The sequence below is a fragment of the Verrucomicrobiaceae bacterium genome (genome assembly GCA_016713035.1).
Taxonomy (GTDB): domain Bacteria; phylum Verrucomicrobiota; class Verrucomicrobiia; order Verrucomicrobiales; family Verrucomicrobiaceae; genus Prosthecobacter.
In genome coordinates this window covers 1-57,671 of the sequence record JADJPW010000004.1, presented here as the reverse complement: position 1 = coordinate 57,671, position 57,671 = coordinate 1, and the positions used below count along the sequence as shown (strand labels likewise).

At 58.8% G+C, this 57,671-nt stretch carries 48 protein-coding genes, 1 tRNA gene and 2 pseudogenes (1 of these 51 running past the window's edge); 28 read left to right on the top strand and 23 right to left on the bottom strand.

Features of this window, described 5'->3' with window-relative positions:
• On the top strand, window positions 1-578 hold the 3' end of the coding sequence (locus tag IPK32_14320; protein ID MBK8093121.1) for a serine hydrolase. Its footprint begins 646 nt before the window's first position; only the last 578 of its 1,224 coding nucleotides appear in the window; the start codon falls outside the window, past its left edge; the stop codon is at window positions 576-578.
• A 396-nt stretch (window positions 579-974) separates the two neighbouring features.
• Here the strand turns inward: IPK32_14320 and IPK32_14315 are convergent, their stop codons facing one another.
• Window positions 975-2,768: a 2-oxoacid:acceptor oxidoreductase subunit alpha gene (locus IPK32_14315; protein ID MBK8093120.1), complete on the bottom strand. Its 1,794-nt coding sequence runs from the start codon at window positions 2,766-2,768 to the stop codon at window positions 975-977.
• Window positions 2,769-2,964: 196 nt separating this feature from the next.
• Here IPK32_14315 and IPK32_14310 point away from each other — a divergent pair, with 196 nt between their 5' ends.
• Window positions 2,965-4,104 (top strand): Gfo/Idh/MocA family oxidoreductase, encoded by a 1,140-nt coding sequence (locus tag IPK32_14310; protein MBK8093119.1) that lies wholly within the window; start codon window positions 2,965-2,967, stop codon window positions 4,102-4,104.
• Between the two features lie 176 nt (window positions 4,105-4,280).
• Entirely contained in the window at window positions 4,281-6,665 is a 2,385-nt protein-coding gene (locus IPK32_14305) for a hypothetical protein (protein ID MBK8093118.1), read from the top strand.
• A gap of 55 nt (window positions 6,666-6,720) precedes the next feature.
• On the opposite strand, the gene IPK32_14300 is transcribed toward IPK32_14305, so the two are convergent.
• Together IPK32_14300 and IPK32_14295 are read right to left on the bottom strand one after the other, a co-directional pair.
• A complete protein-coding gene (locus IPK32_14300) occupies window positions 6,721-7,761 on the bottom strand; it encodes a hypothetical protein (GenBank protein ID MBK8093117.1) in 1,041 nt (346 codons plus the stop codon).
• 61 nt (window positions 7,762-7,822) lie between these two features.
• Window positions 7,823-8,761: a glucosamine-6-phosphate isomerase gene (locus IPK32_14295; GenBank protein ID MBK8093116.1), complete on the bottom strand. Its 939-nt coding sequence runs from the start codon at window positions 8,759-8,761 to the stop codon at window positions 7,823-7,825.
• A 235-nt stretch (window positions 8,762-8,996) separates the two neighbouring features.
• On the opposite strand from IPK32_14295, the gene mazG reads away from it, so the two are divergent.
• The gene (mazG, locus tag IPK32_14290; protein MBK8093115.1) at window positions 8,997-9,797 is read left to right on the top strand and encodes a nucleoside triphosphate pyrophosphohydrolase; all 801 of its coding nucleotides are present in this window, start codon (window positions 8,997-8,999) and stop codon (window positions 9,795-9,797) included.
• A 29-nt stretch (window positions 9,798-9,826) separates the two neighbouring features.
• Window positions 9,827-11,080 carry a polysaccharide pyruvyl transferase family protein gene (locus tag IPK32_14285; GenBank protein MBK8093114.1) on the top strand — a complete coding sequence of 418 codons (1,254 nt, stop codon included), beginning with the start codon at window positions 9,827-9,829 and terminating at the stop codon, window positions 11,078-11,080.
• Window positions 11,081-11,144: 64 nt separating this feature from the next.
• On the opposite strand, the gene IPK32_14280 is transcribed toward IPK32_14285, so the two are convergent.
• Complete coding sequence (locus IPK32_14280; protein MBK8093113.1) at window positions 11,145-11,408, bottom strand: 50S ribosomal protein L28; 264 nt, start codon at window positions 11,406-11,408, stop codon at window positions 11,145-11,147.
• Window positions 11,409-11,603: 195 nt separating this feature from the next.
• On the opposite strand from IPK32_14280, the gene IPK32_14275 reads away from it, so the two are divergent.
• Window positions 11,604-12,068 carry a L,D-transpeptidase gene (locus tag IPK32_14275; protein MBK8093112.1) on the top strand — a complete coding sequence of 155 codons (465 nt, stop codon included), beginning with the start codon at window positions 11,604-11,606 and terminating at the stop codon, window positions 12,066-12,068.
• A 462-nt stretch (window positions 12,069-12,530) separates the two neighbouring features.
• Window positions 12,531-13,067, top strand: a complete 537-nt coding sequence (locus tag IPK32_14270; protein ID MBK8093111.1) for a sugar phosphate isomerase/epimerase — start codon at window positions 12,531-12,533, stop codon at window positions 13,065-13,067.
• Between the two features lie 170 nt (window positions 13,068-13,237).
• Here IPK32_14270 and IPK32_14265 read toward each other — a convergent pair whose 3' ends face one another.
• A complete protein-coding gene (locus IPK32_14265; protein MBK8093110.1) occupies window positions 13,238-13,495 on the bottom strand; it encodes a transposase in 258 nt (85 codons plus the stop codon).
• On the opposite strand from IPK32_14265, the gene IPK32_14260 reads away from it, so the two are divergent.
• Complete coding sequence (locus IPK32_14260; GenBank protein ID MBK8093109.1) at window positions 13,484-13,660, top strand: hypothetical protein; 177 nt, start codon at window positions 13,484-13,486, stop codon at window positions 13,658-13,660. The genes IPK32_14265 and IPK32_14260 overlap by 12 nt on opposite strands.
• A gap of 6 nt (window positions 13,661-13,666) precedes the next feature.
• Here IPK32_14260 and IPK32_14255 read toward each other — a convergent pair whose 3' ends face one another.
• Window positions 13,667-13,831 carry a hypothetical protein gene (locus tag IPK32_14255; protein MBK8093108.1) on the bottom strand — a complete coding sequence of 55 codons (165 nt, stop codon included), beginning with the start codon at window positions 13,829-13,831 and terminating at the stop codon, window positions 13,667-13,669.
• Between the two features lie 121 nt (window positions 13,832-13,952).
• Between IPK32_14255 and IPK32_14250 the strand changes: the two genes are divergently transcribed.
• From IPK32_14250 to IPK32_14240, 3 genes are all read left to right on the top strand, one after another.
• The gene (locus IPK32_14250) at window positions 13,953-14,672 is read left to right on the top strand and encodes a transposase (GenBank protein ID MBK8093107.1); all 720 of its coding nucleotides are present in this window, start codon (window positions 13,953-13,955) and stop codon (window positions 14,670-14,672) included.
• The gene (locus IPK32_14245) at window positions 14,605-14,859 is read left to right on the top strand and encodes a transposase (GenBank protein ID MBK8093106.1); all 255 of its coding nucleotides are present in this window, start codon (window positions 14,605-14,607) and stop codon (window positions 14,857-14,859) included. The genes IPK32_14250 and IPK32_14245 overlap by 68 nt, the downstream gene beginning before the upstream one ends.
• 304 nt (window positions 14,860-15,163) lie before the next feature.
• On the top strand, window positions 15,164-16,255 hold the full coding sequence (locus tag IPK32_14240; GenBank protein ID MBK8093105.1) for an iron-containing alcohol dehydrogenase: 1,092 nt from the start codon (window positions 15,164-15,166) through the stop codon (window positions 16,253-16,255).
• A gap of 4 nt (window positions 16,256-16,259) precedes the next feature.
• On the opposite strand, the gene IPK32_14235 is transcribed toward IPK32_14240, so the two are convergent.
• Window positions 16,260-16,679 (bottom strand): nuclear transport factor 2 family protein, encoded by a 420-nt coding sequence (locus IPK32_14235; protein MBK8093104.1) that lies wholly within the window; start codon window positions 16,677-16,679, stop codon window positions 16,260-16,262.
• 172 nt (window positions 16,680-16,851) lie between these two features.
• Complete coding sequence (locus IPK32_14230) at window positions 16,852-17,097, bottom strand: hypothetical protein (protein ID MBK8093103.1); 246 nt, start codon at window positions 17,095-17,097, stop codon at window positions 16,852-16,854.
• Between the two features lie 253 nt (window positions 17,098-17,350).
• Here IPK32_14230 and IPK32_14225 point away from each other — a divergent pair, with 253 nt between their 5' ends.
• Window positions 17,351-19,192, top strand: a complete 1,842-nt coding sequence (locus IPK32_14225) for a hypothetical protein (protein ID MBK8093102.1) — start codon at window positions 17,351-17,353, stop codon at window positions 19,190-19,192.
• A gap of 106 nt (window positions 19,193-19,298) precedes the next feature.
• Here the strand turns inward: IPK32_14225 and IPK32_14220 are convergent, their stop codons facing one another.
• Window positions 19,299-20,966: an FMN-binding protein gene (locus IPK32_14220; protein ID MBK8093101.1), complete on the bottom strand. Its 1,668-nt coding sequence runs from the start codon at window positions 20,964-20,966 to the stop codon at window positions 19,299-19,301.
• Window positions 20,967-20,980: 14 nt separating this feature from the next.
• Window positions 20,981-21,931: a hypothetical protein gene (locus IPK32_14215; protein MBK8093100.1), complete on the bottom strand. Its 951-nt coding sequence runs from the start codon at window positions 21,929-21,931 to the stop codon at window positions 20,981-20,983.
• A gap of 107 nt (window positions 21,932-22,038) precedes the next feature.
• Here IPK32_14215 and IPK32_14210 point away from each other — a divergent pair, with 107 nt between their 5' ends.
• The 3 genes from IPK32_14210 (at window position 22,039) to IPK32_14200 (ending at window position 24,028) form a co-directional block, all read left to right on the top strand.
• Complete coding sequence (locus IPK32_14210; protein ID MBK8093099.1) at window positions 22,039-23,007, top strand: TIM barrel protein; 969 nt, start codon at window positions 22,039-22,041, stop codon at window positions 23,005-23,007.
• A gap of 79 nt (window positions 23,008-23,086) precedes the next feature.
• Complete coding sequence (locus IPK32_14205) at window positions 23,087-23,488, top strand: hypothetical protein (protein ID MBK8093098.1); 402 nt, start codon at window positions 23,087-23,089, stop codon at window positions 23,486-23,488.
• Between the two features lie 21 nt (window positions 23,489-23,509).
• Entirely contained in the window at window positions 23,510-24,028 is a 519-nt protein-coding gene (locus IPK32_14200; GenBank protein MBK8093097.1) for a PH domain-containing protein, read from the top strand.
• Between the two features lie 26 nt (window positions 24,029-24,054).
• Here the strand turns inward: IPK32_14200 and IPK32_14195 are convergent, their stop codons facing one another.
• The gene (locus IPK32_14195; GenBank protein MBK8093096.1) at window positions 24,055-26,643 is read right to left on the bottom strand and encodes a PSD1 domain-containing protein; all 2,589 of its coding nucleotides are present in this window, start codon (window positions 26,641-26,643) and stop codon (window positions 24,055-24,057) included.
• Between the two features lie 5 nt (window positions 26,644-26,648).
• On the opposite strand from IPK32_14195, the gene IPK32_14190 reads away from it, so the two are divergent.
• Complete coding sequence (locus tag IPK32_14190) at window positions 26,649-27,608, top strand: hypothetical protein (GenBank protein ID MBK8093095.1); 960 nt, start codon at window positions 26,649-26,651, stop codon at window positions 27,606-27,608.
• On the opposite strand, the gene IPK32_14185 is transcribed toward IPK32_14190, so the two are convergent.
• The 3 genes from IPK32_14185 to IPK32_14175 form a co-directional block, all read right to left on the bottom strand.
• On the bottom strand, window positions 27,587-30,064 hold the full coding sequence (locus IPK32_14185) for a DEAD/DEAH box helicase (protein ID MBK8093094.1): 2,478 nt from the start codon (window positions 30,062-30,064) through the stop codon (window positions 27,587-27,589). The two genes, IPK32_14190 and IPK32_14185, sit on opposite strands and share 22 nt — an antisense overlap.
• Window positions 30,065-30,186: 122 nt before the next feature.
• The gene (locus IPK32_14180) at window positions 30,187-30,882 is read right to left on the bottom strand and encodes a hypothetical protein (GenBank protein MBK8093093.1); all 696 of its coding nucleotides are present in this window, start codon (window positions 30,880-30,882) and stop codon (window positions 30,187-30,189) included.
• A 329-nt stretch (window positions 30,883-31,211) separates the two neighbouring features.
• Complete coding sequence (locus IPK32_14175) at window positions 31,212-37,736, bottom strand: hypothetical protein (GenBank protein MBK8093092.1); 6,525 nt, start codon at window positions 37,734-37,736, stop codon at window positions 31,212-31,214.
• Between the two features lie 160 nt (window positions 37,737-37,896).
• On the opposite strand from IPK32_14175, the gene IPK32_14170 reads away from it, so the two are divergent.
• Window positions 37,897-38,886, top strand: a complete 990-nt coding sequence (locus tag IPK32_14170; GenBank protein MBK8093091.1) for a hypothetical protein — start codon at window positions 37,897-37,899, stop codon at window positions 38,884-38,886.
• 71 nt (window positions 38,887-38,957) lie between these two features.
• Here the strand turns inward: IPK32_14170 and IPK32_14165 are convergent, their stop codons facing one another.
• The 3 genes from IPK32_14165 to argH all read right to left on the bottom strand — a co-directional run bounded on the left by IPK32_14165 (window position 38,958) and on the right by argH (window position 43,290).
• Window positions 38,958-40,277, bottom strand: a complete 1,320-nt coding sequence (locus tag IPK32_14165; GenBank protein MBK8093090.1) for a DUF1552 domain-containing protein — start codon at window positions 40,275-40,277, stop codon at window positions 38,958-38,960.
• Window positions 40,278-40,361: 84 nt separating this feature from the next.
• Complete coding sequence (locus tag IPK32_14160; protein ID MBK8093089.1) at window positions 40,362-41,783, bottom strand: neutral/alkaline non-lysosomal ceramidase N-terminal domain-containing protein; 1,422 nt, start codon at window positions 41,781-41,783, stop codon at window positions 40,362-40,364.
• Between the two features lie 136 nt (window positions 41,784-41,919).
• Window positions 41,920-43,290 (bottom strand): argininosuccinate lyase, encoded by a 1,371-nt coding sequence (gene argH / locus IPK32_14155; GenBank protein MBK8093088.1) that lies wholly within the window; start codon window positions 43,288-43,290, stop codon window positions 41,920-41,922.
• Window positions 43,291-43,412: 122 nt separating this feature from the next.
• Here argH and IPK32_14150 point away from each other — a divergent pair, with 122 nt between their 5' ends.
• From IPK32_14150 to IPK32_14140, 3 genes are read left to right on the top strand one after another with little or no spacing between them, the layout of a single operon-like run.
• Window positions 43,413-43,820, top strand: a complete 408-nt coding sequence (locus IPK32_14150) for a hypothetical protein (GenBank protein ID MBK8093087.1) — start codon at window positions 43,413-43,415, stop codon at window positions 43,818-43,820.
• A 43-nt stretch (window positions 43,821-43,863) separates the two neighbouring features.
• The gene (locus IPK32_14145; protein MBK8093086.1) at window positions 43,864-44,421 is read left to right on the top strand and encodes a LysM peptidoglycan-binding domain-containing protein; all 558 of its coding nucleotides are present in this window, start codon (window positions 43,864-43,866) and stop codon (window positions 44,419-44,421) included.
• A complete protein-coding gene (locus IPK32_14140; protein ID MBK8093085.1) occupies window positions 44,418-45,044 on the top strand; it encodes an N-acetylmuramoyl-L-alanine amidase in 627 nt (208 codons plus the stop codon). Before IPK32_14145 ends, IPK32_14140 begins: the two co-directional genes overlap by 4 nt.
• A gap of 60 nt (window positions 45,045-45,104) precedes the next feature.
• Here IPK32_14140 and IPK32_14135 read toward each other — a convergent pair whose 3' ends face one another.
• Both IPK32_14135 and IPK32_14130 read right to left on the bottom strand, forming a co-directional pair.
• Complete coding sequence (locus IPK32_14135; protein MBK8093084.1) at window positions 45,105-45,269, bottom strand: hypothetical protein; 165 nt, start codon at window positions 45,267-45,269, stop codon at window positions 45,105-45,107.
• Window positions 45,270-45,390: 121 nt separating this feature from the next.
• Complete coding sequence (locus IPK32_14130; protein ID MBK8093083.1) at window positions 45,391-45,789, bottom strand: hypothetical protein; 399 nt, start codon at window positions 45,787-45,789, stop codon at window positions 45,391-45,393.
• Window positions 45,790-45,904: 115 nt separating this feature from the next.
• Here IPK32_14130 and IPK32_14125 point away from each other — a divergent pair, with 115 nt between their 5' ends.
• On the top strand, window positions 45,905-46,501 hold the full coding sequence (locus IPK32_14125; GenBank protein MBK8093082.1) for a non-canonical purine NTP pyrophosphatase: 597 nt from the start codon (window positions 45,905-45,907) through the stop codon (window positions 46,499-46,501).
• Complete coding sequence (locus IPK32_14120) at window positions 46,498-47,409, top strand: phosphodiester glycosidase family protein (GenBank protein ID MBK8093081.1); 912 nt, start codon at window positions 46,498-46,500, stop codon at window positions 47,407-47,409. The genes IPK32_14125 and IPK32_14120 overlap by 4 nt, the downstream gene beginning before the upstream one ends.
• Window positions 47,410-47,416: 7 nt before the next feature.
• Here IPK32_14120 and IPK32_14115 read toward each other — a convergent pair whose 3' ends face one another.
• On the bottom strand, window positions 47,417-48,649 hold the full coding sequence (locus tag IPK32_14115) for an NADH-quinone oxidoreductase subunit H (protein MBK8093080.1): 1,233 nt from the start codon (window positions 48,647-48,649) through the stop codon (window positions 47,417-47,419).
• A gap of 431 nt (window positions 48,650-49,080) precedes the next feature.
• Between IPK32_14115 and IPK32_14110 the strand changes: the two genes are divergently transcribed.
• Both IPK32_14110 and IPK32_14105 read left to right on the top strand, forming a co-directional pair.
• Window positions 49,081-49,527, top strand: coding sequence for a MarR family transcriptional regulator (locus tag IPK32_14110; GenBank protein ID MBK8093079.1), 447 nt, complete (start codon window positions 49,081-49,083; stop codon window positions 49,525-49,527).
• A gap of 121 nt (window positions 49,528-49,648) precedes the next feature.
• A complete protein-coding gene (locus IPK32_14105; GenBank protein ID MBK8093078.1) occupies window positions 49,649-51,124 on the top strand; it encodes a DUF1501 domain-containing protein in 1,476 nt (491 codons plus the stop codon).
• 84 nt (window positions 51,125-51,208) lie between these two features.
• Here the strand turns inward: IPK32_14105 and IPK32_14100 are convergent, their stop codons facing one another.
• A complete protein-coding gene (locus IPK32_14100) occupies window positions 51,209-52,243 on the bottom strand; it encodes an IS630 family transposase (GenBank protein ID MBK8093077.1) in 1,035 nt (344 codons plus the stop codon).
• A 123-nt stretch (window positions 52,244-52,366) separates the two neighbouring features.
• On the opposite strand from IPK32_14100, the gene IPK32_14095 reads away from it, so the two are divergent.
• Window positions 52,367-52,849, top strand: a complete 483-nt coding sequence (locus IPK32_14095) for a hypothetical protein (protein ID MBK8093076.1) — start codon at window positions 52,367-52,369, stop codon at window positions 52,847-52,849.
• 117 nt (window positions 52,850-52,966) lie between these two features.
• On the opposite strand, the gene IPK32_14090 is transcribed toward IPK32_14095, so the two are convergent.
• On the bottom strand, window positions 52,967-53,203 hold the full coding sequence (locus IPK32_14090) for a type II toxin-antitoxin system ParD family antitoxin (protein ID MBK8093075.1): 237 nt from the start codon (window positions 53,201-53,203) through the stop codon (window positions 52,967-52,969).
• Window positions 53,204-53,718: 515 nt separating this feature from the next.
• Here IPK32_14090 and IPK32_14085 point away from each other — a divergent pair.
• Together IPK32_14085 and IPK32_14080 are read left to right on the top strand one after the other, a co-directional pair.
• Window positions 53,719-55,327, top strand: a pseudogene (locus IPK32_14085) (arylsulfatase).
• 40 nt (window positions 55,328-55,367) lie between these two features.
• A complete protein-coding gene (locus IPK32_14080) occupies window positions 55,368-56,240 on the top strand; it encodes a sugar phosphate isomerase/epimerase (GenBank protein MBK8093074.1) in 873 nt (290 codons plus the stop codon).
• Between the two features lie 45 nt (window positions 56,241-56,285).
• Here IPK32_14080 and IPK32_14075 read toward each other — a convergent pair.
• Window positions 56,286-56,362: transfer RNA gene (locus IPK32_14075), tRNA-Pro, on the bottom strand.
• A 228-nt stretch (window positions 56,363-56,590) separates the two neighbouring features.
• On the opposite strand from IPK32_14075, the pseudogene IPK32_14070 reads away from it, so the two are divergent.
• Window positions 56,591-57,671, top strand: a pseudogene (locus tag IPK32_14070) (DUF1501 domain-containing protein).

Here is a 57,671-nt window from a genome sequence, read left to right as displayed (position 1 = left end):
TGAGGAATGTGAGCGGCATGGAGCTGAAGGATTACATCCACGAGCGTCTGGCGAAGCCGCAGGGCTGGGGAGGGTGGGATTACTGCCTGCATCGGGGCGACTTTGTGATGCCACACGCGAATGGGGCCGGCAGCACGGCGCTGCATGCGACAGATGTGATGCGCTTTGGCTATTGCTTGGCCCAGGGCGGAAGGTGGAAGGGGCAGCAACTGGTGCCGCTGGAGTATATCCGCAAATGCCAGACCTGGAGCCCCTACAATCCGCACACACCTTTCAGCCTCCAGTGGGAGCACAATGAGGATGGCCATGTGGCCGGGGCACCGAGGGATGCGTTTTGGAAAAGTGGTGCAGGCGGCTTCTGCCTGTATGTGGTGCCTTCGCTGGATCTGGTGATCTATAAGCTGGGCGGGAAGGATGGGCAGTATGACCCATCTCTGACGCGTATCCCACAGCCGGAGCAGAAGCATGATCGGGATAACTGGCAGCCATTCCCTGGAAATGCATTCCAAGAGGGATCAGGTGCTGCATCGCTGAATCGCGTGCTGGAAATGGTGTGCGCGGCAGTGCGGGTGGAGTGACTAGGCTGGGCTCACAATCACATCCTAGCTTTGACCACAGCATGAACTGGTTCCCGGCTTTTGAAGCATAAATAATGAGCCAGGCTTATAGTTATATTTATTGTTGCAAGTTCATCAGCTCGTCCTCAGACGTGAGTAGTCCGCTCTGTATTCCCCCCTGAGAATAAGGAGATTCCATCCTACATGCTGCGGGCGGCAAGCTGGAGGGCTCCGAGGCTATATCTCGGCCAGGGAGGGGCGGTGAAGTGAGTCTCCTTTCGCAGGCGAGGACTATGCATGCGATGCCATGCACCTGCGATGGATGAATAGCCTAGCTTAATCTACGGTATGAGACTCTCTCCGACCCTTTCTAGGACCGGGTGATGCGCAGGTTTTCGGCTAATCGGTGAGGGTGGATTAAGCTCCGATCAGGTGCTTTTCCACGCCGGTGACGAGCTCGCGGACGCGGAAGGCGAGGCCGTCTGTCTTGCAGACGCTCTTGATCTTCGGGTCGGCGTAGCGAGCACGGAGCAGCATGGCGAGCTGGCCGTAACCGTAGGCACCGTAGTCGTTCATTTCGACGCAGATGATTTGTTTGAAGTTCGCGAAGATGCCTTCGAGTGCGTTTGGCATCGGGTGCAGGTGGCGGATGTTCGCGGCGCTGACTTTGTGGCCTTCACTGCGGAGGCGGTCGCAGGCTTCTTTGGCAGGGCCCCAGGCGCTGCCCCAGGCGATGATGAGGGCATCACCACTGGCATCACCATGGACTTCGGGAGCTGGGAATTCGGCGGCGGCATCGAGCAGCTTCTGACGGCGCTTGTTGGTCATCTGCTGGTGCATTTTGGCATTGCCGGAGGGATGGCCCCACTCGTCGTGCTCGAGGCCGGAGATGTGCGGATACTTGCCGCCAGCCATCTTGGTGCCGGGAGGGGCATGCTGCGTGGTTTTGTCCAAAGGATAGGGCTTCCAGTCGGCATCGCGTGGTGTCTGATCGAGTGTGGGCTCGACCCAGTGCTTGTCTAGATCTGGCTCTTCAAAGGCCTCGATACGGCTGCTGAGGGCCTGGTCACTGAGGATGATGACGGGTGAGGAGTATTTCTTGGCGATGCGTGCCGCTTCCAGGGCGATGTAGAAGCAGTCTTCGACATCCTTCGGAGCCAAAACGAAGCGCGGGGTGTCGCCATGGCTGCCGTAGATGGCCTGCATGAGATCGCTTTGCTCCACGCTCGTCGGGAGACCGGTGGAAGGACCACCGCGCTGCACATTGACGACGATGAGGGGTAGCTCTGCCATGCTGGCGTAGCCGAGGGCCTCCATCTTCAGTGACAGGCCGGGGCCGGAGCTGCCGGTCATGCTGAGATGGCCTGCGAAGGCTGCACCGATGGCCATACTGACGGCGGCGAGCTCGTCCTCCGCCTGCACAAAGATACCGCCGTAGCGTGGCAGCTCGCTGCGCAGCGTTTCCATGATGGAGGACCACGGCGTGATCGGATACGCGGCACCGTAGCGCACGCCGGCGGCGAGAAGGCCGAGCGAGAGCATCTGATTGCCATCCGTGGAGATGCGGTGGCCGGAATCGGCCTCGCCGGGAGCCAGCGCGAATTTTTCGATGTCGCCGATCTGATACGCGTAGCCGGCATCAAAGGCCAGCAGCGCATTGCGCAGCACGGACTCGTCTTTTTTGCCGAACTGGCGGCTGATGATGCCGACGAGCTTGTCCTTGTCCAAATTGAACACGGCCACGATCAGGCCCAGGACGAACATGTTCTTGCCGCGATCCTTCGCGGAGCCGCCGATGGCCTCCACCGTGGCGGCGGTAAACGGAATGCCGATGTGGAAGACGCCGCGCTCATGCTTGATCTCCTTCACCTCGCCGCTGTCATAGAGGCAGATGCCGCCCTGGCGCAACGCATTGAAATGGCTGTCGTAGCTGTGCTGGTAAAAGGCCACGAGCACGTCCGCCTCGTCGCCAGCGGTCAACACTTCGCCCGAGCCGAGATGCACCTGGAAGATCGAAGGCCCGCCGCTGATCGTGGCCGGGATGGTCATGTAAGTCATCACTTCCTGCGCCGTGCGGCCCGCCAGACGAGCGAGGAAGCCACCGATGGATTGAATGCCATCCTGCGAATTTCCGGCGAAGCGGATGACGGCGTTGCGGAGAGTCTTCTTGGTATCAGACGACGACGGGGCAGAGACGGTAGCGGAGGACATTTGGTTGGAGTGGGGACGGAATAAACGGGAGGATTTAGCGGGTTTAGCAGCACTCGTCCAGAATCCCGTGCTGGAAAATGGCGGCACCGCAGCGCCGCTTGCGCTTTGCGGGCCCCTGCTTCACACTCGCCGCCCTCACCCACAACCAACACCCACCTACACACTCCTTTTTATGAGCCGGAAAATTCGTTATGGCATGGTCGGCGGCGGACGCGGCGCCTTCATCGGTGCAGTCCATCGCATCGCAGCAGCAATGGATCAGCAGATCGAGCTGGTCTGTGGAGCCTTCTCCTCCGACCCCGAAAAGTCGAAGGCCAGCGGCGCAGATTTCTTCCTCCCGCCAGACCGCTGCTACGGTAGCTACCAGGAGATGATCAAGGCGGAGGCCGCCCTGCCCGCAGATCAGCGCATGGACTTCATCGCCATCGTGACGCCGAATCACATGCACTTCCCGCCGGCGAAAATGGCCCTCGAAAATGGCTTCCACGTCCTCAGTGACAAGCCGGCCACCTTTAATCTCAAGGAAGCTAAGGAACTGGCCGCCATCGTCAAAAAGAGTGGCCTCATCTATGGCCTCACCCACAACTACACGGGCTACCCACTGGTCAAACAGGCCCGCGACATGATCAAAGAGGGCAAGCTGGGCAAAATCCGCAAAGTTGTGGTCGAATACCCTCAGGGCTGGCTCGCTACCCGACTGGAAGAAAGTGGCCAGAAGCAGGCCTCCTGGCGGACCGACCCGAAAAAGAGCGGCGCTGGCGGCTGCGTGGGTGACATCGGCACTCATGCCGAAAACCTCGCCGAGTACATCACTGGCCTGAAGATCAAAGAACTCGCCGCCGACATCACCGCCTTTGTCAAAGGCCGTAAGCTCGATGACGACGCGAATGTGCTCCTGCGTTTCTCCAACGGGGCCAAAGGCGTGCTCCACAGCTCACAGATCAGCGTGGGTGAGGAAAACAACCTCAACATCCGCGTCTATGGCGAGCTCGGCGGTATCGAGTGGCATCAAAATGAGCCCAACACCATGCTCGTGAAATGGCTGGACCAGCCCATGCAGGTCTATCGCACTGCGAATGGCTATCTGGGCAAAAACGCCCTCGCCGCAGGCCGTACCCCACCCGCTCACCCAGAGGGCTACCTGGAGGCCTTCGCGAACATCTACAAAAACTTCGCCAACGCCATCCGTGCCCGCCTTTCCAAAGCGAAGGTAGCCAAGGACGACCCCGCCAACGACTTCCCCAAGATCGAAGACGGAGTCCGTGGCATGGCCTTCATCGAGGCCGTGGTGGCCTCTTCGAAGAAAAATGCCGCTTGGACCAAATTGGACGTCTAAAGCCCATTTCGGCCTCTTTTTGGCCAAATAGCCTCCCAACCCGCGAAGCGCCAGATTTCTGGCGCTTCGCTTTTTTTGGGCCATTTAGCCCCCAGAGGCCTGAATTTTAATATTTTCTAACTAAATTCATTGCCAGAAGAATTGGAACGAATATATTGAGTATAATTACAACAATCATGTTGCGCTCACCTCTCAGCTTGTTCACCCGGCTCCGCCTGGCACTCGTCGTTCTCGGACTCATCCTTTGCGTCCGTTATGGCCATGGCCAAGCCCCTGCCCCGGCCCTTCAAAGTTCCGTTTCGCCTCCAGGAGTTGGCCTCCAGGTCATGGAGCCGACCGCTGGTGCCAATACCGGCACCGCTAATGCTTCCTACCAGCCCATCGGTGATGGAGCCACCGTGAAGGTGAATTTCCCCACCGTGCCGATCCAGGCCATCATCCCCATCTATGAAGACCTCACGGGCCGGAAACTGATTCTCGACGCGAATCTCCAGGGCAATCAGCTCCGCATCGTTTCGAAGCAGGCTCCTGACCAAAAAGAAGCCATCGCCTTCATCGAGGCGAATCTGCTCATGAATGGCTACGCCTTCATTCATGTCGATCCCACGACCTCCAAGCTCGTCAATCACAGCGCAGGCACCAATGTCTCGAATCTGGGCCTCTCTGTCTATAACTCTCCCTCCGAGCTGCCCCAGTATGAAGAAATCTGCCACTACGTCCTGCCACTGCAATACGTGGCCGCTAGTGACGCTGCGAAGGCCTTCATCGAAGCCGTGAAGCCACATCCCTATGGCTCCCTGATGCCTGTCGCTAATGACACGGCCCTACTCATCACAGAAAACAGCTCCACCATCCGCGCCATCATCAAAATGGCGGAAATCTTCGATGTTCCCCCTACCCAGATCACCGTGGAGATGATCAAGCTGGAGCGTGCAGATGTGGAGATCGTCGCAGAAGTCATCGGTGAGCTCTTTGGTGAAGATGAAAAAGAAAGCTCCACCAGTGGCGCGGGCGCTACACAGCCGTCCTCCGCAGTCCCTGCCGTGCCTGGCATGCCGCGTCCAGCTGGTGCCACTAGCCCCACTGCACAGAATCAGGCCGCAGCCGCAGCGAATGCCTCCACCACCAATCGCGGCTCTGCCAAGGTGAAAGTCCTCCCCTATCGCCGCACGAATGAACTCCTCGTCCAGGCACGCCCGGTGGACATCGAGCAGATCAAAGGCCTGGTCGAAAAGCTCGACAAACAGGACGCTGGCAGTGCCCCACGGAAATTCCGCCTGAAGCACCTCAGCGTGCTCGATTTCCTCCCCGCAGCGCGTGACACACTGGCTCGCGATACCGACATCCAGTCTGAGAGCGGTGGTGCCACCTCTGGCGGCGGCAATGGCGGTCGCCGCGTCGCACAAAACACCTCTAGCAGTGATCGAGACTCCAACCGCAACAGCTTCGCCAACAACAACTCAAGCAGTGGCTTCGGAAGCACCGGCTACGGCGGCTATGGTAGCAACGGTTACAGTGGCAGCACCTTCAGTGGGAATCGCAGCCTGCTCGATGATCCGCAGACCGTCGGCTCACCAGAGTCCGTCAGCGTGGGCAAAACGCACCTCATCGCCGATCCACAGAGCAACAGTCTCATCGTCTCAGGCTCCCCAGAGCACATCAGCCGCATCGAGCAGTTACTTTTGGAAATGGATATTCAGCCGCAGCAGATTTACATCACGGCCATCATCGGTCAGCTCAGCCTCGGGAATAACTACAACTACGGCTTCGATTTCCTGAAGCTCCTCAATGACTTCAGCGTCCGTGACAGCACCTCCTCTGGTGCGGTGAACATCCCAGCGAATTTCAGCAACTTCGCCTTCAACAAACTGAACTTCTACGGTCAGCTAGGCTCCCTGAGCAGCTACCTCAAAGTCATCGACGGCGATACCGACTTCAAAGTGCTGGCCAATCCCAGCGTCTTTGCCCGCAATGCAGCCAAATCCACTATCTCCAGCGGTCAGCGCATCGCCGTCCCGGCCAATATCCTCTCCAATGCAGGCTTTGCAGGCGGTGTGGCCAATAACAGCGTCAGCGTGGAATACCGTGAGGTGCTGCTGAAACTGGAAGTCATCCCCCTCATCAATTCCGATGACAAAGTCACCCTGCGCATCGCTCAAACCAACGACAACATCGTCGGAAGCCAGATCATCTCTGGTAATACCGTGCCCACCATCGGCACCCAGGAGCTCGTGACCGAAGTCACCGTCAATGATGGCTCCACCGTCGTGCTCGGCGGCCTCATCACAGAACGCGTGAGCGATAGCAAAAACGGCGTCATCTTCCTGCGCCGGATGCCCATTCTGAAGCACCTTTTCTCCACCACCTCAAAAACCAGCACGCGTGAGGAGCTGCTCATCTTTATCCAGCCACACATCATCAAGGAAGACGACATCGCAGATGGCAGCAATCGCATCGAGCGCGGTCGCTCCAATCTCTACGACGAAGCGCTCGAATACAGCAGCCCCCGTCTCGAAGACATCCCCCGCGCCCTGCCCTATCACGAGCGCAGCGGTAAGTGATACCGCCGCGTTTTGACTCGCATCACCTTTTTCGTTCTTCCGTTCATTTGTGGGCTCACTGCCGCGACTCCGTGCTGTCGATGATCAGTCCAGCCGGTGGGATAGGCCCGGTCATACCGGCCTCTCCGATGGGGATCTCTGATCCAGCAGCGGGCTTGGCCCCTGTGCCACGCATGTTGATGATTTTTTTCATCAGATCGAACCAGAACTGGGCTCCGAGAGCAGCTGCGGCACCCGCCATGAGCCACCCCAGCAGACTCTCAAAAAAAGTGCTGAATGGCTTCGCTTTCCAGGTCTCCACCGTGGTGCGATTCCAGCCGACGGGGAAACCTGCGGTGGATAAGTCGGCTACAGCCTCATCAAAGATGGCGCGTGCTCCAGCAGACTGCTCGTAGCCCATTTTCACAGCGAGATCCGTCTGCGCCTCTACGGCGGCCTCTGCTTTTTGCACAAAGGCGTTTCTCAGATCATCGTTCGTGCTCAGGCCCCTAGTGATGGCGATGACATTCAGATTACACGCCACCGCCAGCACGATGCCCAGGGCGAAATTCCATGCCTGAGTGAGCCGCTTATACCAGCCCGTGCTACGCTCCATCATGGCATCAAACCATTGACCCGCCAGGAACTGGAAAACACTCAGTGGCTCCTGACCAGGGAGGATATTCCGCTCCACATCACGGCTGAGAGCCTGGAGCGGCCCGCGTGCATCATCTGGCAGCGTGCGCAGCCCAGACTGCACCTGCTCCCAGCGAGACTCCGCCCGCTCATCGCCCGTGCCCTTTGTCTCCAAAATATCCAGCAGCACCTGGCTGAACTGCGTCGTCGGCAGATAGGAGGGGAAGTTCCGCGCCTCTGCACCTCCAGCGCCCGTCTGGCGCAGCGTGCTCACGACCAGCGGGTGCTTCACAAAGTCCTGCAACGGCTTCGCATCCTTCCCATGCCCATTTTGGGGCAGCAGATGGGCGATGGACTTCCACAGCATCTTCCCCCGTGCATTGGTCCAGGAGAGGATCATCTCGCTCGTCGTGGATACGAGCACGCTGAAGAGGAAAAAGATAAACGATAGCCCGAGGGCTACATCGAGAGTCTGGAGCATAGGAAATGGTCAGTTCCCAGTCCGCCGAGAAATGTGAAACGGAAGCAGCGAACGGGAGGGATCAGTGCATTTCCACCTCGCAGTGGCCGAGGCCGCCGCGGTAGTAGTTGAACTGCACATTCGGGTGATCAGCGAGTAGCGACATCGGCACGGAGCTATCCGCTAGACGCTTCGAAATCATGAGCGCGGTGAGGCGCTGGCCCAGCGGATTGTCATGCATGCCCGCGTGCCAGATGCTCACCTTCTCAGCCATCCATGTCTCCTTCGGCCCCACGGTGATGGCCATCTTCGGCACCATGGTGATATTCCCACCACCGCTCGTGCGTGCATTCTGCGCCAGAGTGATCGGGTGCAGATCGACGACGCGAGTGCTTAGTTTACGGAATTCCGCAGGAGGCGGCGGCTCGTTCTTCCATTTTCCCGTGCGCTTTGGCGGATCATTGAAGGCCCAGTGCTTGATGTCGCCCTGACCACCCTGCATGACCACGCAGCGCACACCGCTCTGCCAGCTCTTGACATAATTCGTCACATCCGCCTTCGGGAAATGCAGCTGCGTATCCGGCATGCAGAGCTTTTTCTGCATCCGATCAAAGCAGAGCGAGCGGTCCGCCTTTTCAAACGAAAGCGGATGATCCATGGAGACCTCCTTTTTCGTATCCTCATCATACCACTCGTCCATGCCCCAGAAATGGCCATCCTTGATGGAAATAGCCATGTCATTGACCAGGCGTGCCACTAGCGGGAGCTGCTCCGTCGGCCCGATAGGCCCGCAGATGCCCGCAGGATTATCCGGCGTGGCCTGCTTCCAGGCGTGGATGTACTCCAGCGCCTCCGCCAGATAAAAATCCTCCAGCGTGTCATACATGACGACTTTAAACCCAGGGCGGCTGAGTTGGCGCAGATCACGCTCCGTGAGCCGTGCGGCGTCATTGATGAGGTCGTAATCGAGGGTGGTGTAATCCCACCAGTCCGGTGCGATGTGGCTGATTTTGCGCGGCATGGCTCGTTTGCTTTCTGTTTAGGGTAACTTGATGGATCGAGTCTCAGGGAGAACGTACGTTTTGCCAAGTGCTCATCTCCCATGGTAGGAAAAAACTTCGCAATACAGGCCCAGCCGCACTCAAGGCATAGCCACACGCTGCTGCCAGCACACCAGTGTCGGTCCTCCTTTTGCGAAAAAGATGACCAGGGCGTGAATTGCCATGCAAACCACTCTCCACATGATACCTGCCCGCATGGAAGACGATCAAAACATGCTCCAACACCCAGATGCTCTCACTCGCTTGCGCTATGTCGTGCACCGCCTGCGGGCCCCCGGTGGCTGCCCCTGGGACATGGAGCAGACACACCAGACACTCATCCCCCACGTCATCGAGGAGGCCTACGAAGTCGCCGAAGCCATCCGCAGTGGCGATCCAGCCCAGATTTGCGACGAACTCGGCGATCTGCTCCTCCAGCCCATCCTCCATGCCGAAATCGCCTCCGAAACTGGAGCCTTCGATCTCGATCAGATGGCCCACGGACTCACCGAAAAGCTCATCCGCCGCCATCCACACGTCTTTGGCACTGCCAATGCTGCCACCAGCGACGCCGTCCTTACTCAATGGGATGCCATCAAACGCATCGAAAAAGGCACCCAGCACGAAGGCATGCTCCACGGCACAGGCAGCGGTTTACCAGCCCTCATGCGCGGCCAAAAACTCCAAAAAAAAGCCGCCCGTGTCGGCTTCGACTGGCCAGACGCCAAACCCGTCATCGACAAAATCCGCGAGGAAACCACTGAGCTCGAAGAAGCCATCCAAAGCGGCAACGCAGCCCACATCGAAGAGGAAATCGGTGATCTTTTCTTCAGCGTCGTCAATCTCGCCCGCAAGCTCGGCATTGAGTCCGAATCCGCCCTCGCCGCCGCCAATGACAAATTCACCCGCCGCTTCCACGCCATGGAAATGCACCTCCGTGAGAAAGGCCGCGAGCTCGGCCAACTCTCCCTCACCGAGATGGATGAGGCATGGGACGCCGTGAAAAGCAGCGAATAGCTCCAGCACTCCATACAACCTCACAGACCATGAATCGTCGCCATCTCCTCCACACAGCCCTTTTCTCTGCGATCTCTGCCGCCGCTGCCGATAAAGCACGGCCTCCACGCATCATCCTGCGCTCATCCTGGCAGACGGTGAATATCGGAGACATCGCACACACCCCTGGAGTGCTCGCCTTGCTGGAAAAACACCTGCCAGAGGCCGAAATCCGCCTTTGGCCCTCCAAGCTAGACAACGGCGTCGCGGAGATGCTCGCCGCACGTTTCCCCAAACTCATCATCATCAGTAACAAAACACTGAAGCAGGCTTTTGAGGAATGCGACTTCCTCCTGCACGGCAGCGGCCCCTCACTCGTCGCTCAAAATGATGTCGAAAAGTGGTCCAAAGCCACCGGCAAGCCCTACGGCATCTACGGCATCACCTTCAGCGCCCAGGGCTCCACCTCCACCAAGCCCTCCTCCGAATCCGCGCTCACCAAAACCATCCAAATCATGAGCGGAGCCCGATTCGTCTATTTCCGTGATTCGACTTCTCTCGCACTCGCAAAAGCAAAAGGCTGCACCGCCCCGCTCATGGACTACGGCCCAGATGGAGCCTTCGCCGTCGATTTAGCCGATGACACAAAGGCAGAAGCCTTCCTGCAGGCCAACGGCCTCGAACACGGCAAATTCCTCTGCTGCATCCCCCGCCTACGCTTCACCCCCTACTGGACCATCCCCGAGAAAAAAGCCCAGAGAGACGAAACCAAGCACACCCGCAACGAGGCCATGAAAGAGCACGACTGCAAACCGCTCCGTGACGCCATCCTCAGCGTGATCGAAAACACCCAGCTCAAAGTATTGCTCTGTCCCGAGGACAAAACGCAAATGGCCGTCGCCAAAGAAATGCTCTACGACAAACTCCCCGCAGCAGCGCAATCCCGCGTCGTCTGGCGAGAGAGCTACTGGCTCACCGATGAGGCCATCAGCACCTACCGACGCAGCGCAGGCCTCTTTGGCCATGAAATGCACAGCCCCATCATGTGCATCGGCAATGGCATCCCCGCCATCGTCTGCCGCTGGGCAGAGCAGACCAGCAAAGGCCTCATGTGGCGTGACATCGGCCTCAGCGACTGGCTATTTGACCTCGATCACGAAGACCAACTCGCCCAGGTAGCCAACACCGTACTCGCCATGGCCCAAGACCCCGCCGCCGCGAAGGCCAAAGCCCTGAAAGCACGCGACTTCGTCATGAGCCGCTTCGCTGCGAGCATGAAAGTTCTGCGCAGCGAACTCCCCTAAAAAAACAGCAGGCGGGACCGAAATCAGTCCCGCCTGCTAAAAAATATTAGACTCGGTGTCTCTATTACACCAATCCAGCAGCCTTCAGCGTCTTGAAAGCACCGTTCTTGTTCACGGTCTTCAGAGCACGGGCCGTGAGCTTCACGTCGATGAATTTGCCGAGCTCAGGCACCCAGATGCGCTTCTTGCGCAGATTTGGGAGGATGACGCGCTTCACACGCTTCGTGATGTGACGGCCGATACCGCCTTCTTTCTTCGCTTTACCGCTGCGATGAATGTGGTGGCCGCGAGTGACGCCGACGCCGGTGATTTGACAGACTTTAGCCATAAGAGAGAAAAGAGGGTGGGGGGAAAGGGGTGGCGATGGTAGCCGCCTCCCTTCGCCCGTCAAACGCCAATTCATCCGTTCTGGCCCTTCTGAGCGTCCTGGCGGCAGAAAAATGCCCCCATTCGCCCCATTTCGCTCCAAATTGTCAAAAAATCCCACGTCTCTGACCTCCATCACCGCCAGATTCCTCCCCTCATGAGCCTCCAACAGCCCCGCATCGAAATCAGCATCAGCACCCAGCGACTGCGCCTTTTTGACGGACCGCGCCTCCAGCAAGAATGGCCATGCAGCACCTCCAAGTTCGGCATCGGCAGCCAAGAAGGCAGCAACAAAACCCCCCTCGGCAGCTTCGTCATCCGGGAAAAGCACGGCGAAGGCGCAGAAAGTGGCACCATCTTCAAAAGCCGCCAACCTGTAGGCCAATGGACCTCTGGAATGGATACCAAGTCCGACTTCGTCCTCACCCGCATCCTCTGGCTGCATGGCACCCAGTCCCACAACGCGAACACCTACCAGCGCTACATCTACATCCACGGCACCAACGATGAAAAAGCCATCGGCCGCCGCGACAGTCATGGCTGCATACGAATGCGCAACCGCGACGTCATCACCCTCTTCGACCTCGTACCACTTAGCACGCCAGTCTGGATCGGAGAATGAGCATGAAGAGACAGTAGCAGAACGACACCTCATAAATCCATCGGCTAGGCCCTCTCATCCTATGCGAAGGCCTTGCTGATTTCGGCGTGTGCAGCCGCCACTGAAGGATCGCGCTCCATCATGGCCGCATACCGAGCGGCAAACTTACCGCTTTCATTCAGGCCGGTGAGCAGGACGCGTGCTTCATTGACCAAGGCATCGGCACGCTCTGTTGTAATGTCGGCCTTCCTCCTCCATCGCCTCGTCGATCATCACGACCAGCTGTGACAGCTCCCCGAAGCCACGCGAAGCGGGCATCGCCCGTGAGCAGCTGCAGGAAGTGATTGGGGCCCTGAACCACGTTGCCCTCCTTCTCATATGACGCACGCTCGGCGATCATGAGGATCTTGTGAAGGCTGAGGAGCCTGATTGCGAAGGGTGGGCAGGGGATGGTCGTCCATGGTGGGAGACTGTCGTCCTTCGATGCACTTCGCAAGCGAGCTTGCCGAGCCCGATCTGGATGAGGAGATCGAGTTCAGCTTCCTCGTGGCCAAGGCTCTGGGCTGCACCGGCGTGACCACCGAGCGCAATGCCATCCTCGCTGCGCGTGTGGCACCCTTTGCGGACAAACACAAGATCTGGGTCGGCCTCCACAACCACACGAACAACCTGCCGGACATAGACAAGTTCGACTTCATCCTGGATCTCGGCCAATACATCGGCTTCAACCTCGACATCGGCCACTACGTCGCCGGCACCAAGGGCAAATCACCGATCCCCGTGCTTGAGAAGTATCACAACCGCATTACGAACCTCCACCTCAAAGACCGCACCGCCGACGGCGGCAACGTCCCTTGGGGTCAAGGCCAGACACCGATCAAGGAAGTGCTTCAGCTCATGAAAAAGGAAAAGTGGACCTTTCCCGCCGAGATCGAGCTCGAATACAAGATCCCCGAAGGCTCCACCGCCGTCGCCGAGGTGAAGAAGTGCGTGCAGTATTGCCGCGAGGCGCTGGCGTGAGGGGTGCGCGTGTAAAAAGGGAGCGCGGAGACTCTTCTCCGCTTCTTCAAATGGCGGCGAAGCCGCGAAGATAGAGGCGGACAGGAACCGAAGCGAAGCGGAGATAGCCAGCCGAAGGCTGCCCGAAGGGCGAACGAAGTGAGGCAATGTCCGCGCTCCGCTCCACTCATCTAGTTTCGCTCCCAAAGAACGAAACCCGTCTTCAAACCCGCTTTGGCCGGATTTTCACGAATGCAGGCCTTCACGGTGCTGAAGTGCTCGGGACTGCGGATGAGGCGGTCGAAGTCATCGGGCTGCCAGAAGGGATTCAGGGCGCTGAGGCCGGTTTGGTGGATGAAACGGCTCGAAACGCCTTTCCAGCCTTGCATCGTGTCGGGGAGGGGTTCTTCATCGCGGAGCGTGAAGAGGACGTGGACGTGATTGGGCATGATGTCGTAGCTCCAGAGATCGTAGCGCTGACCGTCGAAGTGATGGAGGCGGTCGGCGACGATTTGAGCGAGGCGTGGATCACGCAGGGCGCAGGAGCCGTGCGCGGCGTCGAGATGTTCGTCGAGCTTATCGGAGAACTGGCCGTGGTCGCAGGCTTCGGTTAGGCCGTCCTACGGTAGTTGATTCGCGGTGATGAAGACATCGCGGGCGCAAAGCGAGTCGTCGAGGAGTTCACGCGGCAACGAATCGTCGAGGCTGAAGGTGACGATCTGCGGTTTGTTGTTTTTTGCACCCTTATCCCGTCTCCCAGGGGCTTGCTGGAGATGAACAGGCACATGCCTGCAATAACAAATCTAACAAAAAGCCTGGCTACTTATTTATTTAGGGCACCTCTGGAAACCTCCTTTCCCCAGGCAATTCATTGATCGAGAGCAAACATAGGCCATAAAAGGGGCCATGAAGCGCTACCGCAAGACAGAACGAGGCGGCGGACTGTTCTCCGCCATTGAACATGAGCAGGCCGTCGCCGCCAAAACCCTCGGCATCCTCAAGCTGCGCGACGTTATCTCTTGGGAAAGTTTCCGCCCGCTGCTCGAAGATCTCACTGGCTACGCCACCCGCGACTGGACCAAGGGCGGCAAGCCCCCGTTCGACCCGGTGCTGATGTTCAAAGTCCTTGTGCTACAGAAGTTCCACGGCCTCAGCGACGACGACACCGAGGAGCAATTCTTTGACCGCACCAGTTTTAAAGCCTTCCTCGGTCTGCGCATCGGCGACGACATCCCCGACGCCAAAACACTCTGGGACTTCAAGCAACGCATCGAAGAGGACGGTCGCGAAGGCGGTCGCAAACTCTTCGACACCTTCGGCCAGATGCTCGAAAGCAAAGGCATCGTCGCGCGAGAAGGCAGCATCGTGGACGCCAGCTTCACGGAAGCCCCACGCCAGCGCAACAGCCGCGAGGCGAACCAGCGCATCAAGCAGGGCGAACGCCCTGAAGAGTTCGACGAGAACCCCCGCCGTGGGCCGCCAGAAAGACAGCGAAGCACGCTGGACGAAGAAGAACAACGAGTCGCACTACGGCTGGAAGAACCATGTGAAGGCCGACTTGAAAACCAAGATCATCCTGAACTCCACCACCACGCCCGCCAGCGTGCACGACAGTCAGGTGTTTGAAGGACTGCTTGATGACAAAGATCAGGCCGTGCTCGCCGACTCGGCCTATCACAGCGAGGAGCACGAGGCGCATCTCATCAAGATCAACGCGCAGGAGTTCCTGATGCGCAAAGCCACGCGAGGCCACCCGTTGAGCGAGAAAGAAATGCGCGCCAACCATACGATCAGCCGGATGCGTGTGAGGTAGAGCACATCTTCGCGCGGATGGCGCAAATGGGAGCCGATCTATGTCGAAGCATCGGATTGAAACGAGCCACACAGCACAACCACCTCAGCAATCTGGTCTACAACATGGACCGCTATGCCTGTTTGGTTCGCTAAAGCACCCGTAAAGGGTGATCAAAGCCAGAAAAGGTACCTGCACAGCCTCCAAACAGCCGAATCCTAGCGCCTCAAAGCGAAACAAGCCCTCTGCAAAGCAAGACAGGAAGGTCGAACAATCGTTTTTTCGCTCCCAAAAACGGACTTCAAAAAACAACCCCTATCCAGAGGTGCCCTTTACTTATTTATTTTATGGCACGCTTTCACGCGTCGGTGAGCTTGCGCGGGAGTATGGCGGCTCACGGGTGCTGGTGGTGAGTGATCCGGGCATCGTGACGGCGGGTTACACGGAGCGTGCTTCGGGCTTTTTGAGGGAGGCGGGTCTGGCGGTCGAGATTTTCGGCCAGGTGCGGGAAAATCCGAGCACGGAGGATGTGGATGCTTGTGTGAAGGTGGCGCGGGAGTTTGGCGCGGACTTCATCATCGGCCTTGGTGGCGGCAGCAGCATGGACACGGCGAAGGGCTGCAACTTCATCCTCACCAACTGCGGTCGCATTCACGACTACTGGGGCACCGGCAAGGCCACGAAGCCCATGCTGCCGATCATCGCCATCCCAACGACGGCAGGCACCGGCAGCGAGTGCCAGAGCTATGCGCTCATCTCCGATGCCGAAACGCATGTCAAAATGGCCTGCGGCGATCCCAAAGCTGCTGCGAAGGCCGCCATCCTCGATCCTGAGCTGACGGTGTCGCAGCCGCAACGTGTGACCGTTTGCACCGGCATCGACGCCATCTCGCATGCGCTGGAAACGGCCGTCACGAAGAAACGCAATGCCCTCAGCATGCTTTACTCGCGCGAGGGCTTCCGCCTTTGCCATGCAGGCTTCCCGCGTGTGCTGCGGAACCCAAAAGACACCGAGGCACGCGGCATGATGCTCCTCGGCGCGGCCTACGCGGGTATCGCCATCGAAAACAGCATGCTAGGAGCCGCTCACTCCTGCGCGAATCCACTCACCGCCCTCTTCCACGTCACGCACGGCGATGCCGTGGGCGTCATGCTGCCGCACGTCATCCGTTTCAATGCCCAGCAGCCCGAAATCGCCGCCATTTACGAATCCTACTTCGACGGCGATCTCGCCGACCGCGTGAGCGAACTGCTCTGGGAAGCCCAAATGCCCCGCACCATCACCGAGCACGGCGTGAAGCTCGAAAACCTCCGCGACCTCGCCGAAATGGCCGCGAAACAGTGGACCGCCCAGTTCAATCCGCGCCTGCCGAGTGTGGAGGACTTTGTGGAGCTGTATCGCTCGGCGTTGGGATGATTTCTCACACCGCCCCGACTTGGCGCAGCCATTCCTCTAGATTGTAGTAGTTCGTGATGCGGGCCACGAGGCTACCCTTCAGCTCAAAGAATGCCCCAACACGTAGGCGGTAGCGCTGGCCCGTAGCAGGCGGCAGTCCGTCATCGGTGGAGAGGTATTCGCCTTCGATGAAAAACTCCGCCGCGCCGCGTGAGCCGCTTTCATCGGCAAAGACGACGAGATCGACGACTTGCTCGCGATAGCAGCGGTCCATGCGCTGGAGGAAGGCCTCAAAGGCCGCTTTCCCCACCTCACAGCCGCCTTGATTGATGTCGTGCGCCACATCATCGGCCAGGAGGCGGAGGAAGGCGGCACGGTCGCCAGAGTTGAAGGTGGCGTAGTAAGTGTGGATGAGCTGGAGAGCGTTTTCGCGTGGGCTGGTCATGGCCACACGAGCATGTGGAGATGCCGCAAGGCGTCAATGTAGAGCTAACGGGCGCTGGCACTTCATTAGGAAGCCTGGTTCAAGGTTCAGCTCGGTCGCCCACGATCACCCGCATAAATCTATAAAATAGCCTGGATCAAAGTTACATTTGTTATTGCTGGCTTGATCGCCGTTATCCAATGGTCTGCGTTCTCCACCTCATGGAAAACAATTTGCCTGAGTACTTAGTATCCCGGTCAAAGCGCAGCCAGTCGAGGTAGCTCTCCGCCGACTCACGCGGCAGCAGCACCAGCAGCGCCAGCACCCCGAGCTGAAACACTGCCAGCACCTGGATCAGGCCTGGAATGGCAAAACGTCCAAATTTGGACTCAAGAGTGTCGATAAGCCGCATGGGGTAGGCGAGCGGGCCGCCGATCATGGGCGCTGCCCGGATCAAAGCGAGCGCATTTTAGCCACCAGAACAGCAATTTACGGGTCGGGGATTTTGGCAAAGAAGTCGGCGGACAGCAGGGACGCCTAGCTGGCCAGGCTGAGGTTTAGGCTGTGGAGAGGAGCGCGGACACTCCTGTCCGCTTCTTCTCTTCGCCGCCATTCTAATGACATTTAGCATTGCTACTTTTTTGGAGAATTTAGGCTGGGCAGTAAGAAGGTTATTTGGTACTGAGTGCCCGATGAAATCCTTCATAAGCCTTGTCTTTGCCGTTTTCATGATTGTCGGTATCGCCTCTGCGCAAAACATCCACGGCTTGCCCTTCACACCTGTCCTGGGGCCTGCACAGCCTTCTGGGCTTTTTGGTAGGTTGCTCGATGAACCGCATGTGATCGAGGTTAGCAAAGTCAGCAGTGGCGGTCGCGAAAGCGGCAATTTCAGCATCGTATTCAACCGATATGGCCAACCCAGCGTCACCATGACACAACAAGGCCATGTCACGTTCGAGTCGATATTTGTGTCCAACCTAGTCACTGGTGGAAAGTACCGGATCCCGCAGAGTGTGGTCGCCATTCTTGGCCATGAAGCGACGCTGCAGATCATACGTGGGCACTATGGCGAGCAAATCAGCGACCTGCGTGACTCCAGTCCCTTCCGTGCTGTTGTCTGGGATCAAGGCATCGGCGAAAGCACTTACTCTATCGTGCTGCAGGAGGCCAGTGGTCGCCTACACCACCTCAAAGGGCTGATGGAGGACAAAGCGACGCGTGCCATTGCCGCACACCTCATACGTGGACGCAGTTTTGAATTCCCCGCCGTGCTGGACGATGCCCTACGGACGCCCGAGCAGCGAAACGAACGCGCCAAACCCAAAAACGCCGCCACCGCCGTCCTCCAGCGCTATCTCGGCAAATGGCGGGGCGCTTTGGATGACAACCCAAAAGCCACCGTCGAAATGTCATGCTACGCTCGGCCTGACGGTAGCGGCATCTGGCGTGAAATCACCTTTAACGACGGCTCAAGCGACATACCACCCGTGCCAGACGTCACCATCGTCGAGTATTCTAATGCAGATAAAACCTACCACGTTAGTAGTCGGGCTCCGGGCGGCCTACCACCGCTGCATAGCACATGGGACGAAAACACACGCACTTTCACCACAGTGATGCCCGTCGAGGATCTTGGCCTCAAACGCGTGAATACCGCCACCTTCACCCGCGAGGACCGCATCGACTGGAAGACCACCACCAAAAACCAAAAAGAAGAGATCATTGCCACCAATGGCGGCCATTATGACCGCATTTTCGACACCACGGATGTCCCAGACTCAGCTCCAACCCGGATCACTGACGGAGAGATAACCGTGTCACAGCCAGCTTTATCGGTCCTGCCTAAAGTCGATTTTTCAAGTTTAAGCTCCAGTCCGCCGTTTCGTGCCCGCGTCACCGCAGTCAAGGTTACGGAGGACTCCGTTAGTGCGAAGTTTGTGCTCATCAACGACTATGAGAAGAATCTGAATTATTCAGCCAAAGGAGTGGGCGCATCGCCAATTGCAAAATCGTTGGCTCAGCTCAAGGAGGGCACGATTTATGAATTTCCTTACTGCCTCCACCATCTTGATGGAAAACCTGCCAACGGCCCCACAACGCCCGCGATGAGGGAACTCGCACCTTTCATTGGCGTATGGAAGGTACGAGTCCGCGACAGGTGGGGCGTATTACAGGAGTCTCCCTTACGCATACGCTATTTCTGGTCTGCCGATGGTACGTTTATTTGGCGTGAACAGATCACTCCGAACTCCGGACTCCTGGAATACGCGCGCCACGACAAGGACACAGACCGCTATGTGTGTGCCTGTGAGCTCTTTGAGACGGACGTGAAGAAAAACAACGCCAGATGGGACGCTGCTTCACGCAGTTACACCACAGAGCTTACCCTCGGCAGCAGCCCACCAGGTACCGTACGTGCTGAGCGCGTACGCACCTTCAAAACGGACGACCTAGTGGAGTGGCACAACAAAGAAATGAATGCCGACGGCAAGGTGGTGCATGAAACTTCAGGCATCTTCGAGCGCATCAAATAAGTAGCCAGTCTCTAAGTTACATTTGTAGTTTCTGGCTCGACAGCCATTTCCCAATGGTCTGCATGCTCCACTTCATGGAGGTTTGCCCAAAATGGGCCGAGTGGCTTCAAACGAGCCAGAAACCGATGGCTAGGACGATCAGGACGAGGAGGTCGCGTGGGCTGAAGTGATCTGCGGCTCCGGTATGTCGCAGGAGCTTGAAGAGAGCGCCCGTGGGGCAGCCGTAGCGGCAGTAGGCGAGGGGGGTGATGGTCGCCCATAGCAGGCCACATATGGCTAGGGCTAGGCTCGACCAGCCCGCGATGCGGAAAAGATACGCGTCAAAGGGCTCCAGCGCATTCAAGTCCACTCCCAGTCCACGCAGCGCGACGAAGAAGATGAACGCCAGCAGCACAAAAGGCACAGCACTCAGCACTTGCTCCATCTGTCGGCTCGGATGCCATTGCCAGCGTAGGCGGCGGGCCACGAGCTGCTGTAGGGCTCCGTGTGGGCAGATATGGTGGCAATAGAGCTGCTTCGCTGTGAAGACCGGTCCGAGTAGTGCCACGACTGCTAGCGCCACGAGCCCCGCCGCGCTGCGCCAAGGTGCGGCGCTGCCCGCCCAGCCTACCAGTAGCCCCTGACTGAGCATTTCCCCGGCAAAGAAGCCCCCATACAGCACCAGCAGCGCATGATGCAGATGCCGGCACCACGCCACACCGCGCAGTCGAGTAAAAGCCATCACCAGCGCTGCGGCGATCACCACCGCATGCCCCACATCCTGCCAGCGCCAGCGGATGAGCTGCCACCACGGCTTCTGCGATTCAGTCTCTTTTACATACGCACGCGCACGCACTCGCAGTCCCTCGGCCACGCCATAGCTCGTCTGGGTCGCGCCGGAGACGCCTTCCACGCCTTCCTTGGCGAAATCCATCTCTGCGATCTGGCGCATCGTTTTGCCATCAAATGTCTTTAGGTAGGCCGCATCGCCCGTCACATAGCCTACGTAGGCCTCTGTATCGAAACTCCGCCGCAGGGCGATGTGGCGCAGGGTGATGCCATCTGGCTCCAGCAGCAGCAGCGTATCACTGGGGCCTTTATAGCCCACCACACCATCGCTCGCTGGTGCGGTGCGTAGTGCGATGGCGATGAGGTGGCCTTTTGCATTCAGCACCGCCATGCGGGTGCCTTGCGCACGCAGCGATGCGGCTTGGGGCTCGATACGGCGCACCTCCTCCAGCGTGATCGCATCGGGGAAGCGCAGGGAGGACTCTGCGCTGCGTCCCACACGGCGCTGCACGCCCTCGGCGATGGCGCTGCTCGTCAATGTAGCGCCGGAGACTGCATCCGGCTGCAAGGCGATGACTTCATCCGTCTTTTTGTTTTTGAACTGCTCAAAGAAGCTGCGCTCTCGCACGACTTCCGCGATGTGGTCACTCGTATCCCCGCTGCGCAGCACCCGGAGGCCGATGATGCGGCGATTCATGTCCAGAGCGATGAGGGTATCCGTAGAGCCCGAGTAGCCGATGATGTCATCGGAGAGAGGCGCGGTGCGCATCACATAGCCAAGCGTGATGCCACTGGCATCACGCACCGCAGCTCTATCCGCTACAGGCTCCAAAACCGCTGCGGTGGGGAAAAAGTCACGCACACGCTCCACCGTTAGCGCGGCATCTGCACCGCGCTGCACACTCTGCGCACGCTGGAGCAGCACCACGGCTACGATCAGCATTCCCACACGCCAGAGGCGCAGCGTGAGTAGGCGGGCAGAGTGCAGCAGAGACGCAGTTTTCATCACGTACATCTGCTTTACAGCGGGCCATGCGTGGCCTCATGCAGCTCACGGGCCTGCTCCTGCCAGCGATCACGCACGGCACGGTTTTTGAAGGACAAAATCTCACTGAATGCTCGCAGATCATCGGCATCCCATTCTGCGATTTGCCGCCAGGTGCGGATGCCGTGGGCGAGGAGTTGGTCCCGCAGCACTTTTTTGATGCCTTTGATCCGTGTCAGGTCATCTCCCGCTTCGGGTGGGAGCTGCGCAGCCTGTTGGGCGGCCTTTTCCTTTGCTCGCTGCTGATTTTCCAGCCCATCGCGGATCAGGTTTGCTGCATCGAGCCGCTTCTGGCTCCCTTCCAGACTGCGGCGGGCCAAAGCGAGCCCGGCGAGGTCTGGCGGTGTTTTTTTCTCCAACTCCGCGACGCGGCGCAGCCAATCATCCCGCTCCTGCGTCAGTGCATCCTTGGCCGCAGTCTTGGGCAGGAGATCGAATGAGAGCTGCGCGGACTTGGTGGGGGCTGCGGCGGGCTTTGGCGTGATGCGGACGGGTGCGGTGGGTGCGGCGGGTGGAGCGGGTGGAGCGGGTGCCTCGGCCATTTTGGCGGCCAAATCGCTGCGGAGCTGTTGCACCGACGCTTCCAGCTCGATGATGCGTGCGGTGGATTTGGCATCGAGAGAGGCTTTTTCGGCCTCCAGGCGTGTGAGAGCTGATTCGAGCTCTTTTTCGCGTAGGGGCTCCAAAACTGGCACGGGGGCAGGTGTGGCCTGTAACTGACCAAATAAACGCGTGTTTTCCTCACGCAGACTGGAGATGAGGTGATGCAGCTCACTGGCTTCCTCTAGCGGCGCAGAGCTGTGAGGGGGCACATCCGGCCTGCTTTGCCCGCGTCCGCGCCAGATCCAGCCTAGCCATGTGAACACGACTGCCGCTGCCGCCAGCAGCGCAGAGTATTCGAGCAAAAACCATAGAGTCGGGGACACTGGCTAGTATCAAAGCACGGCTTGCACAGCTTTCACCAGCGCAATCCCTGAATTATCGACGATTCATGCCGCGTTGTGGCTTCACCACCTCTTTTCTACACTCTATGATGACTCCTACACCTGCCTCCCGCCGCCGCTTCCTCGAGCTCGCTGCTCTCACTGCCACCTCCGCGCTCACGGGCACTGCTAGGGCTGCTGCGGAGAAAAAAGAGCCCTTCAAAATCTCACTCGCCGAGTGGTCGCTGAACAAGGGCATCTTCGGCAAAGGCAATGCCGAGCGGCACACGCACCTGGACTTCTGCAAGATCGCTCGCAGCCTCGGCATCGACGGGGTGGAGTATGTGAACCAGATGTTTTTCGATAAAGCCGCCGATGCAGCCTACCTCGCTGAAATGAAGAAGCGCCAGGAAGGCGAGGGCGTGAAGGGCCTCCTCATCATGTGCGACCGCGAGGGCAATCTGGGCGACCCCGATGCTGCGAAGCGCACCCTGGCCATCGAGAACCACTACAAATGGCTCGATGCCGCTGCCACTCTGGGCTGCCACAGCATCCGTGTGAATGCCGCCAGCGATGCCAAACTGAGCTGGGATGAGCAAATGAAGCTCGCAGCAGATGGTCTTCATCGACTGAGTGTCGAGGGGGATAAGCGCGGCCTCTTTGTCGTCGTCGAAAACCACGGTGGACTCTCCAGCAATGGCAAATGGCTCACCGGCGTCATGAAAGCCGCAGATCATGCCCGCGTCGGCATCTTACCAGACTTCGGGAATTTCTACACCGACCGGAACAAAGGCGAGCTCTACAATCCCTACCTCGGTCTGCGTGAATTCATGCCATGGGTGAAGAAGGGCATGAGCGCCAAAGCCTACGATTGGGACACTGGCGCGGGCAAATTCTACACAGAAGACCGCCGCGAAGGCCGCGAGATGACGCTCGACTTCGAGCGTCTTATCCGCATCGTCCACGCGGCTGGATACGATGGTTACATCGGCATCGAATACGAAGGCGACAAACACACCGAGATCGAAGGCATCAAGCGCACCAAGCAAGCGCTCGATGAGATCAAAGCGCTGCTCTGATCGACCGCTCGGTGGTTCAAAACAGTTCACGAAAGTGGAATAGCCGCTGCGGGCATGGCTGCGCACCATCCGCGCCACCATGTCTGACCCGACAGACTTCCCTTACTCTCCATTGCGCGATGCGCTCACCTCCATGCTAGGCCGACTCGGCTTCATCGTGGGCGCCGTGGTTGTGGGCTCTTTGCTGGGTTGCGTGAGTGCGACCGGATCTTTGATCGATGGCGTGATGCGCTCACCTGGAGCACCCTTTTGGGCGCTGAGTAGCATCCTGTATGGGCCTGGCGTGTTTGTGCTGGGCATGTTGGTCGTCTTTACGATCCTTTATACCACCTGGGAGTGGCCGCGTTGGCTCGCCACCGTCGCAGTGCTCCTCATGTGGTGGGACATTCATTTGACCCTTTCTCATGTGCTGGAGCAGGAGGCACGTTTTGCTCGTCTCATTCCTCGACAGGAGCAAAACCAGATCACACATTCCCCCTAACCAACAACAAGCACTCCCGCCATGTCCATCGACGACAACACCACTCCCACGTCCGCTGCTGAAACACTCCTCTGGACCGGTCACACGTCACAGTGGGTGCATTTTTGGTTCTACTTCTTCTGTGTGCTGCTCGCGGTAGCTGCTGGGGTGGCCATCCCATTCACTGCGGGGCTTTCTGCCATCGGTTTTGTGCTGCCGATCGGCATGTGGATCGTGCGCTGGTGGGCGACGAAATGCACGGCCTATGAGCTGACCAGCCAGCGTCTGCGCATCCGCAGCGGCATCCTCAATCGCCGCCTCGATGAGATGGAGCTCTACCGCGTGAAGGACTACGCCATGGAGCAGCCGCTGATGCTGCGCATGTTTGGCCTGGGGAATCTCACCCTCATCACCTCAGATGCGACGAATCCCAACGTGGCCATGCGTGCCATCCCACAGGTGGAAACGGTCCGTGAGCAACTCCGCGCTGCCGTGCAAAGCGAGCGTGATCGCAAACGCGTCCGCGAAATGGATGTGGGCACCGATCCGCATCCAGTGTGAGTGTTTTCGCTCCGTCTTCCGCCACGCTACTCCACATACAAAAAGCGGTTCGAGCTGCATAGCACTTGGCATAGGCTAGCGAGAGCTTCTTGGGCGGGATTTGGGACGACTCCTTTGGGGTGCTGGATGTCGTGGTGGTATTGAGTGAGGGCTTTGGTCTGCTCTTCGAGGTAGGAGAGGCAGGTGGTGAGGTCTTTCTCCGTGGCGACGCGGCTGTAGAGCACTTCCCACACACGGCGGAGCTGTGAAGCGCGGTCGCCTGGATAGGTGGCGGTGAGGTGATCCGCCAGGCGGCGTGCGGTTTCGAGCATGAAGGTATCATTCATGAGCAGCAGGGACTGCGGAGCGACGGTGGTCTGGCTGCGCAGCTCGCAGTTCGGGCTCATGGTGGGTGCGTCAAAGGTATCGAGCACGGTGAGTGGCTTGCTGCGGCGCTGCTCGATGTAGATGCTGCGGCGGAAGTCGGCAGCACCTGCGGGATCGACTTTGTTGAGCGTGATGGTGCCTTTGTCGATGCCAGTGATGATACGGCCCTGTGGATCGCGACCGATGCCGCTGGGTGGGCCGTAGCTGGTGGCGACGAGTGTGCCTGTGGCGGCGAGGAGGCTGTCTCGCAGGGTTTCTGCCTCGATGCGGCGGATTTTATAGCGGGCGTAGCGTCGGTTTTCTGGATCAGCGCTGAGGGAGGCCGCGTTCACCGAGGACTGCCGATACGCAGCGCTGGTGAGGATGAGGCGTTGCAGCGTTGTGAGCCGCCAGCCATTTTTGACGAACTCATCGGCGAGGAAATCCAGTAGCTCAGGGTGTGTGGGTAGCTCCCCGAGGCGGCCAAAGTCGCCTGGTGTGCCGACGATGCCGCGTCCCATGTGATGGAGCCAAAAGCGGTTCACCAAAACACGAGCGACGAGGGGATGCCTGCCACTGGTGAGCCAGCGTGCGTAGGCTAGGCGCCGCCCGCTGCTGCCACCTGCGGCGGGCGCGGGGGCAAAGGGCTCATGGCTGAGGATGCTGAGCTCGCCGGGCTCGATGAGTTGCTTTGGCTGCTCATGATCACCACGGTTAAAGAGGTGTGAGGCCTGCGGCTTCTGCTTCACCTCCATGAGGGCCATGATGAAGCCCTCGGTGGGCTTGGTGCTGCGGAGTTTGGTGGCCTCTGCCATCTTCGCATCGACGAGGTCCTGCTTCTTTTTGTCGTAGAGATCGAGAGAGTAGGTAGCGAGCGCGGAGGGGTATTTTTTGATGAGCGCTTTCTGCTCAGGCGTGTGTTTATCCTTCGGTGTGTCGCGTGCGATGCGGAAGGCGGCTTGCTCGGCCTGCGGTACCTTTTTGATTTCCACTTCAAAGATCTCGTCGAGGAATTTTTTGCTCATGGCACGTGCTTGGACCTCGATTTCCTTCGCTTTCACCTCGATCTCGGCCGCGCGGGCACGCTCCTGCGGTGAGTAGAGCGAGTAATGGCGGCCTGCTGGCGTGCGCCATGCCTGCCAATGGTATGCGGGGTCAAAGATGGCCCGCAGGCGGTAATAATCTGCCTGCGTGATGGGATCGTAGCGATGATCATGGCACTGGGCGCAGGCGACCGTGATGCCCATGAGTGAGGAGGTGACGATTTTCATCTGCTCGGCGATGGTCTGGTTCGCGGCGAGGCGTAGATCGGGCGGTGCATCACCAGTGCCATCGGGTGCCGTGCGGAGGAAGGCGGTGGCGATGAGCTGGTCACGCTTCTGCGGATCGAGGACAGCGGCTTGATAATCGCTGTGCGTGGCACCCGCGAGCTCATCACCTGCGAGCTGCTCCTGGATGAAGGTATCCCAGGGCTTGTCCTCATTGAGTGAGCGGATGACGTAGTCACGATAGCGCCAGGCATGCGGACGCGGGCTATCGGCCTCGGAGGCTCCATTCGAGTCCATGTAGCCTGCTACATCCAGCCAGTGCCGTGCCCAGCGCTCACCGTAGGCTTTTGAGGCGAGGAGCCGATCCACGAGCCGGATGTAGGCACTGTCAGAGGTATCGGCCAAAAAAGCGGCCACTTCCTCCGGCGTGGGCAGTAGGCCCGTGAGATCGAGCGTGAGACGGCGGATCAAAGTGCGGCGATCTGCCTCTGGAGCCATGTGGAGGCCCTTTTCATGCATTTTCGCCAAGAGGAAGGCGTCGATGGGATTGCTCACCGTGGAGCGCGGATCGCTGATGGGCGGCGCTGGTGGCCGCTTCACGGGCTGAAATGCCCAGTAGCTGCGATCTTCGTCCGAAATGATCGGTCCGGGTGCGAGTGCGGTGGGCTCTGGTTTGGCAGTTTGGGCTCCTTGGGCGATCCAGCGCTCTAAGACGGCGATTTCGGCCTCGGTGAGTTTTTTGCCTTTTTCGGGCATTTCGCCGCTGCGGACGATTTCGATGAGTTTGCTCTTCGCAGGCTGCCCAGGGAGGATGATTTCGTGCATGAAGCGCCGCAGCCGCAGATCGACTCCGCCTTCAGGCTTTTCCTCCTCACCATGGCAGTGCGTGCAGTGTGCTTTCACGATGGGTCGCACGTCTTTTTCAAAAGTGAGCACCGCATCCGCCGCCGCAGCGGGGATGGTGGTGAGGAGGAAAAGGGCGGCAGACGGCAGCTTCATCATGGGGGATGATAAACCTACGCTGCGTGCCGGGCTCTTTTGACCATCATCTCGCACACGCGGTGCGGGGGGATTTGCCAGCGCGGTTACTAGGCTACAAAGTGGGCGGCATGATGCGTTTTGTTTTCTCTGCGGTGCTGCTGCTACTCACGTCTGCTCATGCGGATGAGCGTTGGCATTTTTTGGACAATGGAAAGGTTCGCTTGGGGGTGAATCTCACGGCGGGCGGCTGCATCGGCTGGTTTTCGCATGCGGGATCACAGGAGAATGTGCTGGATGCCTATGACGCGGGGCGCTTCCTCCAGCAGTCCTTTTACGGTGATGTGGATGGTAGCGACTGGAATGGCCGCCCCTGGCGCTACAACTGCGTGCAGGGTGGTAGTTGGAGGAACCAGTTTTCTGACTGCACGGTGCTGGAGACGGGGCCGGGGATGCTGAAGGCACGCACCACACCGCGACACTGGGCCACAGGGGCCGTGCTCGATGAGTGTGTGATGGAGCAGACGCTGCGGCTGGAGGGCGGGCTGGCGTATCTGCGGTTTCATTTTGCTTACCGAGGCACGCGTGAGCATGCGCCGCATCATCAGGAGCTGCCGGCGCTGTTTGTGCATTCGCGATACGATACGCTGGTGATCACGGATAAGGCGCAGCAGCTCCAGCGGCTCCAGCCGGGGCCGAAGAATGAGTATCATGACCTGGGTGAGCCCTGGTGTGCCTGGGTGAATGGTCAGACGGATGTGGGCATCGGTATGCGCATACCACATACTCGCCGCATCACCTGCTACCGTGTGCGCAATGGCAATAAGGCCGATTGCAGCTACCTCGCGCCGATACAGACGATGGCGCTGAAGCCGGGCTTTGAGTCTGACTATGAGGTGGTGCTGGCTCTAGGCACGGTGCAGCAGATCCGTGCCGTGTTTGCAAAGCTGGATGCGGCAGAGCAGACTCAGCGGGCGACCATCAAGTAGTGGCGTGTTTTGCCGTGCTTCTGCTTGTTGGTGAGTGGCGGCAGATCCAGGTGGAAGAAGTGCCGCAGGGTCTTGGTGTGGTGCTTGAGCACAGCGGCAGCGGCATCCTTCAGCGCGGTCCAGCGGCGCCAGGGATGCGCAGGTGCATGCGTGATGTGCCGCAGGAGACTCAGCCACTCCACGTAGGCTCTTGAGATGTCTCCTTCTGCGATGCCGGCCTTCATTTCCTGGGCTCCTGGGCGGTCTGGATGCAGCAGTGCATCGAGCAGCTCGGCGGCTCCTTCACCGTAATCAATAGGCAGGCCATTTTCGAGATAGCCGTGGTGATTGACGAAGCCATAAGCACCACGACACACCGCCGCGAGCCGCTCCGAGCCGCAATCGAGCGGCAGATCGAACTTGGAGCCGCTGCGCAGATTCGCCAGGTGGTGCACGATCTCGTCTGCGGCGTAGCTTTCATCCTCCAGTGCCGCGACGATGGCTAGGCCCTCCCCATGCTGAAAGTAGCTGAAGATTTCCCCGCGCCGTGTGGGCACGCCCTCGGCGTCGATGAGGCCGAGAGTGCGCCATGCGTGGATGGGTGAGCCGTGGCGGGGCTCGCGGCGGTCGGTGATGGCCGTCTCGGGCGTGTGGATGCCGGTTTCGTTCTGAATGACAATGCTGCGCTGCCGTGGTGCCAGCAGCAGACGCTGAAGGCTGTCCTCATACGCCATGACCTCCACCGGTGAGAGATCAAAGCAGGCAAAGACCAGGTTCTCCTTTGCCACCGTGCCGGTGAACTCTGGTAGCACCTGCTGCAGCACTTCCTCATGTGGGGCGAGGATGGCCTGCGCGAGCTCATGGCTATGGAGCACGGTGATTTCCTCCAGCGGGATGGTTTCGATCTTGCGCGGCAGCTTGAGCAGCCTTCGCACGGACTTCGTCGGGCGGATGAGATCTCCATCCGGTGTGCCGAGGCTGATCTCGATGCCATAGCGAGTTGGTTCTTGTAGATCGCTTTTTTGCCGCCGCATTTTCCCCACTCGGCCGATGCCATGGGCGAATCTGGAGACGAAATCGGACACCGTGAGTGAGGCGTGGATTCGGCTCAAAGGCACCCGCTGGAGTGGGTGCGCGTGCATGCGCTCCCATTCGCCGTTGGAGTTGAGGATCTGCTTCTGCGTGGCTTCGAGCCCGAAGAGGGCCTTCTCAGCCTGGAGCGGCGTATTGGGCTCATTTTCCTCCAGACCGAGCACGGGCGGCACTTTGGCGAAAAGCCGCTCCGAGAAGCGCATGGCGGCCTCAAAGGGATTCTCCGAGATCTGCGCCGCATGCTTCATCACTCGCAGAAAGATCGGCCAGGCGAGCAGGGCGCTGCGATGGAGCCGCGCGGGCCGTGCATCGAAGACAGATGGGCTATCGCGGCTGGTGATGACGTGGCCTTTATCATCCAGCCCACGGCGTCCGGCGCGGCCATACATCTGTAAAAGCTCATCCGGGGCCAGTTTATGCTCACTGGTGCCGTCATGGAAGGTGGTGCCCGCGACGTGCACGCTGCGCACGCTGAAATTGATGCCCGCAGCCAGTCCCATCGTGGCGACGATGACGCGGAGCTGCCCTGCCTTTGCCAGGGGCTCGATCACGCCTGCCCGTGCACCATAACTGAGCCCACTGTGGTGAAAGGCGATGCGCCGCTCGATGAGGGTGGCCAGATCTTTGCCGCACACAGCACGCTGCTCCGGCGTGAGATCGAGCGGATCGCCCATCGGCAGATCAGCCGCGAGTCTGCGTGCGATGGACTCTGCCTCCTTGCGCCGTGGGGCAAAGATCAGCAGTGGCGCGAGGTCTGCCATCATCACCGCTGCGGCGAATCGCGGCCAGTAATGCTCAAACTGCCGCGTGCGCTGCGGTAGCGCCTCCATCGGTGCCTCCTCCAGCGGCACGGGGCGCTCCTTGGTGAGCACCACCTCCGCCTTTCGCTGCAAGCCCCGCAGCCACGCCACGATGTCATCAGGATTCGCCACGGAGCCACTGAGCAGCAGCAGGCGGGTGCCCTGGGGTGCCAGCGCGATGGCTGCCTCGTAGTGTGCACCGCGTGCGTGATCCGAGATCATCTGGTATTCATCGATCACCAGCAATGCGGGCCCCTCGCCGCGCACCAGCCGCTCGAGCTGTGTCTCCAGCGTGGCCACGACGACTGGCGCATCCACATTCTCCGCCAGATCGCCCGTAGCGATGCCTACGTTCCACTTCGCGTCCTTCCACTCGGCGTATTTGTCATTGGCGAGGGCACGCGTCGGCACCGTATAAATCGCCTGCCCCTGGAGATGGCGGCCCTGGTGCAGCAGCTCAAAGATGTACGTCTTCCCCGCGCCCGTGGGGGCGCTCACCACCACATCGGTGCCACTGCGTAACAGGCTCACCGCCTGGTGTTGCCAGGGGTCAGGGAGCTTGAGCTGATTGATCTGATCGAGCACGATGCGCGGTATGGGGACTGGTAGGGCGGAGAGATGCGCATCAGGCCCGTGATGAGATCACGCTGCGCATCGAGGCTGCGCCTGTGGCAGCCCGTGAGTGTTGTCTTTGAGCTCCAGGTGCTTCACCGCATGCCGCTAAAGATGCGCCCGAGCAGATCGCCCAGGTCCACTTTGGGTTTCTGTCCCTGTGGAGGGACTCCATTGGGATAAACGCCTGGCTGCACCTGCTGCGTAGGTAGTGGCGGCAGTGCGACATGTCGCTCCTGGTCACCATGGCGGTGCCCGTAGCGTCCATCGGTCTCGATGCGCTTCAGTCGCGGATTGCGGAAGCCATTTTCACCCAGGGACTCGATGTGGGAGTCGATGTCGCGGAAGTACTCACCCAGGCTGCGACCGTAGCCCGTTTGGTAAGCCACGGTCTGACTGTCCTCCGACGAATACTCGACCATGTGAAACAGGCGGTAAAGCCGTGCCAGATCCATCTGCGCTGCCGCACGGCCTTGCACGCCCTGGTAGAGCTGGCCGACATCCGCATTGAGGCTGGTGATTGCTTGGAGCAGCTCGTACTCCGGGCTCGCCTGGTTCACACGGCGCTGGCGGCAATGCTCGGCAAAGGACTGTTGCAGAGTGCTCGTGGTCGTGACCAGGCACTGCAACTCCTGGGCGATCAGCGCCTGCCGCGTCTGTGCCTGATTCTGCTGAGCATACGGATCAGGATAAACCGGAGTCTGGCGGCGGAACTGGGCCGTCGCAGTCAATGGCAGTGCAAACAGCAGGCCGAGCAAAACGCGGCGCAAAAGGCAGGAAGAGGAATTCATAAGGCCGTGAGGCTACCGAACCAGCGGAAGTCACGCAATGGAGTTTTTAGCCGCCCATGCCAATTCACAGGGCATATGCACCAAATTGAAGTCAATCGTACGGAGAGGAATTGAGGATAGGATTAACAGGATTTTCAAGATTATGCAGGATTAACGGCCTGTAACTTGATGACGGCTTAACATTGGAAAGGGCAGCGCTTTGAAATCGCTGCGCTACGACCGAATTACCCAGATTAAATCCTGCATAATCCTGTAATCTTGTAAATCCTGTCATCTGTTTGATAGGCTCCTGGTTCACTTCGTCATTTCATAACTAGGCCCATGCCACCTCATTGCCCCGGCGGATCGACTTCCTTCACGGTGGCACCGTGGGTGTCGCTGAGCACCAGGATGGCGAGTTTGGAGACGTTGTTCAGCTCCGCAGGCTTCAGCATCGGGTAATCGAGGCCATTGGCGGGCATGTCGATTCCTGGAGGCGGCGGCGCGGCGTTTTCGGCGGCATTCAGACTGGCGTAGTCAAAGCGGCCACGCAGGTCGGTGTAGCCGTCTTTGAAGAAGCGGACGGTGCCGTTGTTCAGCTTTGCATAGACCTTCACGTAGGCCTTCGGCAGCGGTTTGTCGGTGCTGAGGTCTCGCGTTTCGAGGCGGCCGTAGTTTTCGGTGAGCGCGAGCTTGAGCGTGTTGGCGTGGTAGGCCTGCGTCTGGCGTTTTCCGGCTCCGATGACCTCCACGAGTACGTTCGCCTTCGCGAACTCGCCCGGCAGCGGGACGTCGAGCTTCGTCGCGTCGTTCGGTAGAGCCTGCGTGGCGGTTTTGTTCGGCTTGATGATGCTGAAGCGGCCCGCGTCCTGGCTGACAAAGGGATTGCTGCTGAAGCTGAACTCGGGGTCCATCAGGTAGTAGTTCAGCGTGACCTCGGAGAGGTTTTGCCAATGGAGGGAGATCGTCTGTTTTTCGACCTTGAAGTCAAAACCGGGCTCTGTGGCGGCCAAAACGCCCTGCTGGGCTTCGCGGTCGGGTTGGGCGGGTTTTTCGGGCTTCGTGGCTTTACCGTCGATTTCGTCGGTTTGGGTCAAAACATCCGAAAAGAGCGTTTTCCAGCGTGGGGGCAGTTCTGACGAAATTTGCTTCGAAGCGATGCCACGCGCCGCCGCCACATCTCCCTCATAAAAGGCCGCGTAGCACTGGAAGTAGTCGTGCTGCAGGCGTGTGGGCAGTTTGGAGGCATCCACGGCCTTGAAGCGTGCCAGCGCCTCCTCGACGCGGTCTTGGAGGAAGAGGTAATAAACCACGCTCATGCTGTCCATGGCATCGAGCTGCGGCTTGTGCGCCAGTGCGGAGAGGAGCTGCGTGTATTGCTGGAGCACCGCCGGATTCGCGATGCGCCACTCGCTGCCGAGCCGATGAGCGCGTTGATTGACGAGCGGTGAGTATTCCAGGTGCTCGTAGCTGCGCAGCTCAATGGGGTCGATGGTCAGGAGCTTGCTGGCAAAATATGGGCCGAAATCGCCATTGATCAGCAAAAGCTGGCCGAGGATCGCCGCGTCGTTGTGGAGGAAGGCGTAGCTGAAGACCGCCTCATCACCGACATGATGCTGATTCATGAACGCGACGAGCTTCTTGTAAAAATCCCCCTGCTTGCAGCGCCAGGCGACGCGTTCGAAGTCGAGCGCTTCCAGGTTGTTCTGCTCCAAAAACGCGAACACCTCCGCTTCCGTGCCGTTTTGCGAGACGTAATCCCACGAGGCCTTGTCCACCTGCGTGAGTTTGGCCACGACGTTGAATTCCATCGGCTTCGCCGCCGCGCCGCCGACGTTCACGGGGAAGTGCGCGAACTTCACGCCCGCCTTTGCCGACACAGCGGGGAAGTAGAAGTGATACTCAAAGGTCTGCGTCGTGTAAGGCTCCAGCCGCACCTGTTTGGAGTCGGTGGCCTTGCTGCCGAGGATGGGCAGAGCGCCTTGCGGGATTTGCAGCAGCACAGCGGCCTTCACGCGACTGCTCGTCGGGTTCGTGACGACCACATTCGCGCCGTAAGTCACGCCCGTGAGGAATTCGGCGCTCACATACTTCTCGAACTTCTCATTGCCCTCCATCCGGTAGCGGTCGCCATGCCGGAAAAAGCTCTGCGAGACGAGGAGCTGGCCCTGCGCAGTCTTGTCGCCGTCCACGGGCTTGATCTCCTTGTGGAAAAGGATGCACGGCCCGCCTGCGGTGAAGGTGAACTGGCCGTTCTCCGCCTTCGTCGTGTGCTTCGGCGTCTCAAACGGCAGATCGAGCACCGCCAGCGCCAGCATCATCTCCGTGAAGTTCCGATGCGCCTCCGCCACATTCGCCGAGACAAAGCCGCCCTTCGATCCCGCCGCCACCCACGCCGCATAATCCCGCCAGAAGGCGTTCACGGTGACAAGTTCCGCATCCTGCTCGGTGATGCGCAGCTTGTAGTAATTGTTCTCCGCCCACTCCTTCGTCGGGCCGAGAGCGCGGTAGAAGACACGAACTTCTTGACGTGCGGCAGCAGCTGCGTCTTTGCCGAAGTAGCCGAGCGTGCCGCCATTGATCACTAACGTGCCTGCGCCGACTCCCATGCCGCCTGAGTAGGAGGTCGCTCCGCTTAGTGTCACGGACTCTGCCAAAACCATATCACGATCTGCGAGAACTCTCATAGGCATCACCCCACGAGCAGCCAATCCGGCGCCAGGAGCACTCGGTTCCGCAAAAGGTTCAGCAGCAGGTGGTGGAGCAGAAGGTGCCATCGCTGGCATTTGAGGTGCATCCGCTTCGGCTTGGCGTTTGGCTTTATCCAAATCTCCACGCCCGTTTTTGTCGTCAGCATACCCACTCTCCATCACTCGACCACGCAGCGCCGTTTCAAACAGGCGATCTGCTTCCTCGGGATTCGGCGGAATCATCTCCCACAGCTCACGCACATGCCGTGCAGCATTCGGAGCTTCGTTTTGGATGCGCTGAGCCAGCAGGATGCGCTCGACGATGTTCAAGCGGGCGTAGGCCCAGGGTTCGAGGTGTTTGGCGAGGTTTTGGCCGAGCAGATACTCGTCCATGAAGGTTTTGTCCTTCTTGTTGGCGAGGTAGGGCGCGATGACTTTGTCGAAGAAGGGCTTGTCCTTGCGCTGGAGGAAGAGGTTCAGCTCGTGGCAGGCGTATTCGCCGTATTGGGTGAGCTTTTCGTCGTCTTTGAGCTTCGGCCAGTTCAGCACGAAGGCGAACTCGGCGAGGTGTGCGTTGCCGCTGAGCGTGGTGAAGAGGCTGTGGACGCCGCCGAGCGTGTCGTAGGTCTCGAGCTCGCTGGTGAGGATGTCGGCGAGGGTGAGTGACTTGCCGGTGTCGAGCACGGTGATCTCTTTTTTCTGCGTGAAGGGCTTCGCGGGATCGAGATTTCGCGCGAGGCGCTGGTCGGCGAATTTCGTCGGCACCTCCGGTAGCGTCAGCGTGCGCCAGGAGGCGTTTTGCAGGTCCTCGGCGTAGATTTGGACGTGCTGGCGATCACCGAGCATCTTGCGCTCGATGCGCACGACGCCGTCTTTGTCGGGAACGAGGTTGTAGATGACCGGTGCGGAGCTGGCGAGGAAGTCGAGGTTCGTGCCGCCTTGAGGGCCTGCTTGGGCTTTCATTTTCTTCGCGGGCATGGCTTTGGGGGCTTCGAGTGCTCCAGTGGCTCCGCCGCGAGTCATGGAGGCACCTTCACCGGCTTGGTTGCCGAGCGCATCGAGATCCGTGCTGCGAATCTCCCACGGATTGAGCAGCAGGCCGGGGCGGGTGAGCATGTTGCCGGGGAAGAGCTTCGCGTAACGGCGTTCGAGGATGTAGCGGTATTCATCGCCGATCTCGCGTCCGGCGGAGTAGAGATTGGGATTGCGTGCAGGCGTGCCGGAGGCCGCGCCGAAGCGGGTGAAGCCGCCAAGACCATCGAAGAGGCTCTTGTCCGGCTCAAAACGCGACGCGGCGACGTGGACGCGGGCAAAAGGGCTGCTGTGCGCGAGTTTGACGGTGATGAAGTCTTTGTCGGTGGTGGCTTCGGTGATGTGGAGTGGCGAGTTGCCTTTGAGTTCGAGCTGGCGGTGCTTGCCGAGTGCCCAACCGCCGATGGAGGTGCCTGCGGTGACTTTGAGCGTGATGAGTTGGTCGCCGAGCTGGAGTGAGTAATCGCCGGGCTTCAGGCCGGTGATGGTGAGGAAGCCGTTTTCGGATTTGAGAAGGGCGGAGAGGTCGGAAGTGAAGGTTCCGGCGGTTTGGGAGAGAAGGGAGATTCTTGCGCCCCGTTGGGGCTGAACAGGTTGCAAACCTGTTCCACTTTCTGGGACGCGTATTACTTCGCCTTCGATGGTTTGGATGGTGGTGCTGAGCGTGCTGTCGGCTTCTTCGAGGGGCCAGGAGCTGCTGCGGCCATTCGGCGATTTGGCGGTGAGCTGCTCGATGCCTTCGAGTTTGCCGAGGGCGACGCGGCCCTTTTCGTCGGTTTTGAGGGCGTGGGTTTGCACGCGGGTGAAGTCGCGGTGCTTGAAGGTGAAGATGACTTGCTGGTCGGCGATGGGTTCGCCGTTTTTGCCGAGGAGTTCGAAGATGCGTTGTCCGTCGAAGGTGCTGAGATGGCCGTCGCTGGTGGCTTCGGTTTTGTCGATGCCGTTGAGGGTCCAGGTGTGGCTGGCGTTGAGATCGCGTTTTTCGCCGCCGTTGCTGAGGACTTCCACTTTGCCGCTAAGCGTCACGGCGAGGCTGGCGAGGCGTTCGGGCACGCTGAGCGTGTGCGTGAGGACGCTGCCGGCGCTGAGTTTGAGGTCTTTGACCTCGCGGGTTGTCGAAATGCCGTCGTGAGTGGTGCTGGTGATGGTCAGCTTGGGCTCGGTGAGCAATTCGGGAGCGAGATGGGTCTCTCCGAGCATCAAAGCGGTGCGCACGGCCAGCGTGGCCTCGCGGCGGGCGAGGAGTTGCTCGCGCTCGATGTGGAATTGCGCATCGAGTCGGTATTCCTCGGCGTGGTGGTTGAATTGCGTGAGGGTGGCGAAGGTGCCTGCGGCATCGCCGATGATGAGGTTCTTCGTGCCGGGCTGGTTCGTGAACGGAATGGCGATGCGGCCGAGTTTTTCATCGACGCTGAATTTGCGGCCCTCAAACCACGCGACGGCGTCTTTGACGGGCTGGTTCTTTTCATCGAGCACGAGGATCAAATCGCCTGCGGGGCCGGTTTGCTGCAAAACGTGCCATTGGCCGGTGCGGATGAGCGCACGGCTGCTGCGGCCACCGCCGATGAATTCGATGATCCAGGCCCCGCGTTTGCCTTTGAGGTCGGGGAACTGGGAGGCGAAACGATTGCGGGTGAAGGGGCCGGTTTCAAAGACGTGAACCAGCTCGCTGTTGGCGACGAGGCCGTCGAGATTCAGGTCGGTGTTGAGCTGGCGCTGCTGCGTCTGGAAGAAGTTGAGCGTGTTGAGCTCGAAAATCTTCACGATGAGCTTCGGCGTGTTTTTGACGATCACATCGAACGCGATGTCGTCGCCCGGCATGAACTGCGGCGCGTTGGTAGCGGGGAATTCGATGTCCACGCGGTCTTTGAGCTGCTGAAACTCGGTGGGCGTGATGAGCGAGGCCCAGCGCTCGGGATTGCCGATGCCATTGGTGATGAGCGCCTCGGCGAGGATGGGCTTGAGCCAAGTGTCGCTTACATGCTCGATCCACGGGGCGAGGAGATCGCGCGGATTCGAGTCGGCTTTGGCAGATGTGGCAAAGAGATGCAGGAAGTAGTCGCGGACGAGTTCTTCGTCGTTGTGGACAGGCGGCGAGATGATGAGCGGATCGCTGAGGTCGGCGTCGAGGTCACACCAGTCGGAGTTGTAGGTCCGCAAGAACTCCTCGTTGATGTAGGGCATCCGGCGCGGGAGCTTGAGGTAGCTGAGGAAGCGCTCGCGATCATAGACACCTTTTTTGTGGTCGTGATCGAGACGCAGGTAGAGGATGCGGGCTTTGAGAGTCTTGTGCGATTCGATGTCTGCCGCGAAGGCCCACACGCGGTCGAGCCAGGCCTCGCGCTCGGCTTTGTCGTATTCGAGGCTGACATCGGCGCTGGGGGCTAGTTTGCGCAGGTAGGTGTAGATGAAGTTCGTGCTCCTACCATGCTCGGCTTTCAGTTCATCGAGCTGCGAGATCAAAAGCTGTCGATGAATCGGCAAATCGCCGAAACCGATGTTCGGCTCCGCTTTGAAGTCCGTATTCAGCGCGGCGACGAGGTTCGGCACGTCAGGCCGCTGGAGCTTTTGCAGCACGCTGCGGCGTTGATCGGGCGTGAGAGCGATTTTATCGCGAATGAGCGAGGCGAGAGCATCCTGCGAGAGGCTTTGGAGGCCACGATCATTGCTCAAAGCATCGCGCAGGAAGACCTCGCGGCTAATTTTGGCGGGATCGAGGCGGGTGGGCAGGTCGGGCTTGGCATCCGGCACCTGGCGCTGGTGATCGTGACGGATGCCAAGGCGCTCGATGAGGTATTTCAGCGTGCCCTGCGGGTCCTTCTCGTAGCCGAGGATGGCCTCGCGGTTGAGGATGATGCGGCGGGCCTCGTTTTCGTCTGGGGTGCGGTTGCGCCACTCGTTGAGGAGGGCGTTGAGCTTCGCGGTGTCGCGGACGTTTTGGTAATGGAGGGCGTGGAAGAAGTAATACTCCTCCGAGCCGGGCACGAGCTCCCCGAGGGCCTTTTCACGATCTGCAGCGAGGGCGAAGCGCTCGATGAAGCCGATTTCGTTTTCGGCGTGCAGCGGCAGCGTGGGCAGCAGCAGGCCGAGGGCGACAATGAACGGACGAAACGGACTGAACGGACGGCGCGAGGAGGGGAAGGCAGTTTTCATGGTCGGCGTAAGGATACGAGACCGAGCATGACGGGGGAAGCGCAGATTTATTGTAAAGAGAGCGTCAAAACAGGAGTGGCTTCTGCTGAACCACTAGACAGAAGGAGCCTCAGCAGGTTAAAACCGCCTCTAAATAGCCAGCAGCAGCCAAATACATGAGATGATGCCAAAGCCCCCATTCCCTGAGCAACTCAAACCGGAGTGGTTATTGCCCGCGAAGACGTTCTTGCTTCCAAACTGGGATGTGATTGCGGCTGAAGTGGAAGTCGGATTGGACGCGGATTCTCTCCAGGAGCTGTATGTGCAACTCGGACGGCTTTGGATCAATGGGCTGAGGCAGCAATTCGGCACTGAGTACCAGTTGGTGGAGTCCGAGAATTTTTTCTTGGTCTCCCAGGCAGAGACGCAAAGGACCAAAGAGGCGCTGCGTTTCTTGGAGCATAGTCTCCGTCGCATTCACTCCGGTTTGCCGTTTGTACCAAAAAATCTCGGTTACGGTAAGTGGCCGGTGCTGTGTCTGGAAGGCGACCTCTTCTACCAATACCTACTGGACTTTTTCTCTGATGAGGAAGAGACGGTTGCGCATGTAGGAGGCGTTTACCTCAATCGCGGCTATGGCCATTTTGCTGTGCCTGACGCCGAGTTAGCGAGATATTCTTCCGTCTTCGTCCATGAACTCACGCATGCGGTTCTTCAGTCCTGTAATCTTCCAGCGTGGCTTGACGAAGCTGTCGCGATGACTGTCGAGAACCACATCACCCGGGAGCAGCCATATGAACTGACGCGGGAATGGATTCGCCGACATCAAGCCTACTGGACTGAGGAGAATATACAGAGGTTTTGGACAGGACGTTCGTTTTGGTCGCCGGATGAAGGTCAAGAGCTGAGCTATCATCTGGCCCGCTTTCTTTTTACCGCACTCTACCAGGGCGGCACCACAGAGCCACGCCTCATCTCGGAGTTCATTTCACAAGCTAAGCGTGAAGATGCTGGATTTGAATCGGCGCTTCGTTGTTTGGATATCGATCTTGGTGAAGTTCTCCATCATCTTTTAGGCGAAGGCCGATGGCAGCCCGATGTGGAGGCGATCAATGCGCTTTTTAATGAGGTGAATAGCTGCGCTACTGACACGAATGCGAGGTTTTGTTGAACCGCTAATAAGACGCTAAATTGACGCTGATAATTTGCTTTATCTATCAGCGTCACGCCAGTGGTTGCGCTTTAGATCATGAGCGCATTCTCTGCGTCGCCGAAGTGGCTCGTCTTCACGCCCATGCGGTCCATGAGGGAGAGGTGGAGGCGGCAGAGTTTGCGGTTGGGGTCTTTGCTGAGGTCGTGGAAGCGGCCGCCTTGGATGGTGCCGCCGCCACCACCGGCGAGGACGACGGGGAGCTGGCGGGAATCATGCGCATTGCCGTCCATGAGGCTGCTGGTGAGCAGGATCATGCTGTTTTCGAGTAGGGTGCGCTCGCCTTCGTTGGTGGCCTGCATTTTGGCGAGGAACTCGGCCCAGAGTTTGACCTGATGCTCGTTCACACGCTGATAAAGGCTGAGGCGGTGCTCGTCGTTGGCGTGGTGCGACAGCTCGTGGATGCCGCCGCTGATGCCATCGAGGCTTGGGAAGCGCATGTTGGAGAGGTCGTTGTTCATCATGAAGGTGGCGACGCGGGTGCGGTCCATCTGGAAGGCGAGCAGCATGATGTCGAACATGAGCCGCAGGTGATCCTCACTGCTGGCGGGGATGCCTGCGGCGGGTCGGCCAATGGTGGGAGCTTTGACGGTGGGCATCCAGCCTTGGCCATTCGTCTCTTCCTGACTGATTTTTTCGGCGAGCTCGACACGCTGCTCGATTTCACGCACGGAGGTGAGGTATTCGTCGAGCTTTTGCTTGTCGCGACTGCTGAGCTTGGGCTTGAGGCTGCTGGCGTCTTCGAGCACGAGGTCGAGGATGCTTTTGTCACGCTTGCGGCGGCTGCCGTCGTCGAAGAGCTGGTCAAAGGCCTGCTGGGGGAAGATTTCCTTCGGTGCGGGCGTGGTGGGCGTGCTCCAGGAGATGTAGGCGGAGTAAATGGAGGTGAAGCCGCTGTCGGTGCTGTAGCTGGGCCGCTCGGTGCCGAGCACGACGCTGGGCATGGGCGTGAATTTGCCGGTGTGCGCGGCGATGAGTTGGTCCATCGTGGTGCCGACTTCGACATCGGTGGTGGTCTTTTTCACCTTCAGGCCACAGAGGACGTTCATCTTCGGGTAGTGGCCGCCTTCGCCCTCCACGGTGGTGGGATTCCACAGGCCGGTGAAGACATTGATGTGCTTTTTGAGCCCTTCGAGCGGGCTGAGGGATTTCATCAATTCCATGCCCCCAGCGCCCATTTTGGCACCCCAGTGGTGCGGATTGACGCCATTGCCGGTGAAGCAGACGGCGAGGCGGCGTGGTGCGGTGTTGTTTTTGACCGATTCAGCTCCGAAGGCGCAGATAGACTCCAGCCACGGCAGGCCGAGTGCGGCGCCGGTGCCTCGGAGGAAGAGACGACGAGAAGAGTTCATTTTTTGGGGGACAGAGGAGACGCCGTGAACACACGGTTTTATGCAAGACACACAAGGCAGGCACAAATCCTGCCAAGAGCAGCGTCACTTCACCTCAGAGGCCATTTTGAGCAGGGCGTCCATCATTTTGACGGAGGCCTGGGGTTCGAGGTTGTTGGTTCCGGGCCAGGTTTCGTAACCACCGAGCTCGAAATGACGCGGGGTGGGCATGTAGCCGTAGTAACCGTGGGCGAGCTCGACCATGAAGCTTTTGGGGAAAGGGCTACGCTGGCGGAATTCGATGCCGGTTTCTGCAAAGGTCTCGCAGGGCGTGGTGCCGATGCAGATGTCGCCGATGCGCAGGATCTGGACGGGGGTTTTGGTCTGTGGGCTGGCTTGGGCGAGGCGCTGCACGCGTCCGGCGTAGGCGAGGGGTAGGTCTGCTTTGCCGCCCTGGATGCGGGGTGCTTTGGACTCGGTTTCTTTGGCCCAGGTGATGAGTTCATCAGGGATGCTGCGCCATTTCACATCGAGCTCGCGGTAGCGGGCGGCGAGGGGGGCGCGGTCTGTCCAGGTGAGCTTTTGCAAGGCATCGTGGACTTTGGTGGCGACGTCTTCGGCGACGTAGCGCATCTGCTCATAAGGTTTTTTGCGTGGCTGGGGAGTGCGGAAGTTGATGTTGTTGGCATCACCGCTGGTGCCATTGGCCATGAGGGCGACGAAGGGCGGATAGTCGCTGCCGCCGGTCTGTAGGCGCTTCAGGGCCTCACAGTAGTAGCCGTAGTAATCGGCGGAAATGTCTGCGCCCTGCACACCACCGACGTAGTGGAGTGAATAGGCGGAGAAGATGGAGATCATGCGACCGCCGACCTCACGCAGGGCGATGAAGGAGACGCGTGGATCGGGCTCGCTGGCGGGTTTGACGAGTGCAGGATTGCCCGCGCCGGGGTTCATTTTGACTTGGTCGATTTTGCCAAAGGGATTCGGCGGCATGCTGCCTTCTTTGAGGAACCAGCGGCGGATATGGACATGCTCTGGCACGTCCACGGTGCCAAAGGCGATCTCCGCCGGACGCAGCAGGGTGTGTGCACGCCGCACTCCATCCGCGATGCGGCGAGCGGCGAATTTTTGATAATCCGTCAGCTCCAGATCGGAGGTGTATTGCCGCACGGGGCCGCTGATGGCACTGGTGGCGGAGTGGGTGTGCGTGCCGCTGATGAGCACATTCGCGGCGGGGATACCGATTTCTTTTTCGATCAGCTCGCGGGCGAGCACCGAGACACTGCGGTGCAGGCCGAGGAGGTCGCAGACGACGAGGGCGAGCTTTGTCTGCCCATCATCGAGCACGAGGCAGCGAGCGTGCAGCTCATCATGAATGTGGGTGCATGGATAAGGGGCAAAACCGCCGATCACATCGCCTCCGAGCTCCGGTGTGATGTTGGAAGTGGCCGCGCCGGCTCGGAACACGGCGTCCTGGGCACAAAGGGGCAGCGAAACGGCAAGGAGGAGGCAAAAGAGCGATTTCATGGGATGTCGTGTCACCAGGATTTGGAATCTCCTAACCGCTGATATGACGCTAATAAGACGCTGATTCAGAATTCATTTATCAGCATGAAATGAGCGTCTCGTTAGCGGTTTCAAACCTTCTGCTTCGCAGAGTTGCTTATTTCACGCTCAGCGTCTCACGCCAGCGTGCGAGCTGAGCGCTCACATTGGCGGGGGAGGGGGCTCCGATGCCTTTGCGGGCTTGCATGGCGGTTTCGAGACTGAGGCAGTTCAGCACATCGGCCTCAAAGACGGTGGAGAAGCGGCGGAACTCCTCCAGGCTCATGTCCCCAAAGCTACGTTGCTCCGCGATGCTGTAAGCGACGAGCTTGCCGATGACTTCGTGCGCCTGACGGAAGGGCACGCCATGGTTGACGAGGTAATCGGCCAGATCGGTGGCGAGCAGCATGGGATCGGCTGCGGCGGCTTCTGTCCGGGCGCGATTCACATCCATGCCGCGGACCATTTCGGCAAAGACCTCCAGGGCGAGCTTGATGCTGTCCACGGAGTCAAAGAGCGGCTCTTTGTCCTCCTGGAGGTCGCGATTGTAGGTCATGGGCAGGCCTTTGATGAGCGTGAGGATGCTCATGAGGTTGCCGATGAGGCGTGCGGACTTGCCACGCGTGAGCTCGGCCACATCTGGGTTCTTTTTCTGCGGCATCAGCGAGGAGCCGGTGGTGTGCGCATCGCTCAGGGTGACGAAGGCGAACTCGGCGCTGGCCCATAGGATGACATCCTCACTGAGGCGGCTGAGATGCACGCCGACCATCGAGATGGAGAAAAGCAGCTCTGCGATGAAATCACGGTCGCTGACTGCATCCATCGAGTTCTGCGTGACAGAGGCGAAGCCGAGCTCTGCGGCGACGAATTCGCGATCGAGGATGATGGTGCTGCCCGCGAGTGCGCCGGAGCCCAGGGGCATGATATTGAGCCGCTCGCGGCAATCGAGCAGGCGGGTGACATCCCGGTCGAGCATCTCGACATAGGCGAGCAAATGATGGGCGAAGAAAACAGGCTGTCCGCGCTGGAGATGGGTGTAGCCAGGCATGAGCACGCCTTCGGCACGCTCTGCGCACTCGATGAGGGCTGCCTGCATGGCGTTCATGAGATCAAGGAGGGCATCAATCTCTGCGCGGCAGTAGAGGCGCACATCGGTAGCGACTTGGTCATTGCGACTGCGTGCGGTGTGGAGCCTGGCACCTGCGGGGCCGATGCGCCGAGTGAGCTCGGACTCGATATTCATGTGCACGTCTTCCAGAGACGCTTTCCACTCGAATTTCCCTGCTTCGATGTCTGCCAGGATGCCCTGGAGGCCGCTTTCGATCTGGGACTGCTCCTCAGCCGTCAAGATGCCCGCTTTGAGCAGTCCTTTGGAGTGAGCGATGGAGCCTGCGATGTCATGCGGATAGAGCCGCCAATCAAAAGACACAGATTCTCCGTAGCGTTGCACGAGCACGCTGGTTTCCTGGGCGAAGCGACCTTTCCACATAGTATTTTATTAAGAGGGCGCGGAGGGTAGGCCGTGAAAGCAATCTGGCAAGGCTGGGTGTCCTCCGTGTCGTGATCACAATGCCCTTGCCACACGGCGCGGCAGCGCCAGCATGGCCGCGCATGCAAAAAACATTCTTCCAACGCAATTGGTACTTCTTCACCCCCGCTGCCATCCTGGCCATCCCCATGATCATGGGTTTTTATTCGATGGTGAGCTGGGGATATAGTTTCAAGGAATCCATGACCGCTCTGGTGCACTTCGGCTCCACGGACACGCGGTATTCTGTCGGCTTCACGGAGGATCGCTTCCGCTTGCTCAAACCCGGCATGGACGGGCGGAAGGTCTATGAAGTGGTGAAAAATCCATTCGAGCGCCAGAATGATGACACGCTGTGGCGCTACTCGCTGCCCCAGGACAATGCGACCTACTATCATGAGCGTGCTGTGATCCTGGAGAAAGATGCGCAGGGTATCCCGCGTGTGAAGCAGGTGATCCGGCGCTTTCATACTCCTGATATGAAGCCGTGATTGATCCGACCCTGTTTGCAGCGAAGCTCTGGCTACCATCCGCATGAAGTTTTTCCCGAAGTTCACGCTCCTTTCCATCATCGCCCTGCTCGCTGCGGCGCTGTCCTCCTGTCAGCAATCACCGCCGATCAAAGGACTGCCCAAGCGACTGCCCGTGATCAATCTGCATGGCAGTGCGGAGACGCCGCCCCATAGCATGGCGCAGAACGAGTATCCCTTTGATGAAAATGGCGACTACAAGACGGAGTGGCTGTCATCCAACGGAGGAGGATCGAGCGGCGACATCGATGACCGGACCTGGCGTAGCAGCCACGGCGGAGAGCCCACACCACAGCGTGACTACACGCCACCGCCGAAGAAAAAGCCAGTGAGCAAAAAGACGACGAGAAGCAGCCGCTCATCGTCCACCAAATCGAAATCCAAGTCTGGAAGCAGCAAGAGTAAGTCAGCCCCACGCAGTAGCTCCTACACAGTGAAGTCTGGAGACACACTCAGCCGTATCGCTGCACGGAATGGCACGACGGTATCGAAACTAAAAGCCGCGAACGGACTTAAATCGGATGCGATTCGCTCTGGGAAGACCCTCAAAATACCACGGTGACTTTTTGGCCACAGCTCCGCAGGCTGCTCTCCGCGCTGGTTTTGACTTGCGCGGTTTTTTGGTCCCCTGCGGAGGCCGTGGCGCAGTTCAGATTCAGCACCGTCGTCATTGATCCTGGTCATGGAGGGAAAGATCCTGGTGCGCTGCGCGGACAGAGGGTGGAGAAGCACCTCGCGCTCGATGTGGCGAAGCGGCTGGAGACTGCGCTGCGTGCCAAAGGGCTGAAAACCTTCATGACACGACGCACAGATGTCTTTGTGGACCTAGATCAGCGTGCGGCACTGGCGAATCGGTTTTCAAATGCCGTGTTCGTGAGCATCCATTTCAATACGGATCCGCAAAAGGTCAAAAAAGGCGCGGAGATGCACTACCACAGTGACAAGGGCTTAGTGCTCGCACGGGCTCTGGATCGCACCTTTGATCAATCTGTCCAGATGGGGTGCCGGGCTCTGATGGAGCGCTCACGCCTCGTCGTCCTGCGAGAGACGAATATGCCCGCCGTGATGGTGGAGTGCGGCTATCTCACGCATGCTGGCAATGCGTGGCTCTGCGGCACAGCAGATCATCGTCAAGACATCGCCAATGCCATCGTGGCAGGCCTGCTGGCGGTGCGGAAAAAATAAACCGCCGCCAGAGGGCTGCTCCGGCGGCGGCGTGGGTGTCGCGGCGTTTTTCAGCGCGGATTATTTCTTCTCTTTGCAGCAGTCCTTGCCGCAGACTTTGCCAGCGTCTTTGCAGCACGCGGCGCAGTTGTCCTTGCAGCATTTCTTGCAGGCATCACTCGCTGCTAGGGCAGGCAGGGCACTACCCAGGACGGCAACGGAGAGGAGGAGTAAGGATGTTTTCATAAGATTTCTATGTGTGAGTATGGATCTGAAACGCCCGTGGAAAAAGACACGCCAGACAGGGACGGGGGGCTCAAATCAGGCGTGGATAGCACCCCGCTGGGCCGGGGCTGCTTCTGCCCGCTCACAGCAAAAGTGCATGATACCGCTCATAAAGCGGCGCACGATAGGGGCTAGGTGGTCCATGTTCATGCAGACCCGCATGCGAATCACAGACGAGTTCGTTGAGCGGCTTTGGCTCAAAAGTTTGCCAACCAGGGAGGATCGCTTCTCGATCCAGCATGGGCGCAGGGACGAGCGGCAAGGTTTTGACCATGTCGCGTGGTGCCTGCGAAAACGTGCAGCATGGACAATTCTCAGAGTGGTCTGGCTTTGATCCCGTCTGCTGCGCGGAGCATCCCGAAGGATGCTCCGTGGGGCAGCAGCCGGCCATCTCCACCCGAGACACCTCTCCGTAACAGCACCAGCACATCGGAAAACCGATGCAGAAGCTGAGGATGAAAGCGGTGATGCGGGCGGCCATAACATTGTCTGATGAGACAACGCCACTGCATGTTCATTTTGTTTGCACAGAAGTTCAGCGGGCTCGCTTGATCCTTTGACGGAGGTGGCTGCCACTGCTGTGTTCGTGCCCTGACATGCCTGACCTATTTTTCGCCACATCGAATGCCCATAAGACCGCCGAGGTGCGCTCCATGCTCCCTGGATTCTCGATCACGGATCTTCGCGCTCATCCAGGACTCACTTTGCCCGAGGAGACGGGGGAGACCTTTGAGGCCAATGCGGCGATCAAGGCCTGCGGGGCGAGTGTGGCACTGCCGCCGGGCACTCTGGTGCTCGCGGATGATTCTGGACTGGAGGTGGATGCTCTCGGCGGTGCTCCAGGAGCGCGATCTGCCCGCTACTCGGGTGAAAACGCGACGGATGCATCCAATCGCGAGAAATTGAAAAGCGAGCTCGGTGCTCTAGGCGCTGCGCCACCCTTTACGGGGCGGTTTCGCTGCTGCATGGCGCTGGTGCGTGATGGAAAGGTGCTGCATGTGGCCCATGGCACGGTGGAGGGCACTTTACGGCTCGCAGAGCAGGGCGAGGGCGGTTTCGGTTATGATGCGCTTTTCACGCCGGAGGGATTTTCCGACACTTTTGGCGTTTTGCCGGCTGAAACGAAAAACCAGCTCAGTCACCGCGCCCGTGCCCTAGCAGTCATGTCCGATTGGATGCAGAAAAACCTGTGAAAACTCTCTTTTACGCCCTTCCAGCTCTCGCCGTGGTTTTGAGCTCCTGTGTGGCTCCTTTGCCTCCAGAGCCCGCCATCGAGCCTCCGTTTGTGCCGCCACCGACACAGATCCAGCCAGCGCAGCCCGAGCCAGCTTGGACGTCACCGCCAGCTCCGCAGATCGAAAACATCTCCCTTCAGACAGGGTGGCGGCGAGTGGGAGAGAGCCGCATCACGCCGCTCGCAGCGGCGGGGGCATGGCTGCATGAGTTTTCTGTCGCACATGACAACGGGGCTGGAGCAGAGGCGCAGTTCATCGTCTTTGACACCCGGCAATGTGCGCTGCGTGTGCTGGATCAGCCAGATTCATGGGCTGGCGCGGGTGCGGTGGATGATGTGATCGACGCATCGGGTGCCATTGCCGGCGTGAATGGCGGTTTTTTCTCGCCGGAGTTCGCGCCACTGGGCCTCATGATCGCGGGTGGTCGCCGCACGGGCTCGTGGCAGGCGAATAAGCTGCTCACAGGCACGATTGCGGTCACACGCGGCACTCCACGACTCCAGTGGAATAGTGAATCTGGCCGCGGCAGTGGCTGCGAAGACTTTTTGCAATGTGGACCACGTCTTGTGGATGCTGGGCGTCCGATGCCCACTCTCGACCGCGCCAAAATGGCCTCTCGCACCTTCATCGCGGCGAGTGGTGGCCCGCTTTGGGTCCTGGGCACGCTCCACAGCAGTTCATTGGCTGATTTGGCGAGTATCCTCGCGACGCAGGATTTGATTCCGGGACTGCGGATTCACCGTGCGCTGAATCTGGATGGTGGCCGCTCGACTGCGCTACACGCTCGTTTGGCTGATGGCAGCAGCCGCACCCAATCAGGCTGGTCCACGGTGCGGAATTACGTCGCGATCACACCGCGCAGGTGAGAGTGCATTACTTCACGAACCACAGAATCACCGCTGTGAGGAACACATTGAACAAGGCGAGCTCAAAGAACACCTTCCATCCAAGCGCCATGAGCTGATCAAAGCGGAAGCGGGGCAGCGTCCAGCGGATCACGATGAAGAAGACGATGAAGGCGAAGACTTTGGTGAAGAAGGCACCGATGTGGAGCAGGCCCGTGTACCAAGGGGTCGTGTCCGCTGTGAAATGAAGCTGGAGGGGGATGATTTTCTCCAAATAGGGCCAGAAAGGAATGCTCCAGCCACCGAGGAAAAGCGTCACGGCGAGTCCAGAGCCGATAATCATCGCGGCATACTCACCCATGAAGAAAAGGGCGAACTTCATCGAGCTGTACTCCGTGTGATAACCCGCCACGAGCTCCGTCTCGCACTCCGCGAGGTCAAAGGGCAGGCGGTTCGTCTCTGCGAACATGGAGACGGTGAAAATGCAGAAGGAAATGACGATGGGGACCAGCAGCAGCATGCGGGACCAGCTCAGTCCATCTCCCCACAGCGGTAGCAGCAGCCAGCCGTTGGCATCTTGATACTCTGCCATTTTGCCGAGGTTCAGCTCCCCGAAGATCATGAACACCGGGATGATCGAGAGGCCGAGAGAGATCTCATACGAGATCATCTGGGCGCTGCTGCGCACGCCGCCGAGGAAGGGATACTTCGAGTTCGACGACCAGCCTGCCAAGACGATGCCGTAAACACCGATGGAGGCGATGGCGAAGGTGAAAAGCGGCCCCACACTCAGATCCGCAATGACCAGTGGGATAGGAGCGGTGAAACCCGCGCCGCCGAATACGGAAGTAATGAGTGGATTGAGAAACCGCAGATCCAGCTCACTGCCAAAGGGGAGCACCGCGCAGGTGACGAGCGCTGGAACGACGACGAGGCAGGGTGCGAGCCAGAAGTAGAACTTCCGCACATGCGCCGGCACGAAATCCTCTTTTAAGATGAACTTCAGACCATCCGCCATGGCCTGGGCGAGTCCGCCGATGCCGAGGGGCTGCCAGTCTTTCTTGAAACCGAGGAGTGTGAGTGGCACGCCGACACGGTTTGGCCCCACGCGGTCCTGGATCACTGCCGAGATACGACGCTCGAAATAAACCGAGATCGATACCAGGGGCAGAATGACCAGGAAACAGAGAAAAATGATCTTCCCGACGGAGGCGGCGAGAAAAGCGAGATCGAGGGCAGCAAACGTGAGCGAGGGGGTCATCGGGCGGGTCGATTATCAGGGTGTGGGCAGGAGCGGCAACCCGATTTTGTGAAAACTTTCACAAGGCTGGAGGAGCTTGGGCTGGGCAGGGGAGGTCTATTGGCGACCGGGTGCTTCGTCGATCTGGGCACTCTATTATAGATAGGTGGGAAGGGATTAAGATAAAGAGTGAGAGAATGTGTGGCACGAAGGGCTACGAGCTAGAAGAGCATGAAGTGACAAAGAGGGCCAAGTGAAAGCCTCTCTTGCCAAAAAGCCTTTCTCGTGTAATAATTCGGTCATATTAATTTCTCACGTTTGATAGCTTTTTAGTGCCCGTGGCTAAAAAGTTATGAAATATATGGAATTAATGTTGCCTCCATGTTTGAGAGTCGCTATATTACCAGAATCCAAGAATTTCTAGAACCCCATAGCTCTAAGGAAACCACAATATGACCAACGGAACCAAGCCCCAGGCCAAAGACCACGCCAAACTGGCAGATTTCATTCTGTTCAGCCAACGCGAGTTCTTGCTCAACCTCTCCCGAGAGCTGAACCGCGATAACATCTCCTTCGCCCAGTTCTTCCTCCTGAGCTATCTCTCGACTAGCCCCGAGCTGACCATGACGGACATCGCCCGCAAGATGGGCCACTCCACAGCAGCCGCCACGGGACTCGTGGATCGCCTGGAAAAGCTCGGCTACATGGAGCGCACCCACGCCATCGACGACCGCCGGAAGGTGCTCGTGCGCATCACTTCCCAGGGGCTCCAGCTCGTCGCCCGCCTGCGTGAGGAGCTGCAAAACCAAGTCGCTGCCGCCATGAGTGAGACATCCGCTCTCGATGCCGCAGAGTTCATCACTTCCTACCAGACACTGGATACGGCTGCCGTCCGCTAATCTCCCGATAATAGCCAGAAACGCCGGAGGCGCTGCGGTCCCTGACTGCTGCGCCTCCGGTGTTTTTCGGCATAGGGGTGCCTGCAAGCCGCCACACCGCACGAACGTATTCACTGCCCTCATGGACCCGATTCTGGAATATCACCAACAACAGACGCGCAGGCAGTTTTTTGGCCAGGCGGGTCTCCGTGCCGGCAATATCGCCCTCGCGAGCATGCTCGGGACAGATTTGGCGCAGAGCCTATTTGCCGCAGGGGCCCAGAATCAGGTGCACGCGCCGCTGCCGGGGCTGCCTCATTTTGCCCCTCGGGCGAAAAGGCTCATCTATCTCCACATGAATGGAGCCCCCTCACAGCTCGATCTGTGGGACTACAAGCCGCAACTCCAGAAGCACTTCGACAAAGATCTACCCGATAGCGTGCGCAATGGTCAGCGCATCACCACCATGACCAGCGGCCAGGCACGCTTCCCGGTGGCACCGAGCATGTTCAAATTCCGGCAGCATGGCCAGAGTGGCCGCTGGGTGAGCGAGTTGCTTCCGCACACGGCCAAAATCGTTGATGACGTCGCCGTCATCAAAAGCGTCCACACGAGTGCCATCAATCATGATCCGGCCTGCACCTTTGTGATGACGGGTAGTGAGGTGCCGGGGAAGGCCAGCATCGGCTCTTGGCTAGCTTATGGCCTCGGAAGTGAGAGCAATGACTTGCCTGCCTTTGTCGTGCTCACTCCGACTTTCCCAGCGGCCAGTCAGGCGCAGGCCCTCTTCACCCGCATGTGGAGTAGCGGCTTTTTACCCACGCGATTCAGCGGTGTGGCACTGCGTGGGCAGGGTGATCCTGTTTTATATGTGAAAAATCCGCCTGGTGTCGATCCGAGTGACCGCCGCACCATGCTGGATGCGCTCAATAAGCTCAACAGCATCAATCATGCCCGTATGGGTGATCCAGAGATCCAGACCCGCATCGCTCAGTATGAAATGGCTTTTCGCATGCAGACCAGTGTGCCGGAACTCACCGACCTGAGTCGGGAAAGTGCCGCCACACTGGAAATGTACGGCCCGGATGTGCAGCGCAGTGGGAGCTTCACCCATAGTGCCATCATGGCCCGGCGCCTCATCGAGCGCGGTACACGCGTGGTGCAGATCCTGCATCGTGGCTGGGACCAGCATAATAATTTGCCCAAGCTGCTCCGTGGTCAGGTGGAGGATAGCGAGCGTGCCTGCGCCGCACTCATCATGGATCTGAAGCAGCGCGGCTTGCTCCAGGACACACTCGTCGTCTGGGGAGGTGAATTTGGACGCACCGTTTACTCCCAGGGCACGCTGACGCAGGATAACTACGGCCGCGATCATCATCCGCGCTGCTTCACCATGTGGATGGCCGGTGGCGGGGTGAAATCTGGCATCGAATACGGCGAGACGGACGACTTCAGCTACAACATCGTCAAAAATCCCGTCCACATCAATGACCTGAACGCCACGATCCTGCACCTCATGGGCATCGATCATCGGAAATTCACCTTCAAGTTCCAGGGACTCGATCAGCGCCTGACTGGCGTGGAGGAGCATCATCCTATCGCTGCGGTGATGGCGTAAGCGGGGGAGGGCAGGAGAGAAATGGGTAAAGGGCTATGCGCTCAATCGAGCGTAGTGGCTTTAGACCGACTCTCAAAAAGGATGTCATAAACGCGTCTTTGGGCGGCACTGGGACTGAAGGATGGAGGGCTGGTCGAACAAAGAGCGCAGGGACTCGATGATACGGTCCTGAAGTTGCTCGGAAGTCTTGGCGATCCAGCCGTTGAACCAGTCGGCTTTCATGCGCAGCCACAAGCGTTCGATGGCGTTGAGATCGGGCGAGCGTGGTGGCAGATACTCGGGCTCAAAGTGGTGCCAGTTAAGGCTCTTGGTCTTGTGCCATGAGGCGTTGTCGAGCACCAGGATGGCGCGGCGTCCTGCCACGTGCGGATTCTCCTCAGCTAGAGTGTCAAGGAACACCTGAAAAGTGACGCTGTCGCACAGGTTGAAGAGCAGTGCGCCGAGACGTCCATCTTTGGGCCGCACTGCGCCAAACACATTGTAGCGGATGTGCTCGCCGAGATAAGGTGAGTGGCGCACCTTGCCGATCTTGGTCCAGGTACGGCGCGGGCGCGGATCGCCTTCAAAGCCGCTTTCGTCGCTGAACCACAAGTCGACGCTCGGATCGGCCACCCAGCGCTGGAGCTTTTCGCAGAAGGCTTGGCGCTTGTCCTCATCCTGATTGAGCGGCCAGGGGCGCGGAACTTTGAGGCGGTAATCGTGCTCGTGGAGATAGCGCACGGTGGTGCTGTAGCCGAGTTGCGTTTGCAGGTTCTGCTTGATCCAGCCGTGCAATTTCACAGCGGTCCAGTGGCTTTGTCCGGCCAGTGAGGGATCTTCGATGAGAGGTAGGATTTTACCGCTCACTTGTTCCTTGGGCAGGATTCGGCGACGGCCGCTGCTACACCCGGGAATGAGACCATCAAGGCCGGCGAGATTGAAGGCTTGGATGAAGCGCAAAACCTGCCGCAGGCTGAAGCCTGAGAGGTCAGCGACTTGCTCGCGGCTCTTGCCTTCATAAAGCCAGCGCAGCGCTTGAAGCCGACGAAAGCCCTTCTTCGTGGGTGAGCAATCCATCGCCACGCAGACCTCTTCCAAGGTCGCGTTTTCGAGATTGAGTGTGATACACGGGCGGGCCACCGCTGCCTATTAATTACCGCAATTCTAAAAAGTACAGCCTCAATATGACATTCTTTTTGAGAACCGGTCTATTTCCGGTATTTTGGTGCTATCAGTTCAGAGTGGAAAGAGCAACTGTTTCGATTGTCCCAGATCGAAGCAGCTGACTGGTATTTTAATAGGGCTGTTTGCCATCTCATGGTGGCCTGCCAAAAAGCATATGATAAACCCGGCCACCAACGCAAACCAAGGTTCTATCGCAATTCGGCTCTAAATAAACTCAGCGAGTTTCGGAAACAAAAAGGGAGCTGTAAGTCACTGGAAGAACGAGGCCTCGTTAAGCACCCAAAGTGTGAAGACGTAAAATTACTCTTGTCGATGATTGAGGAGCAAAGTCTCAGCGATTTCGACAAGAAGTTGAGCCGGCTCAAAGCCATCTACGCAGAGAATGCCAAGGCCATGGACTCATTTTGGAATGAGCATACCCTCTCAGGCATGCAGAAGCAGGCGGTCAAGATCGCCAAGAATAAAGCCATCACTCCAGCCGTGCGTCATGCAGTTATGAGTCATCTGGATTTCTGGGCGAACGATCCCCGTGACCTGGTAGCCGATTCCAAAATCCTCTGAACCATGCTAGGCTGGCAGTCCAAGCCACGGGTTGAGATGCCGACGGTGTATCAAAGCAACATCTAAGCTGGGCCGACCGTCGGGGCGGGCACATCCTTGTGTCTCATGGTGTTCATTTCATGTCTTGTAGGACGCTTCTCCGATGTAAGTGCAGTCTGCACTCGTCAGGAAACGGCCCTCGGCCATGTCCTGAAGCCCTTCGTCAATCTTGGCTGTCACCGCCATCTTCCAGCGTTCTTGCTGCCGCATGAGCTCCAAAGACTCCTCCACGACTTCATCTTCGTCTTGATAGAGTCCCGTGGCGATTTTTTGCCGCACAAAGGATTCGAAAACAGTGGGTAGTGTCACAGTCATGAAGAAAGTCTGCCTTGCTGCCTACCAACCGTCAACAAGCCTGTGCTCGGCGGTGGCTTGGTGAACAATCCCAAGGCTTTTGAAAACGAAATGGCAGAGATGATTTCACGCCAAGGCAAATGGCCACAGGTTCAGAAAGCTTCTGGGAACCTTTGCCGCTTTGCATCTCGGCCAGAGACTTTAAAACCAGCCAACCTTCGAGCCGAAAACCGGCTCGCTATGCTTCGCTTCATCATGATTTGTGAATTCATGAGATGAAGATGGGGAATCTAAACCGCTTATATGACGCTCTTTTAACGCTGATATTTGGTTTGGGATTAGCGTCGGGTCAGCGTCGAATTAGCGGTTAAAAATCACAAAACCTCACGACGCGAAGCATAAGATGTATTCGACTGAATATGGCAGCTTTACATCATGCGCCAGTAGCAGGCGTTTTCAGTGTACATGGGCAGTCTGCGCCACGCTTTTCTCTTGGGCTGAAACTTGAGCACCATGCCTGTCGTTATCCACAGATCATGCGCTCCTTGCTTCCCCTGCTTTTTGTTTCACTGGCTACCCTTGTTCCTCTTCAAGCTGCTCCTGCCGCAGCGAAGCCGAACATCATTTTTATCCTCTGTGATGACCTGGGTTATGGCGATGTGAAGTGCCTCAATCCTGAAGGCAAAATCGCGACACCACACATGGATCGACTGGCGAAGGAGGGGGTGATCTTTACCGATGCACACTCCGGCTCCAGCGTCTGCACTCCCACACGCTACGGCGTGATGACAGGCCGCTACTCCTGGCGGTCAAAGCTACAAAGCAGCGTCCTCGGTGGGCTCTCTCCGAGGCTCATCGAGCAGGGGCGGCTCACCGTGGCCTCCTTTCTGAAGCAAAACGGCTATTACACTGCCTGTGTCGGAAAATGGCACATCGGCATGGATTGGGTGAAAAAGGGTAGCGTGACGGAACTGGGCATCGAATCTGCCGAGCAGGTCCATAACGTTGATTACACTCAGCCCATCGCTAATGGCCCACTCAGTGTCGGTTTTGACTCCTACTTCGGCATCAGTGCCTCTCTGGACATGGTGCCGTATTGCTTCATCGAAAATGATCGTGTCCCGGTCAATCCGACAGAAACGATGAAGCTCCTCATGAATGCCGCCAATCGCAGCGGCAAGGCATTCACCCGCGAGGGGCCAGGTAGCCCGGGATTTCGCGGTGAGGATGTGCTCCCCGCCTTTACCAACCGTGCGGTGAAGATCATCGACGAAAAAGCTGCTGATGCGAAAAGCGGCAAACCCTTCTTCATCTACATGCCGCTGAACTCTCCGCACACACCGATCCTGCCGAGTGAGAAGTGGCAGGGAAAGAGCGGCCTCAGCTCCTACGCTGACTTTGTCATGGAGACAGACGACGCCATCGGTCAAATCATGACCGCCACAGAGAAAAAGGGCATCGCTCAGGACACGCTCATCATCGTCACCAGTGACAATGGCTGCTCTCCCAGCGCTGACTTCCCACTGCATCTCAGCAAGGGCCATAATCCCAGCTACAACATGCGTGGACACAAAGCGGATGTCTTTGATGGCGGTCACCGGGTGCCATTCATCGTCCGCTGGCCAGCGCAGGCCAAAGCAGGTCAAAAATCCGCCCAGCTCACATGCCTCACCGACTTCCTCGCCACCTGTGCCGACATCCTAGGTGAAAAATTGCCCGAAACGGCTGCGGAGGACAGTTACAGCTTCCTCCACGTCCTGCGCGGCGAGAGTAGCTCGGACTCACGTCCCAATATCATCCACCACAGCATCAATGGCAGCTTTGTCATCCGTGAAGGCCCGTGGAAGCTAGCCCTCTGTGCCGACTCCGGCGGCTGGAGTGCCCCGCGTCCTGGTCAGGCCCCGAAAGACGCCCCAGACTCCCAGCTCTACGATCTGAGCGCCGACATCGGAGAAACGAATAACCTCATCGCCGAAAAGCCCGGAAATCGCCGCCAAGCTCAACGCACTCATCCAAAAACAAATCACCGATGGCCGCAGCACCCCTGGTGCCGCACAAAGCAACGCCGTCGAGGTCATCCTGCGCAAACCCACGCCGAAAGGCCAGCCTAAGAAGGGGAAGAAGAAAGAAGCTCCGAAGAAATAGAGGCGGCAGTCTTTTCGCATTTTCCAGCTCCTTTCTTCACATGCCTACCCGCCGTCGATTTTTACGATCGAGTGCTCTATTTGCTGCGGGGCCACTTCTGGCCGCGAAGGACGACCTCAGAGGCGAGATCGGCATTACCACCGGCTCCTTCATGCGGCATCTCAGCGCTGAAAAGGCGGCTGGAAAGCTGCGCCTACTCGATCTGCCGCAAATCATGCGTGAGGAGCTCGATATGCGGGTGATCGATCTCATGACCGCCACCCTCGTTTCGCTCGAGCCAGCCTACTTAGAGCGACTCCGCGCAGCTGCGGAGAAACACGGCTGCCTTTTGACCAATCTGAAAATGAACCAGCCCGGCCTCGACATGGCCAGTGCTGATCCCGTGATCAAACAGGCCGCCATGCGTGTGTATAAGCACAGCATCGATGCAGCGGCACTGCTCGGCTGTCGCTGGGTGCGTCCACTGCCGCTCCCAGACAGGCCTAATCCACAGCGCCTCGCCGCAGCCATGCGGGAACTCATCGACTACGCCGCCAAAAAGGAAATTACCGTGCTCGTCGAAAACTATGGCTGGATGATGACCGATGCCGATGCCATCCCCCGCGTCATCGCCTCTGTCGGCCCTGCTCTGAAAGCCCAGCCCGACACCGGTAACTGGAAGGACAACACCACCCGCTACACCGGTCTCGAAAAAGCCTTTCCGCACGCCGTTTCATGCGATTTCAAAGCCTTCAAACTCGGCCCCGATGGCGCTCACGCCGATTACGATCTGAAAAAGTGCTTCGACATCGCTTGGGCCACTGGTTTTCGGGGTCCCTGGTGCATCGAGCACTTCCACCCCGACTTGCCTGAGCTGTTTCAGGAAATGAAACTCCTGCGCGACCTACTCCGCAGGTGGATGCGGACAGATTGATCCTCTTTTCCTCTCCAGATTCCCTGATTTAAAATCCAAGTCATTTGGTCGGGCTGGCGGGATTCGAACCCACGACCTCTTCGTCCCGAACGAAGCGCTCTACCAGGCTGAGCCACAGCCCGAATCGTTGATTTTCAAGGCTTTGGGGTCGATTCGGAGACTCCAAAACCCTGCTGCTGCATATTCTGCACGCAGCGAACGGAGGGTATTATGTGGGGATGAATCCTGATGGCAAGTCGATTCCTCGGGCTGGACACAGGCCGGAAAGACCCATGAGCAAAGTGGCATCATCCATTCAGTTTCCCGCCCGAGGAGCGTATGTTCTGGCAACTTCCTCACCAACGCGCCCCATGTTCACCTTCACCGACAAAGCTGCCGTCACCACCTGCGATGGCGTCACACGCCGCGATTTCATCACCGCTGGTGCTTTGAGCGCCATCGGGCTCACGATGCCGGGTTTCGCCAAACTGAGGGCGGAAGGCAAAGTGGATGCCAAAAAGAGCAACAAGGCCTGCATCATGATATTCAATCTCGGTGCGCCGAGCCAGCAGGATCTCTGGGACATGAAGCCGGATGCGCCGAGCGAGATTCGCGGTCCTTTCAAACCGATCCGCACGAAGAGCAACGCCTTCGAGATCTCCGAGATCCTGCCGCTGCACGCGAAGATCGCGGACAAATTCAGCCTCGTGCGCTCCTGCTACCACACAGCCGCGGCGGTGCATGATACCGGGCATCAGATGATGCAGACGGGCCGTCTTTTCACCGGTGGTGTGAATACCCCGCACGTCGGCAGCGCTTTGGAGTTCCTCCAAGGCCGCCGCAGCGATCTGCCGGCTCATATCATCCTGCCAGAGTCGATGGGCCCCACCGGTGGCAACATGCCGCATGGCCAGGACGCGGGCTTCCTCGGCAAGGCGTATGATCCTTTCGTCCTAAACGCAAATCCGTCCGAAAAGGACTTCAAGGTGCCCGATTTGCTCCCGCCGAAGGAAATCAGCGAGGTGCGGATGGAGCGCCGCCGCGAAATGCGCGAGCCTGGTGGACAGCAGCGTGCGGAATTTCGAATACAGCGAGCAGGCGAAGCTCATGGACAGCAATTTCGAGTCCGCCTACCGCATCATGACCAGCACGCAGGCCCGCGAGGCCTTCGATCTCACCAAGGAGCCGCTCAAAGTGCGCGAGCGCTACGGTTTGAACCGCTTCGGACAGAGCTGCCTGCTCGCCCGTCGCCTCGTCGAGCGCGGCGTGCGTTTTGTCACCGTGAACACCTTCATCACCGTATTCGGCGAGATCACCTGGGACATTCACGGCTCCAAGCCCTTCACCAGCATCGAAGGCATGCGCGACATCGTCGCGCCGATGTATGACCAGGGTTACAGCGCCCTCATCGAGGACCTTTTCCAGCGCGGCATGCTCGACGACACCATGGTC

Coding starts and splice junctions, on each gene's coding strand:
- IPK32_14315 (MBK8093120.1), bottom strand. CDS start 2,768: ATGTCCTCCGCTACCGTCTCTGCCCCGTCGTCGTCTGATACCAAGAAG.
- IPK32_14280 (MBK8093113.1), bottom strand. CDS start 11,408: ATGGCTAAAGTCTGTCAAATCACCGGCGTCGGCGTCACTCGCGGCCAC.
- IPK32_14105 (MBK8093078.1), top strand. CDS start 49,649: ATGGACCCGATTCTGGAATATCACCAACAACAGACGCGCAGGCAGTTT.
- IPK32_14225 (MBK8093102.1), top strand. CDS start 17,351: ATGAAATCCTTCATAAGCCTTGTCTTTGCCGTTTTCATGATTGTCGGT.
- argH (MBK8093088.1), bottom strand. CDS start 43,290: ATGTGGAAAGGTCGCTTCGCCCAGGAAACCAGCGTGCTCGTGCAACGC.
- IPK32_14230 (MBK8093103.1), bottom strand. CDS start 17,097: ATGATCGGCGGCCCGCTCGCCTACCCCATGCGGCTTATCGACACTCTT.
- IPK32_14150 (MBK8093087.1), top strand. CDS start 43,413: ATGCAAAAAACATTCTTCCAACGCAATTGGTACTTCTTCACCCCCGCT.
- IPK32_14275 (MBK8093112.1), top strand. CDS start 11,604: ATGAGCCTCCAACAGCCCCGCATCGAAATCAGCATCAGCACCCAGCGA.
- IPK32_14310 (MBK8093119.1), top strand. CDS start 2,965: ATGGTCGGCGGCGGACGCGGCGCCTTCATCGGTGCAGTCCATCGCATC.
- IPK32_14210 (MBK8093099.1), top strand. CDS start 22,039: ATGACTCCTACACCTGCCTCCCGCCGCCGCTTCCTCGAGCTCGCTGCT.
- IPK32_14115 (MBK8093080.1), bottom strand. CDS start 48,649: ATGACCCCCTCGCTCACGTTTGCTGCCCTCGATCTCGCTTTTCTCGCC.
- IPK32_14220 (MBK8093101.1), bottom strand. CDS start 20,966: ATGAAAACTGCGTCTCTGCTGCACTCTGCCCGCCTACTCACGCTGCGC.
- IPK32_14285 (MBK8093114.1), top strand. CDS start 9,827: ATGAATCGTCGCCATCTCCTCCACACAGCCCTTTTCTCTGCGATCTCT.
- IPK32_14205 (MBK8093098.1), top strand. CDS start 23,087: ATGTCTGACCCGACAGACTTCCCTTACTCTCCATTGCGCGATGCGCTC.
- mazG (MBK8093115.1), top strand. CDS start 8,997: ATGGAAGACGATCAAAACATGCTCCAACACCCAGATGCTCTCACTCGC.
- IPK32_14135 (MBK8093084.1), bottom strand. CDS start 45,269: ATGAAAACATCCTTACTCCTCCTCTCCGTTGCCGTCCTGGGTAGTGCC.
- IPK32_14110 (MBK8093079.1), top strand. CDS start 49,081: ATGACCAACGGAACCAAGCCCCAGGCCAAAGACCACGCCAAACTGGCA.
- IPK32_14130 (MBK8093083.1), bottom strand. CDS start 45,789: ATGGCCGCCCGCATCACCGCTTTCATCCTCAGCTTCTGCATCGGTTTT.
- IPK32_14160 (MBK8093089.1), bottom strand. CDS start 41,783: ATGAAATCGCTCTTTTGCCTCCTCCTTGCCGTTTCGCTGCCCCTTTGT.
- IPK32_14250 (MBK8093107.1), top strand. CDS start 13,953: ATGAAGCGCTACCGCAAGACAGAACGAGGCGGCGGACTGTTCTCCGCC.
- IPK32_14190 (MBK8093095.1), top strand. CDS start 26,649: ATGATAAACCTACGCTGCGTGCCGGGCTCTTTTGACCATCATCTCGCA.
- IPK32_14080 (MBK8093074.1), top strand. CDS start 55,368: ATGCCTACCCGCCGTCGATTTTTACGATCGAGTGCTCTATTTGCTGCG.
- IPK32_14270 (MBK8093111.1), top strand. CDS start 12,531: ATGCACTTCGCAAGCGAGCTTGCCGAGCCCGATCTGGATGAGGAGATC.
- IPK32_14295 (MBK8093116.1), bottom strand. CDS start 8,761: ATGCCGCGCAAAATCAGCCACATCGCACCGGACTGGTGGGATTACACC.
- IPK32_14170 (MBK8093091.1), top strand. CDS start 37,897: ATGATGCCAAAGCCCCCATTCCCTGAGCAACTCAAACCGGAGTGGTTA.
- IPK32_14195 (MBK8093096.1), bottom strand. CDS start 26,643: ATGATGAAGCTGCCGTCTGCCGCCCTTTTCCTCCTCACCACCATCCCC.
- IPK32_14180 (MBK8093093.1), bottom strand. CDS start 30,882: ATGAATTCCTCTTCCTGCCTTTTGCGCCGCGTTTTGCTCGGCCTGCTG.
- IPK32_14300 (MBK8093117.1), bottom strand. CDS start 7,761: ATGCTCCAGACTCTCGATGTAGCCCTCGGGCTATCGTTTATCTTTTTC.
- IPK32_14165 (MBK8093090.1), bottom strand. CDS start 40,277: ATGAACTCTTCTCGTCGTCTCTTCCTCCGAGGCACCGGCGCCGCACTC.
- IPK32_14305 (MBK8093118.1), top strand. CDS start 4,281: ATGTTGCGCTCACCTCTCAGCTTGTTCACCCGGCTCCGCCTGGCACTC.
- IPK32_14090 (MBK8093075.1), bottom strand. CDS start 53,203: ATGACTGTGACACTACCCACTGTTTTCGAATCCTTTGTGCGGCAAAAA.
- IPK32_14235 (MBK8093104.1), bottom strand. CDS start 16,679: ATGACCAGCCCACGCGAAAACGCTCTCCAGCTCATCCACACTTACTAC.
- IPK32_14265 (MBK8093110.1), bottom strand. CDS start 13,495: ATGCCCAATCACGTCCACGTCCTCTTCACGCTCCGCGATGAAGAACCC.
- IPK32_14125 (MBK8093082.1), top strand. CDS start 45,905: ATGCCTGACCTATTTTTCGCCACATCGAATGCCCATAAGACCGCCGAG.
- IPK32_14200 (MBK8093097.1), top strand. CDS start 23,510: ATGTCCATCGACGACAACACCACTCCCACGTCCGCTGCTGAAACACTC.
- IPK32_14175 (MBK8093092.1), bottom strand. CDS start 37,736: ATGAAAACTGCCTTCCCCTCCTCGCGCCGTCCGTTCAGTCCGTTTCGT.
- IPK32_14145 (MBK8093086.1), top strand. CDS start 43,864: ATGAAGTTTTTCCCGAAGTTCACGCTCCTTTCCATCATCGCCCTGCTC.